Annotated in this window: 50 protein-coding genes, 1 tRNA gene and 1 riboswitch (2 of these 52 cut by a window edge); of the genes, 22 read left to right on the forward strand and 29 right to left on the reverse strand. The window is 60.2% G+C overall.

Features of this window, described 5'->3' with window-relative positions; all coding sequences use genetic code 11:
* A protein-coding gene (locus LA321_RS00765; protein ID WP_042073026.1) for an amidohydrolase crosses the window boundary here: on the forward strand, positions 1-756 show its 3' portion. Its footprint begins 1050 nt before the window's first position; the window shows 756 of its 1806 coding nt (coding positions 1051-1806); its start codon lies beyond the left edge, outside the window; it ends in the stop codon at positions 754-756.
* Between the two features lie 99 nt (positions 757-855).
* Here the strand turns inward: LA321_RS00765 and LA321_RS00770 are convergent.
* Positions 856-943 (reverse strand) — tRNA-Ser (locus tag LA321_RS00770).
* 184 nt (positions 944-1127) lie between these two features.
* On the opposite strand from LA321_RS00770, the gene LA321_RS00775 reads away from it, so the two are divergent.
* The 3 genes from LA321_RS00775 (at position 1128) to LA321_RS00785 (ending at position 4502) form a co-directional block, all read left to right on the forward strand.
* Positions 1128-1784, forward strand: coding sequence for a Bax inhibitor-1/YccA family protein (locus LA321_RS00775; protein WP_026457102.1), 657 nt, complete (start codon positions 1128-1130; stop codon positions 1782-1784).
* Positions 1785-1964: 180 nt separating this feature from the next.
* A complete protein-coding gene (gene yccS, locus LA321_RS00780; protein ID WP_042073027.1) occupies positions 1965-4133 on the forward strand; it encodes a YccS family putative transporter in 2169 nt (722 codons plus the stop codon).
* Positions 4134-4154: 21 nt separating this feature from the next.
* Positions 4155-4502 carry a TusE/DsrC/DsvC family sulfur relay protein gene (locus LA321_RS00785; RefSeq protein WP_042073028.1) on the forward strand — a complete coding sequence of 116 codons (348 nt, stop codon included), beginning with the start codon at positions 4155-4157 and terminating at the stop codon, positions 4500-4502.
* An 81-nt stretch (positions 4503-4583) separates the two neighbouring features.
* Here the strand turns inward: LA321_RS00785 and LA321_RS00790 are convergent, their stop codons facing one another.
* The 3 genes from LA321_RS00790 to LA321_RS00800 all read right to left on the reverse strand — a co-directional run bounded on the left by LA321_RS00790 (position 4584) and on the right by LA321_RS00800 (position 6720).
* Positions 4584-5318 (reverse strand): dienelactone hydrolase family protein, encoded by a 735-nt coding sequence (locus tag LA321_RS00790; RefSeq protein WP_042073030.1) that lies wholly within the window; start codon positions 5316-5318, stop codon positions 4584-4586.
* A 114-nt stretch (positions 5319-5432) separates the two neighbouring features.
* Positions 5433-6341 carry a Gfo/Idh/MocA family protein gene (locus LA321_RS00795; RefSeq protein ID WP_042073031.1) on the reverse strand — a complete coding sequence of 303 codons (909 nt, stop codon included), beginning with the start codon at positions 6339-6341 and terminating at the stop codon, positions 5433-5435.
* A 157-nt stretch (positions 6342-6498) separates the two neighbouring features.
* A complete protein-coding gene (locus LA321_RS00800; protein ID WP_042073033.1) occupies positions 6499-6720 on the reverse strand; it encodes a hypothetical protein in 222 nt (73 codons plus the stop codon).
* Between the two features lie 541 nt (positions 6721-7261).
* Here LA321_RS00800 and LA321_RS00805 point away from each other — a divergent pair.
* The 3 genes from LA321_RS00805 to LA321_RS00815 all read left to right on the forward strand — a co-directional run bounded on the left by LA321_RS00805 (position 7262) and on the right by LA321_RS00815 (position 10955).
* Positions 7262-7588 carry a hypothetical protein gene (locus LA321_RS00805; RefSeq protein ID WP_156141175.1) on the forward strand — a complete coding sequence of 109 codons (327 nt, stop codon included), beginning with the start codon at positions 7262-7264 and terminating at the stop codon, positions 7586-7588.
* 626 nt (positions 7589-8214) lie between these two features.
* Positions 8215-9303: a DUF4297 domain-containing protein gene (locus LA321_RS00810; protein WP_042073034.1), complete on the forward strand. Its 1089-nt coding sequence runs from the start codon at positions 8215-8217 to the stop codon at positions 9301-9303.
* Positions 9300-10955 carry an ATP-binding protein gene (locus LA321_RS00815; RefSeq protein ID WP_082043461.1) on the forward strand — a complete coding sequence of 552 codons (1656 nt, stop codon included), beginning with the start codon at positions 9300-9302 and terminating at the stop codon, positions 10953-10955. Before LA321_RS00810 ends, LA321_RS00815 begins: the two co-directional genes overlap by 4 nt.
* 79 nt (positions 10956-11034) lie before the next feature.
* On the opposite strand, the gene LA321_RS00820 is transcribed toward LA321_RS00815, so the two are convergent.
* The 3 genes from LA321_RS00820 to LA321_RS00830 all read right to left on the reverse strand — a co-directional run bounded on the left by LA321_RS00820 (position 11035) and on the right by LA321_RS00830 (position 17776).
* Positions 11035-13458, reverse strand: coding sequence for a YgiQ family radical SAM protein (locus LA321_RS00820; protein WP_042073036.1), 2424 nt, complete (start codon positions 13456-13458; stop codon positions 11035-11037).
* 152 nt (positions 13459-13610) lie between these two features.
* Positions 13611-16727: an efflux RND transporter permease subunit gene (locus LA321_RS00825; RefSeq protein ID WP_042073040.1), complete on the reverse strand. Its 3117-nt coding sequence runs from the start codon at positions 16725-16727 to the stop codon at positions 13611-13613.
* Positions 16727-17776, reverse strand: coding sequence for an efflux RND transporter periplasmic adaptor subunit (locus tag LA321_RS00830; RefSeq protein WP_042073041.1), 1050 nt, complete (start codon positions 17774-17776; stop codon positions 16727-16729). Before LA321_RS00830 ends, LA321_RS00825 begins: the two co-directional genes overlap by 1 nt.
* Before the next feature lie 198 nt (positions 17777-17974).
* Here LA321_RS00830 and LA321_RS00835 point away from each other — a divergent pair, with 198 nt between their 5' ends.
* Positions 17975-19537, forward strand: coding sequence for a sensor domain-containing diguanylate cyclase (locus LA321_RS00835; RefSeq protein WP_156141179.1), 1563 nt, complete (start codon positions 17975-17977; stop codon positions 19535-19537).
* Between the two features lie 33 nt (positions 19538-19570).
* A complete protein-coding gene (gene rssA, locus LA321_RS00840; RefSeq protein WP_042027780.1) occupies positions 19571-20440 on the forward strand; it encodes a patatin-like phospholipase RssA in 870 nt (289 codons plus the stop codon).
* A 72-nt stretch (positions 20441-20512) separates the two neighbouring features.
* On the opposite strand, the gene LA321_RS00845 is transcribed toward rssA, so the two are convergent.
* A complete protein-coding gene (locus LA321_RS00845) occupies positions 20513-21874 on the reverse strand; it encodes a sodium-dependent transporter (RefSeq protein ID WP_042073046.1) in 1362 nt (453 codons plus the stop codon).
* Between the two features lie 197 nt (positions 21875-22071).
* Entirely contained in the window at positions 22072-22338 is a 267-nt protein-coding gene (locus tag LA321_RS00850; RefSeq protein ID WP_026456659.1) for a helix-turn-helix domain-containing protein, read from the reverse strand.
* 258 nt (positions 22339-22596) lie between these two features.
* Between LA321_RS00850 and LA321_RS00855 the strand changes: the two genes are divergently transcribed.
* The 4 genes from LA321_RS00855 to LA321_RS00870 all read left to right on the forward strand — a co-directional run bounded on the left by LA321_RS00855 (position 22597) and on the right by LA321_RS00870 (position 27075).
* The gene (locus LA321_RS00855) at positions 22597-23193 is read left to right on the forward strand and encodes a hypothetical protein (protein ID WP_042073049.1); all 597 of its coding nucleotides are present in this window, start codon (positions 22597-22599) and stop codon (positions 23191-23193) included.
* Between the two features lie 307 nt (positions 23194-23500).
* Positions 23501-24514, forward strand: coding sequence for a porin OmpA (gene ompA, locus LA321_RS00860; protein WP_042027784.1), 1014 nt, complete (start codon positions 23501-23503; stop codon positions 24512-24514).
* Between the two features lie 318 nt (positions 24515-24832).
* Positions 24833-25831 (forward strand): porin OmpA, encoded by a 999-nt coding sequence (gene ompA / locus LA321_RS00865; RefSeq protein ID WP_042073050.1) that lies wholly within the window; start codon positions 24833-24835, stop codon positions 25829-25831.
* Between the two features lie 212 nt (positions 25832-26043).
* Positions 26044-27075 carry an OmpA family protein gene (locus tag LA321_RS00870; RefSeq protein ID WP_042073052.1) on the forward strand — a complete coding sequence of 344 codons (1032 nt, stop codon included), beginning with the start codon at positions 26044-26046 and terminating at the stop codon, positions 27073-27075.
* Between the two features lie 86 nt (positions 27076-27161).
* Here the strand turns inward: LA321_RS00870 and LA321_RS00875 are convergent, their stop codons facing one another.
* Both LA321_RS00875 and LA321_RS00880 read right to left on the reverse strand, forming a co-directional pair.
* The gene (locus tag LA321_RS00875) at positions 27162-28856 is read right to left on the reverse strand and encodes an NAD-dependent malic enzyme (RefSeq protein WP_042027788.1); all 1695 of its coding nucleotides are present in this window, start codon (positions 28854-28856) and stop codon (positions 27162-27164) included.
* Between the two features lie 56 nt (positions 28857-28912).
* Positions 28913-29770 (reverse strand): helix-turn-helix transcriptional regulator, encoded by an 858-nt coding sequence (locus LA321_RS00880; protein WP_042073053.1) that lies wholly within the window; start codon positions 29768-29770, stop codon positions 28913-28915.
* A gap of 120 nt (positions 29771-29890) precedes the next feature.
* Between LA321_RS00880 and LA321_RS00885 the strand changes: the two genes are divergently transcribed.
* Positions 29891-31270: an MATE family efflux transporter gene (locus LA321_RS00885; RefSeq protein ID WP_042073055.1), complete on the forward strand. Its 1380-nt coding sequence runs from the start codon at positions 29891-29893 to the stop codon at positions 31268-31270.
* A 123-nt stretch (positions 31271-31393) separates the two neighbouring features.
* Positions 31394-31642, forward strand: a complete 249-nt coding sequence (locus tag LA321_RS00890) for a YciN family protein (RefSeq protein WP_042073056.1) — start codon at positions 31394-31396, stop codon at positions 31640-31642.
* 34 nt (positions 31643-31676) lie between these two features.
* Here LA321_RS00890 and LA321_RS00895 read toward each other — a convergent pair whose 3' ends face one another.
* Positions 31677-32798 (reverse strand): GGDEF domain-containing protein, encoded by a 1122-nt coding sequence (locus LA321_RS00895; RefSeq protein WP_042073058.1) that lies wholly within the window; start codon positions 32796-32798, stop codon positions 31677-31679.
* 246 nt (positions 32799-33044) lie between these two features.
* Here LA321_RS00895 and LA321_RS00900 point away from each other — a divergent pair, with 246 nt between their 5' ends.
* A complete protein-coding gene (locus LA321_RS00900) occupies positions 33045-34454 on the forward strand; it encodes a nucleobase:cation symporter-2 family protein (RefSeq protein WP_042027797.1) in 1410 nt (469 codons plus the stop codon).
* A gap of 86 nt (positions 34455-34540) precedes the next feature.
* Entirely contained in the window at positions 34541-35242 is a 702-nt protein-coding gene (locus LA321_RS00905) for a lipoyl protein ligase domain-containing protein (protein ID WP_042073060.1), read from the forward strand.
* A gap of 116 nt (positions 35243-35358) precedes the next feature.
* Here LA321_RS00905 and LA321_RS00910 read toward each other — a convergent pair whose 3' ends face one another.
* On the reverse strand, positions 35359-36735 hold the full coding sequence (locus LA321_RS00910; protein WP_042073062.1) for an alanine/glycine:cation symporter family protein: 1377 nt from the start codon (positions 36733-36735) through the stop codon (positions 35359-35361).
* A 118-nt stretch (positions 36736-36853) separates the two neighbouring features.
* Positions 36854-36964, reverse strand: a riboswitch (glycine riboswitch).
* A 507-nt stretch (positions 36965-37471) separates the two neighbouring features.
* Between LA321_RS00910 and LA321_RS00915 the strand changes: the two genes are divergently transcribed.
* On the forward strand, positions 37472-38623 hold the full coding sequence (locus LA321_RS00915; protein ID WP_042073063.1) for a type III PLP-dependent enzyme: 1152 nt from the start codon (positions 37472-37474) through the stop codon (positions 38621-38623).
* Positions 38624-38691: 68 nt separating this feature from the next.
* On the opposite strand, the gene LA321_RS00920 is transcribed toward LA321_RS00915, so the two are convergent.
* Entirely contained in the window at positions 38692-39660 is a 969-nt protein-coding gene (locus tag LA321_RS00920) for a calcium/sodium antiporter (RefSeq protein ID WP_042073064.1), read from the reverse strand.
* 125 nt (positions 39661-39785) lie between these two features.
* On the reverse strand, positions 39786-40259 hold the full coding sequence (locus tag LA321_RS00925) for a peroxiredoxin (protein ID WP_026458579.1): 474 nt from the start codon (positions 40257-40259) through the stop codon (positions 39786-39788).
* 143 nt (positions 40260-40402) lie between these two features.
* Here LA321_RS00925 and LA321_RS00930 point away from each other — a divergent pair, with 143 nt between their 5' ends.
* Positions 40403-41329: a phenylacetate--CoA ligase family protein gene (locus tag LA321_RS00930; RefSeq protein WP_042073066.1), complete on the forward strand. Its 927-nt coding sequence runs from the start codon at positions 40403-40405 to the stop codon at positions 41327-41329.
* Positions 41330-41382: 53 nt separating this feature from the next.
* Here LA321_RS00930 and yfcD read toward each other — a convergent pair whose 3' ends face one another.
* Complete coding sequence (yfcD, locus tag LA321_RS00935) at positions 41383-41865, reverse strand: NUDIX hydrolase YfcD (protein WP_042027808.1); 483 nt, start codon at positions 41863-41865, stop codon at positions 41383-41385.
* 206 nt (positions 41866-42071) lie between these two features.
* On the opposite strand from yfcD, the gene LA321_RS00940 reads away from it, so the two are divergent.
* Positions 42072-42290, forward strand: coding sequence for a DUF1107 family protein (locus LA321_RS00940; RefSeq protein ID WP_042027810.1), 219 nt, complete (start codon positions 42072-42074; stop codon positions 42288-42290).
* 54 nt (positions 42291-42344) lie between these two features.
* Here the strand turns inward: LA321_RS00940 and LA321_RS00945 are convergent, their stop codons facing one another.
* The 12 genes from LA321_RS00945 to LA321_RS01000 all read right to left on the reverse strand — a co-directional run bounded on the left by LA321_RS00945 (position 42345) and on the right by LA321_RS01000 (position 53861).
* Positions 42345-42659: a DUF2845 domain-containing protein gene (locus LA321_RS00945; RefSeq protein WP_042027811.1), complete on the reverse strand. Its 315-nt coding sequence runs from the start codon at positions 42657-42659 to the stop codon at positions 42345-42347.
* Positions 42660-42816: 157 nt separating this feature from the next.
* Positions 42817-43428, reverse strand: coding sequence for an FKBP-type peptidyl-prolyl cis-trans isomerase (locus tag LA321_RS00950; protein WP_026458368.1), 612 nt, complete (start codon positions 43426-43428; stop codon positions 42817-42819).
* Between the two features lie 274 nt (positions 43429-43702).
* Complete coding sequence (locus LA321_RS00955) at positions 43703-44428, reverse strand: copper homeostasis protein CutC (protein WP_042073070.1); 726 nt, start codon at positions 44426-44428, stop codon at positions 43703-43705.
* A gap of 41 nt (positions 44429-44469) precedes the next feature.
* Positions 44470-45372, reverse strand: coding sequence for an ROK family protein (locus LA321_RS00960; protein ID WP_042073071.1), 903 nt, complete (start codon positions 45370-45372; stop codon positions 44470-44472).
* A 107-nt stretch (positions 45373-45479) separates the two neighbouring features.
* Positions 45480-45986, reverse strand: a complete 507-nt coding sequence (locus LA321_RS00965) for a GNAT family N-acetyltransferase (RefSeq protein ID WP_042073073.1) — start codon at positions 45984-45986, stop codon at positions 45480-45482.
* Entirely contained in the window at positions 45974-46780 is an 807-nt protein-coding gene (locus tag LA321_RS00970; RefSeq protein WP_042027817.1) for a M48 family metallopeptidase, read from the reverse strand. Before LA321_RS00970 ends, LA321_RS00965 begins: the two co-directional genes overlap by 13 nt.
* 184 nt (positions 46781-46964) lie before the next feature.
* Positions 46965-47939: a PstS family phosphate ABC transporter substrate-binding protein gene (locus LA321_RS00975; protein ID WP_026457722.1), complete on the reverse strand. Its 975-nt coding sequence runs from the start codon at positions 47937-47939 to the stop codon at positions 46965-46967.
* Between the two features lie 248 nt (positions 47940-48187).
* A complete protein-coding gene (gene phoR, locus LA321_RS00980) occupies positions 48188-49483 on the reverse strand; it encodes a phosphate regulon sensor histidine kinase PhoR (RefSeq protein ID WP_042073075.1) in 1296 nt (431 codons plus the stop codon).
* Between the two features lie 9 nt (positions 49484-49492).
* On the reverse strand, positions 49493-50182 hold the full coding sequence (gene phoB, locus LA321_RS00985; RefSeq protein WP_026457670.1) for a phosphate regulon transcriptional regulator PhoB: 690 nt from the start codon (positions 50180-50182) through the stop codon (positions 49493-49495).
* 101 nt (positions 50183-50283) lie between these two features.
* Positions 50284-50697: a VOC family protein gene (locus LA321_RS00990; RefSeq protein WP_042027819.1), complete on the reverse strand. Its 414-nt coding sequence runs from the start codon at positions 50695-50697 to the stop codon at positions 50284-50286.
* On the reverse strand, positions 50694-52016 hold the full coding sequence (locus LA321_RS00995; RefSeq protein WP_042073076.1) for a GGDEF domain-containing protein: 1323 nt from the start codon (positions 52014-52016) through the stop codon (positions 50694-50696). The genes LA321_RS00990 and LA321_RS00995 overlap by 4 nt, the downstream gene beginning before the upstream one ends.
* A gap of 147 nt (positions 52017-52163) precedes the next feature.
* The gene (locus LA321_RS01000) at positions 52164-53861 is read right to left on the reverse strand and encodes a sigma-54-dependent Fis family transcriptional regulator (protein WP_042073078.1); all 1698 of its coding nucleotides are present in this window, start codon (positions 53859-53861) and stop codon (positions 52164-52166) included.
* A gap of 235 nt (positions 53862-54096) precedes the next feature.
* Here LA321_RS01000 and exaC point away from each other — a divergent pair, with 235 nt between their 5' ends.
* Positions 54097-55614, forward strand: coding sequence for an acetaldehyde dehydrogenase ExaC (gene exaC, locus LA321_RS01005; protein ID WP_042073080.1), 1518 nt, complete (start codon positions 54097-54099; stop codon positions 55612-55614).
* Between the two features lie 80 nt (positions 55615-55694).
* Here exaC and LA321_RS01010 read toward each other — a convergent pair whose 3' ends face one another.
* Complete coding sequence (locus tag LA321_RS01010) at positions 55695-56486, reverse strand: AraC family transcriptional regulator (RefSeq protein ID WP_042073082.1); 792 nt, start codon at positions 56484-56486, stop codon at positions 55695-55697.
* A 96-nt stretch (positions 56487-56582) separates the two neighbouring features.
* On the opposite strand from LA321_RS01010, the gene LA321_RS01015 reads away from it, so the two are divergent.
* Positions 56583-57149: the 5' portion of a DMT family transporter gene (locus LA321_RS01015; RefSeq protein WP_042073083.1), read on the forward strand. Its footprint extends 321 nt past the window's final position; 567 of the gene's 888 nt are visible here — the first part of the coding sequence; it begins with the start codon at positions 56583-56585; the stop codon falls past the right edge of the window.

Raw genomic sequence — 57149 nt, forward strand, 5'->3', positions numbered from 1 at the left:
GAGCAGGCCGCCCATTACATCGAACTGGCCCAGCGCAACGGCTGGCAGCTGCTCACCCACGTCAACGGGGATGCCGCCATCGATCAGCTGATCAAGGGGGTGGAGGCCAGCGAGAAACTACATGGCAAGCCGGATCGCGGCTTCGTCGCCATCCATGCCCAGACCGCCCGCAAGGATCAGGTCGCATCGTTCCAGCGGCTCGGCATCTTCCCCTCCTTTTTCCCGATGCACACCTTCTACTGGGGGGACTGGCACAGTGACTCCGTGCTCGGCAAGGAGCGGGCGCAGCATATCTCCCCCACCGGATGGGCGCGGGAGCTGGGGATGATCTTCACCTCCCACCACGACTCGCCGGTGGCGCTGCCTGACTCCATGCGGGTCTATTATGCGACCGTCAACCGGGTCAGCCGCACCGGACGCCCCATCGGACCGGATCAGCGAGTCTCCGCGCTGGAAGGATTGAAAGCCCAGACCCTGTGGGCGGCGACCCAATACAAGGAGGAGCGCAGCAAGGGTTCTCTCGAGGTGGGCAAGCTGGCGGACATGGTGGTGCTCTCGGCCAACCCGCTCAAGGTGAAACCCGAGACCCTGGCCGATATCCGGGTCGAGGAGACGATCAAAGAGGGGGTCCCCGTCTATCAACGTGACGCGCAGAGCGCCGGCACCTCGCAAGGCTGCGCGGACTCGGCACGCTGCAGCGCCGTGGCCACCACGGCGATGGTGGCGGCCGGCATGCTGCATCATCAGCCGCACTGATCGCACTGGCCTGACGCCCTGGCGCGTCGGGCCACCTTGCCCCGAATCGCAGATACGAAAAAGCCCGGTCGAATCATCGACCGGGCTTTTTCATCAATATGGCGGAGGAGGTGGGATTTGAACCCACGGATGGTCGCCCATCGCCGGTTTTCAAGACCGGTGCATTCAGCCGCTCTGCCACCCCTCCGAACGGCGTGCATACTACGTCAAGCCCTTGTTCATATGCAATACATATTTGTTTTGGGATAGTAGGAGGCAATGAGCTGGGGTGTCGCTTGAAATCAGCACTCGTCATCCCAACCTTCAGTGCATACAATGCGATGAACGAAGCGGAATTTGCCGCTTCACCCGGAAATCAAGAGGACACCAAGATGGATACCCGTTCTATCTACACAGGCACCCAAAGTGCCGTACGCGATACCAACAAGGTACTGCGTAACACCTATATGCTGCTTTCCCTGACTCTGGGCTTCTCTGCCGTGGTGGCGGGGGTCGCAACCGTGATGAACATGCCGCCCCTGCACTGGGCCATCTTCCTCATCGGCGTTTACGGTCTGATGTTCCTGACCGAGAAGAACCGCAACAACGGCATGGGTCTGGTGTTCACCTTCGCCCTGACCGGTCTGCTGGGCTATAGCCTGGGCCCCATCATCAACATGTACATGAACAACGGCGGCGGCGAAATCGTGATGACCGCGCTGGGCGGTACCGCGCTGACCTTCTTTGGCCTCTCTGCCTATGCCCTGACCACCAAGCGTGATCTCTCCTTTATCGGCGGCATGCTGTTCGTCGGTTTCTGGGTACTGCTGGTGGCCATGGTCGCCAACATCTTCCTGCAGATGAGCGCCCTGAGCCTGGCGCTGTCCGCCATGTTCATGCTGTTCTCCTCCGGCGCCATCCTGCTGACCACCCAGCAGATCGTACGCGGCGGTGAGACCAACTACATCTCCGCCACCGTGACCCTGTATGTCTCCATCTACAACATCTTCCTGAGCCTGCTGAGCCTGCTCGGCGGCAACCGCAACTGATAGATGCCGATGATGAACAAGACCCCGCTGCGGCGGGGTTTTTATTGGTCCACGATTCTGTCAGGATAAGTTGCAGATCAAGGAGATGAAGCCAAGTGGCCCTGATCCAAATCAGGGCCATGCCGATCCTGGCGGGTTACCATCCCGCACTCGTTTCGTTAAAGGGTTGTTCTCACTTCCATGCCGATGGACTTTTCCGGCCTGCTGCGCCGCCTGTTGACCGACAGCCATATCTACTTCGCCCTCAAGGTGTTGCTGGCCATCCTCGGCCTGCTCGCCTTCACCCTGGCGACCGGCGACATCCAGCTCACCGTGCTGCTCTCCCTCGGGGTAGTGGCGGGAGCCATCGCCGAAACCGACGACAGCCTGTGGGGCCGGGTGAAGAATTTGGGGATGACCCTGCTCTGCTTCCTGTTTGCCTCTTTGTGTGTGCAGTATCTCTACCCCACGCCCTGGCTGTTTGCCATCGGGCTGGCGAGCTCCACCTTTATCTTCGTGATGGTGGGGGCGCTCGGCGCCCGCTACGCCACCATCAGCTTCGGCACCCTGCTGATTGCCATCTACACCATGCTGGGGGCCGCCCATGCGCCGAGCCTCTTCTACCAGCCACTGGCGCTCGGCGCCGGCGCCCTCTGGTACGGGCTGGTGTCGCTGCTCTGGCTCTGGCTGCTGCCCTACAAGACGCTGCACGAGCAGCTGGCCCAAAGTTACTTCGCCCTTGGCCGCTACTTGCTGGAAAAATCCCGCTTCTTCCCGGCGGACGAGCACGGCGCCCAAGCCATTCGCCACAATCTGGCCCAGCTCAACATCAACCTGGTGAGCGCGCTCAACCTCACCAAGTCGGCCCTCAATGCGCGTCTTTCCCCGCGCCATCCGGCAAGCCCCGAGCTCGCCAGCCTGCTGCGCCTCTACCTGCTGGCGCTGGAAATTCACGAGCGGGCTACCTCCAGCCACTACCCCTACAGCCGTCTGGAAGCCGAGCTCAAGCAGGGCATAGTGCTGGACGGTTTTCAGGAGGTCTTTTTGCAACTCTCGGAGGCGTGCCAGCGGCTCGGCTACGCCATCCTGGTGCACAAGCCCTATGCCCATAACAAGCGCATCCACTGGACCCTGGAGGCCCTTGGCGATCAGCTGGAGTTCACCCATCTCAAGCAGCACTACCCGAAAACCCTGCTGACGCCGATGAAGTTCCTGCGCCGCAACCTGGCCAGCATCAACCAGCTGCTGGGCAGCGCCGAGGGGCTGCAAAACCCGGATCAGGCCCCCCAGAGCCTGCCGCCGCTGGCAAGCCCGCCCCGCCTGCCATTTCTGGCCCAGCTCAAACAGCACCTCACCCTGCACTCCATGGTGTTTCGCCACGCCCTGCGCCTCTCGCTGGGGCTGGTGATCGGCTACGGCATACTGCAGGCCTTTGACATGGACAAGGGCTACTGGATTTTGCTCACCGTGCTGTTTGTCTGCCAGCCGAGCTACAGCGCCACCCGCCGCCGGCTGGTGCAGCGGATGCTCGGCACCTTCGCCGGCATTCTGGTGGGGATCCCGGTGCTCTGGCTCTTCCCCGAGCTGCACGTTCAGCTGGTGGTGATGGGGCTTGCGGCTTTTCTGTTCTTCACCCAGGTGCGCAACAACTACAGCGCCGCCGTCTGCTTTATCACCCTCTACGTCCTGATGGCGTTCAACCTGCTGGACGGCATCGGCTTTGCCATCCTGGGGCCGCGCCTGCTCGATACCCTGCTCGGCTGCCTTATCGCCTACGCCCTGGTGGCCTGGCTCTGGCCGGACTGGCAATACAAGCGCCTGCCGACGCTTATTGCCAACTCACTGTCGGCCAACGCCCGCTACCTCTCGGCGGTGCTGGCCAGCCTCAAGCCGCAACGAGATGAATCCATCGACTACCGGGTGGCGCGCAAGAGCGCCCATCTCGCGGACAGCGAGCTGGCCACCGCCTGGCAGAGCATGCTGGTGGAGCCGCAAAAGCGCCGCCGCTTCCTCGATCTCTGCTTTACCCTCACCTGGCGCAACCATGCCCTGCTCTCCTACATCTCGGCGCTCGGGGCCCATCGCGACAAGCTGGAGGCCATCAGCGGGCTCGACGAGATGCGCCACCACATCTGCCACACCCTGGAACAGGCGGCAGGTCATCTGGCGGGCACCCCCTCCAGCTCCCTTGGCGGCCAGCGCCTGCTGATCACCCCGGATGAAGCGCAGGAGTACAGCGAGGAGCAGCTGATGCTGACCCAGCAGCTCAACCTCATCAGCGAGCTGGCGGATCAGCTGCTTAACCTTGCCAACGAGAGCCGGTTGCTCACCGGGGATCAAGGCGCTACCATGCCCGCCCAATCCCGATAGCCCCATTAGCGAGGAGCCCCCATGTCTGCCGACAAACATCAGCTGAAATTCAACGGCCAACTCATCGAGACCGATGCCAAGGGCTACCTGCTCAACAGCAACGACTGGAGCGAGGAGCTGGCGCTGGTGTTGGCGCAGCAGGAGGGGATCGTGCTGGAGGAGCCGCACTGGGAAGTCGTGCGCTTCGTGCGCGCCTTCTATCTGGAGTTCAACACCTCCCCGGCCATCCGCGCGCTGGTCAAGGCGATGGAGAAACAATACGGCCCCGAGAAGGGCAACAGCCGCTACCTCTACAAACTGTTCCCGGAAGGGCCCGCCAAGCAGGCAACCAAGATTGGCGGCCTGCCCAAGCCGGTAAAATGCATCTGATCCCCTGATGTGCAGGCCCCACGACGGCGGCCCGGGGAATAGCGACAGGCGGCAGGGGCAACCCTGCCGCCTGTTTTCATCTCAGCCGGCGCGCCCCGTCACCTCTGCCAGCCAGCCGACCAGCCGCTGCCAGGATTTGGCATCCGCCTCCTGGTGATAGCGCTCTCCCCCAAACACGCTAAAAGCGTGGGGCGCCCCGCTGTAAGTGGTCATCTCGTGGCGCACGCCCGCCTTTTCCAGCTGCTCGGCCAGGGCCGCAAACTCCTGCAGCGAGACGGACGCGTCCGCCGAGCCATGCTGGATAAGCAACGCGGCCCGGGTCTTGCCGTAATCCTGATCCGGCGGCATGGCCAGACCGCCATGCACGCTTACCACCCCGGCCAGCGGGCTGCCGCTTCGCGCCATCTCAAGGGCCGCGGCACCGCCAAAGCAGTAACCCAGCACCACCACGGGCCCCTTCCCCAGCGCCTGCCTGGCCGCCGCGAGTCCGCCGTCCAGCAGCTGGCGCATGCGGGCGCGATCCTGATAGAGGGCCCCGGTTGCCTCACGGCGCCCCTCGATCGTTGCGGGCCTGACGCCCTTGCCAAACAGATCGACTGCGAAGACGTTGTAGCCGAGCTTGCCCAGCATCTCGCTGCGCTTTATCTCGTAATCGGTGAGCCCGTCCCAGTCGTGGATCAGCAAAATAATCGGCCCCCCGTCGCGCCCCCCGGTCAGGTAACCTTCATAGTCGCTGCCGGCAACCTGATAGGTCAGACTGGCGGCCCAGATCGGGGCGGCCAGCAGCGCCGCCATCAGTGCACAGATCCCTTTCATCCCTTTTCTCCCTTCCATTGCGTGGTGATAGGCCGCCGGGCGCCCAATAAAAAAGCTGCCCGCAGGCAGCCCAAGTATGAACGACACCGTCTTTTGCACCGGATTGAGGGATGGTTACTCCCCCGCCAGGGCGACCAGCTGCTCCGCCAGCCGGTGGCCCTGCAGGTAGGAGGCGATCAGCTCGTCATCGGCACGGCCTTTATCAATCTGCTGATACCAGTGTTCCAGCATGGCGGCAAAGCCCCGCTGGGCCAGCACCGGCTGCCAGTCGTTTGGCACCAGCGCCTGCGCCGTCTGGTCGCGGGCGACGATGCCGCGGGTGCAGTTTTCCAGATGAAGCGACAAGTTGTCGCCGTAAGCGTCGATACGCTCCTCGGTGATGCCGGCGCTGCGGTTCATGCTGCCGCTGATGGCGCGATCCCTGCTCTGCCAGGCCACGCTCACCCCGGCCAGCTGGCTGGCATCGGTTGGGCTGCGCCTTAGCACGGCATGTAGCTCCCCGTCCGGCACGCCGCCATAGAAGCAGAGGCCGTCGAGCACATGGATAAAGTCGTCGAACAGAAAATCCCGTGCTCGCCCGGGCAGAGCAAATCTGTGTTTCTGCCAGTTGAGTTCGGTGAGCGGCTGGGCTCGTGCTTCGGCCATGGCCGGCAGATAGCGGCGGTTAAAACCGGTAAACAACGCACAGTTTTGCGCGATGGCCAGATTGGCTAGCCCCTCGGCGTCAGCCAGGTTGTCGCACAAGGGTTTGTCGACAAAGGTGGGGATGCCGGCGCGCAGGCATTGCTGGGCAATCTCGCTATGCACGGCAGTGGCGGCATGAATCATCACCGCATCGGGGCGACTGGCCAGCAGGGCCGCCACCTCGGTAAAGCACTCGGCGACCCGGTACTGGCGGGCCAGCTTCTCCAATACCACCGGATTGCGGGTGCAGAGCAGCGGGGTGATCCGCTCATCGCTCGCGAGCAGCGGCAGATAGGCTTTCTGGGCGATATCGCCAAGACCAATCAGGGCAATGCGCATTGCAACTCCTTGTCATCAACACTGTGGTGGGCAAGGTAGCACGCCCTTGCCACTGAGGGTATAAGCCAGCGCCTGTACCCAAGGCGCGGGTAGCGCGATAACCATAAATAATCAGGGCGACTTCTGTCGCCCTGATTATTTGCTCTGTGGTGATGGCTTATGGCTTCGCCTGCTTGCCGGCATCGATCCGCTTGCCGATCATGGCCCCCAGTTCGGAGCCAACCACGGCACTGACCATGGCCAGGATCATCGGAACCAGCTCAAACCCGGCCTGCGGCCCGAACAGCACGGGCACCAGCATATTGAAGCCGATAATCCCGAACACCAGCCCAAGCCCGCTACCGATCTTCTCGCTTCTGGATTTGCTTTTTACTGCCATCTCACTACTCCTGTGCCGGTGCCGGTGCCGTATCGACTCTATGTCGGTTATATGTAGGTTATGTGCCGTCTTTTGCCGGCGCTATGCCGGAAAAATGGCTGCGATGCGCTCGGGGACGCCATCAGGCCTCCCCCCTGTTAATCGGCCGCCAAGATAGCAAAACCGCCCCCGCCTTGCTGCCTTTATCGCCTGCCCCCGAGCGCTTTGATGACAGAGCTCAAAAAACGAGGCCTTTCTGATAGTTATGTCAAATTTGTGCTCGCATCAGCAGCCTCGTTTGGCTTAACATTCCCATATGGTGCCTATTAATCGGTAATGGGTAGCTACCCTGCTGGTTAATTGAGCATATTGGAAGCTGTAATCCACGGGCGGTAGCGTGAGATTTAGTAGCGTTAATCCTCGCTCAAAAGGTTAATATCCCAGATTTTGTTGTTCTGATAGATAACGCGACAAGGCAAACCAGCAGTTCTAGAGAACAATCCAAAATGCTGTAGCCCAGCCTTTCCTGAAATTATTAATAAACCAAAGAGGAAAAGTTAATATGAATTCTGTAGCTAAATTAATTACGATCAAACACTTGTTTTTACTACCGGCAATATTTACCTTTGGCTGTGCCCAAATGTTTCCGGCTCGCTCTATAGAACTTAGCCCTGGCCATTATCAAGTAGAAACATCAGGTAATATCTTTGCCTCTGCAAAGTCGATGATAGATAAAGTCGATGAAAAAGCAGCATCATTATGCGGGAGCACTGGATTTAAATACATCGATGATAACAAGATTGATACATACACCTCTCCTGCATATTACAAAGGCGTAGACATAAGTATTCCCTACAATGTATTAAGCCGAGAAATCGTCTGTAAATAAACTACCTTCAACAGAAATAAACAAAGCTGGATTCATACTATCCATGTTTAAAATTAAAAATAGCCATAGCTCATACGGCTAAAACTCCTTGAAAGAAATGAGCTTTAGTCAGAAATTACTGTTAAAAAGGTAATCCCTGATTTGCTCCTGCTTGGAGGAACAACTCTCCCCTCCACACCTCTGTTAGCGTACCCACACCGCACCTTGATTATTCCACCTACGCAACAGCTGATCGCTTATGCATTACAATCTGAGGGTATCCAGCGCCAAGCCACAGCCGCCTGATGGCCAGCTGCCAGCGCCCGCTCACTGTCCGGTTAGCGGCAAGATCGCAGAGCAAGAAGAGTTTGATGGCGATCAAAAAATGAGTTGTTTCTGATATTTACATCACTTTAAGGCTCGCCTCGACAGTTTCGTTTGGCTTACCATGGCCATCCAGAACCTGTTGAGCTGTGATGGGTTGCTGCCAGCGCGGGTCAAGAGAGCATATTGGAAGCTGTAATCCACAGGCGGTAGCGTGGGATTTGGCTGCACTACGCCTTGTTAAGAAAGATGAGTGTCTTGATTCTTCTTTGTGCCTTTAATCCAAGATGAGAATGTCAAATTAATAATGAATAAGGAAATCTATGGGTTTAGCTGAAGCCTTAGTTCATATCCCACAATCTGAAAGAGGTGGCGAAATTGCTCAGCGTGGTTTTGATTATCAATCCTGCTGGGCTTTGTCTGAGATGCTGGAGTATGAACTAAACGGGAAAAGTTACGTTTTTATTTTCGAGTATCATGATGATATTCTTATTCTTGATAATACAATCTCTCCCAAAGACCTAACTTTTGCACAAGTAAAAACAAATGAAAGTCATTGGACTGCATCCTCACTGAGCAAGAGTACAAGTAAAAAACCAATATCAATAATTGGAAAATTATTTATTCATTATAAAGACTTCATTGAATATTCGCCTCAACTTTTGTTTGTCACTAATGCTGCTTTAAAATTATGTGACTGTAACGGAGGAAAATCTTTCTTCGGGGCTCACGAAGTCAAAAAGGAACACCAAGAGAAATTCAAACAAGCAATAAAAGACCAAGCTAAGTTAGATGACTCATGCATCGATCTTTCAGTAATGAGATTTATCCAATCATCATTAAGCCTAGAGGATCACATTACTCACCTTAAAGGAAAACTATGTAATTTCATAAGCAAAAAGTATGGTGATAGTTCTACATTAAATGTTAATGTACTAGCATCATTGCTTGATCAAGAATGCAGAAGTAAATCTAAAATCAAATCCGCGGATATAATAAACTTCTCAGATCTAATAGCAAAGAAAGGCTTCTCATCCCAAGACTTAAATAACGTTTTAGATTCGTTGAATACTAGCAATAAAGATTTACCTACTTGGGAAATGGCGGAACCAGTATTTCATGACCTAGGTAAGACTGCTCTACAGCTTATTACATTACAAGCAACTTTTCTACAAGTCTGTATAGAGATAAATCAAGAAATTAAAAACCCTTCGCGTATTTATCAAAAAGTTGCAATTGAACTTTACGATGAACAAAAAATTCATTTAAACCTAAACGAGTATGTTATTGCAACAATGGATAAGATTGATGCATGTTGCCCTGACTACACGCTGGCATTAACGGCATGCAAAAAAGAGTGCATCATTATTTATTCAATAATTCAAATGTTACTGAAAGGGGATGATAAATGAGACATATATACTTTAAAAGCGCTCATATATTGTCTCTCAGAGATAAAAGAGGATTCACTTTTGAGTTTTCGCCAGATATAAACATTATCACAGGAGCGAATGATACTGGAAAATCCAGTTTTATAAAAAGCTTATATTATACATTGGGAGCTGATATTCGCTTAGATAAAAAATGGAAGCAGGATAGCTTTGTTTCAAAAGTTGTCATTTGCGTCAATAAGCGAGACTATGCATTTGTTCGTCACGAAAAGCGTATTTCGATCTTTGATATTACTGATGGAAATGAACGTCTCTTGGTTACATCTAACTCTCGTACAGAGATCGCATTGACCGTACGAGATATTTTTGACTTTAATTTAGAGCTGATTTTAAAGAAGTCATTGGTTCAAGAACAAGCGCATCCTGCAGGCCTCTACCTTCCATTTTATATTGACCAAGATGACGGATGGGGTACTGTATTAAATTCGTTTGGCAGCTTAAAGATGTACAAAGATTGGCAGAGTAATATTCTTAACTTTCATGCAGGTGTCAAGCCAAAGGAATATTATAAACTTCAAGGTGAAATTAGCTTAATTGATATCAACCTTAATGAAATACGAGCCACATTGAAGGCGCTGGTTGCAGCTAAAAAACGCTTTGAAGAATCATTCGGCAGAGTACTATTTGATATAGACATTGATTATTACGAAGAATTATTGGAGCGATTTCTCAGTAAGTGCCAACATTTACACCGAGAAGAAACAGAATATAGAGTCAAGCTCATAAAATTATTATCTCAACGAGATGAATTAGTATCCGAGATAGACTTATCAAAAACACAACTTGATGAATGCGACATAGATAATTTATCTCCATCTGCAAGTTTAGAAGCTAAATATGCTGTACTCAAAAACAGAGAGAGTTTATTTCAAATCATACCTAAACTGTATGACCAGAAATCATCCTATGATGCACAGATTGATAAAGTTAAAGAAAATTTAAAAAACTCTCAACGATTAAGCTCTGATCTTAAAGAAATGCTCCAAGAAGTAAAGGAACAGTTGACACTCCAAGATTTTATAAAGTCGCAAGCAAGTAAACAGGTTGAATCAACTTTCGATGAACAGATCAATGAATTGCTAAATAAAATTGGAATATTAGATCTATCTAGAAATACTCTGTCAGAGAAGCTAGTCGAGTTTAATAATATAAAAAGAAGTCGTGAAATAAATGATAAATTCAAAGAGTCATTAATTTTCGCCCAAACAGAGTTAGGTATCAAAGATCCCACAGTTGGGCCAATTCTTAAATTTGGCCCGATATCAAAAAGCGAAACAGGTAGCCGAGCGCCAAGGGCAATACTAGCTTATCATTATGCTCTTCTTAAAACGATTGAAGATAAGTCCACTAACCCAATGCTTCCAGTTGTAATCGACTCCCCGAAACAACAGGATCCTGATCCACATACAACTGAAAAATTATTCAATTTATGTATTGGTGGCCTATCAACTAACAACCAATTAATTATAGGCTCAGTTTCTTTTGAGAGAAAAACTGATGAATTTAAAACACTGACAATGACTACAAAATATAGCTTACTAAAAGAAGAGCTATATAATGAAGCTTACAAAGAGATTATGCCTTTATATAAAAAAGCATCATTATCATCATAATGTTTCGTATAAAGCTCATAAAATAAAAAGGCGACCATCCGGTCGCCTTTTTATGTCTATCACTTTCCAATCAGGTATATCACCGAGCCGGTCGCTTGGCGCCATTGCCTTTAGCGGCGGGCTTGCCTCCCTGAGTAGCGGATTTGGCGCCCGGCTTGGCAGAGCCGGCGCGGGTCGGCGCCTTGCCTTTGTGAGCGGGTTTCCCCTGCCCTGCCGGTTTACCCTGACTTGCACCCTGCCCAGTACCCTGTGCGGTGGGCTTGCCGTTGCCAGCCCCTTTCTGGAGCTGAGAGCCCACCGGTTTGCCATTGCCGGCCTTGCCGCCATTTCTGCTAGCCGCTGGGGCATTGGCTGCACCAGCCTCGCTGCGGGCCCCCTTGTTGACCACCCCGTTGCTGCGCTGATGGGTGATGGCACTGTGGCGGGTCAGGGCAGGCTTGAGGCCCTTGCTGCGGCTGCGCTCGGCCTTGGCTTCGCCACGGCCTTCCGGCGGCACCAGACAGCCGGGGCCGTTGCCAATCAGGTGGCCCTTGCCCATGGCGAGCAGGGCTTCGCGGATCATCGGCCAGCCAGCGGGGTCGTGGTAGCGCAGCAGCGCCTTGTGCAGGCGACGACGACGCTCGCCCTTGGCGACGAACACATCGCCCCCCTCGCGGCTCACCTTGTTTAACGGGTTTTTCTCCGTGTAATACATGGTGGTGGCGTTGGCCAGCGGCGACGGGTAGAAGTTTTGCACCTGATCGAGCTTGAAGCGGTTCTCTTTTACCCAGAGCGCCAGATTGATCATGTCTTCATCCGTGGTGCCCGGGTGGGCCGAGATAAAGTAGGGGATCAGGTACTGCTGCTTGCCCGCCTCTTTGGAATACTTGTCGAACAGCTCCTTGAACTGGTAGTAGCTGCCCATGCCCGGCTTCATCATCTTGGAGAGGGGCCCCTCCTCGGTGTGTTCCGGCGCGATCTTGAGGTAGCCGCCGACGTGGTACTTGGCCAGCTCCTTGATATAGCGGGGGTCTTCTACCGCTATGTCGTAGCGCACCCCGGAGGCGATCAGGATCTTCTTGATGCCCTTGAGGTCACGCGCCTTGCGATAGAGGTTGATGGTCGGGCTGTGGTCGGTGTCCATGTGCGGGCAGATGGTGGGCCAGACACAGGAGGCGCGACGGCAGGTCTGCTCGGCCTTGGGGCTCTTGCAACGCAGTTTGTACATGTTGGCGGTGGGGCCGCCGAGATCCGAGATGACGCCGGTAAAGCCCGGCACCTTGTCGCGGATATCTTCGATTTCTTTCAGGATCGACTCTTCCGAGCGGCTCTGGATGATGCGCCCCTCGTGCTCGGTGATGGAGCAGAAGGAGCAACCGCCGAAGCAGCCGCGCATGATATTGACCGAGGTCTTGATCATGTCGAAGGCCGGGATCTTCGCGTTGCCATAGGCCGGGTGCGGCACCCGCTGGTAGGGCAGGCCGAACACGCCGTCCATCTCGTCGGTTTCGAGCGGGAAAGCGGGCGGGTTGACCCAGACGATGCGATCGCCATGGGCCTGGGAGAGCGCACGGGCGCAGCCGGGGTTGGTCTCGTGGTGCAGAATGCGCGAGGCGTGGGCGTAGAGCACCTTGTCCTCTTTCACCCGCTCGAACGCCGGCAGCTTGACGTAGGTCTTCTCCCACGGCTTTTGCTTGGGGGGCTGCACCAGGATGGGCTTGGCCTCCTGTTCACTTGGCGCTGTGCCCTCGTCGTCGCTGCAGGGAGCCCCTTCCATATAGGGATTGGGGATGGGGTCGATGCGGCCAATCTGGTCGAGCTTGCTGGAATCCACCCCGCGCCAGCCCGGCAGAGGTTCGCGGCGAATGACGGCGGTGCCGCGAATATCCTGCATGGTGTCGATGGTCTCGCCGCCTGCGATGCGGTGGGCCACTTCCACCAGGGGGCGCTCGGCGTTGCCGTAAATCAGGATGTCTGCCTTGGCATCGAGCAGGATGGAGCGGCGGATGGTCTCGGACCAGTAGTCGTAGTGGGCGATGCGACGCAGGGACGCTTCGATGCCGCCGATGACCACCGGGACCTCCTTGAAGGCCTCCTTGCAGCGCTGGGTATAGACCAGAGTGGCGCGATCGGGGCGCTTGCCGCCCACATCCCCCGGGGTGTAGGCGTCGTCGTGGCGCAGCTTTTTATCGGAGGTGTAGCGGTTGATCATGGAGTCCATGTTGCCCGCCGTTACCCCGAAGAAGAGGTTCGGCTTGCCCAGGCGCATAAAGTCATCCTTGGATGACCAGTCCGGCTGGGCGATGATGCCGACCCGAAAGCCCTGGGATTCAAGCATGCGACCAATGACCGCCATGCCGAAACTCGGGTGATCCACGTAGGCATCGCCGGTTACCAGGATGACGTCGCAGCTGTCCCAACCGAGCTTGTCCATCTCTTTGCGGGACATGGGCAGGAAGGGCGCCGTGCCGTAGCACTCTGCCCAGTAGCGGGGATAGGAGAAAAGGTTGGGTACCGGCTGCATTTTGACCACCTGGAACAATTCGGGTCGCGCATTATACCGATTGCTGCCAAGGGGAGCGATGGCTTTTTGCCCCCATAAGTCGCGCGGGATAAGGGGCTTCACGATGAAAAAGGGCGCCCGCAGGCGCCCTTGTGATGATGGAGGCTGGCAACTTATGCAGCCGGAGTTTGCTGATCCCCTGCCCCCTTGGCAGTCAGCGCCTCGTCCACCTGGCGATCCCGCGCCCCCGTCATGCCGGCGTGGCGGGCGATCAGATGATAAATGGCGGGCACCACCAGCAGGGTGACCAGGGTCGCCAGGGAGAGGCCGAAGAAGACCACGGTCCCCACCGCCATCCGGCTCTCGTAGCCCGCCCCCATGGAGAGCATCAGGGGCACGGCGCCGATAATGGCGGTGAGCGAGGTCATCAGGATGGGGCGCAGGCGGCGCACCGAGCCTGCGATGATCGCCTGCTCGAACGACTCGCCGCGCTGGCGCAGCTGGTTGATGAACTCGACGATGAGGATGCCGTTCTTGGTCACCATGCCGATCAGCATGATCATGCCGATCTGGCTGTAGATGCTCATCTCCTGCCCCGTCAGCCAGAGCCCCAGCAACCCGCCGAAGATGCCGAGCGGCACCGTCATCATCACCACCGCCGGGGTCAGGGTGCTCTCGAACTGGGCCACCAGCACCAGATAGACCACCAGCAGGGCGAGGCCGAACACCAGCGCCATCTCCCCCTGATTGTCGCGATAATCCTTGGAGTCGCCGGCGTAATCCACCGTCATGCCGGTGGGCAGGTGGGTGTTGGCCCAGCCATCGAGAAAGTCGAGAGCCTCCCCCAGGGTGTGATCCGGGTGCACGTCCGCAGTCAGGGTGATCGCCTTTTGTCGCTGGTAGTGGTTGAGGCGGTTGGCGGTGGCCACCTGCTTGACGGTGGCCAGGGTCGAGAGGCTCACCATCTCGCCGTTCGCGGCCTTGAGATAGATGCGGCCAAGATCCGAGACGCCGTTGAACTCCTGCTGGTTGCCGCGCAGGTAGACGTCATACTCCTCGCCCCGGTCCACATAGGTGGTCTTGCTCACCCCGCCCAGCAAGGCCTGCAAGGTGCTCGCCACGGTGGAGACCGGAATGCCAAGCTGGCTGGCGCTGTCGCGATCTATGGTCACCCGAAGCTCCGGGGTTTTCTCGGCGTAGTCGAGATCCGGCGTCAGCATCAGGCCGCTGCCCTGGGCGGTCTGTTGCAGCGCCAGCCCCTGCTGGTAGAGCTCGTCATAGTCATTGCCCTGCAGCACAAATTGCACCGGCGCGGTGGAGCCGCCGCGAAAACCCGGCTGGAAGGTGCGGATCATCACGTCGGGAATGCCCGCCAGCTTGCCCCCCAGGGAGCGGGAGAACTCGGTGGCGGTGACGTCGCGCTCGGCCCAGTCGGCGAGCTGGATGATCACCATGCCGGTCTGATCGCCGCCGCGACCAAAGGCCGGGGTGCTGAAGCTCATGGCCTGCACCAGCCCCTTGCCCAGCATGGGCATGATGGCCGCCTCCACCTGCTGCATGTTGCGCTTCATCCGCTCGATACTGGTGCCCTCCGCCCCCTTGACGAACACATAGACCACGCCCCTGTCCTCGGTCGGGGTCAGACTGGTGGGCAGTTGCTGGAACAGGGCGCCGATGCCGCCCAGGCAGAGCAGCAACACCAGCGGCGTCCAGCGGGAGCGGTGCAGCACGGCGCCAAGCAGGGTGCGATAGTGCCCCTCCACCCAGCCAAGGCCGCGATCGAGGGCCGCGGTCAGGGCGTTGGGTCTGTCCAGCGGGCGCATCAACCAGGAGCCCATGGCCGGAGTCAGGGTAAGCGCCACCAGGGAGGAGCAGAGCACGGCCAAGGAGAGCAGGATGGCAAACTCGGTAAAGAGCCTGCCCACCATGCCATCCATAAAGGCGATGGGCACGAACACCATCACCAGCACGGCGGTGGTGGCGATGACCGCAAAGCCTACCTCCCGGGTGCCGTGCCAGGCGGCCAGCAAGGGAGATTCCCCGCGCTGCAGATGGTGGTGGATGTTCTCCACCACCACGATGGCGTCATCCACCACCAGACCGATGGCGAGAATGAGCGCCAGCAGAGTGATGAGGTTGATGGAAAAACCGAAATACCAGGCGCCGATAAAGGCCGAGATGAGCGACACGGGTACCGTCACCGCCGGAATGAGGGTGGTGCGCCCCTGGCCAAGGAAGAGATAGAGCACAGCCACCACCAGCACGGCGCAGATGGCCAGGGTCTCGTACACCTCGTCAATGGCCTGCTTGATGAAGATGGTGGAGTCATAGTCCACCTCAAGCACGGCTCCCTCAGGCAAAAAGCGCTGCATTTCGCCGAGCTTTTTTTCTATGCCTTGCGCCACCGCCAGCGGGTTGGCGGTGGATTGGGCGACGATGCCGATCCCCAGACTCTCGCGGCCATTGCGCTGGTAGGCGCTGTCTTCGTTCTTGGCCCCCACCTCGACATCGGCGATATCCGCCAGATAGATGCTCTGGCCGTTGCTGGCGGTGGTGATCTGCAGGTTCTGGAAATCCTCGGCGCTGTGGTAGAGACGGGCGATCTGCACCGACATGGTCATGCTGTTGTTGCGAATTTCCCCGCCCGGCAGCTCGATATTCTCCCGCTTGAGGGCATCCTCCACGTCCGCCACCGTGATGCCGCGGGCCGCCATGTCGGCGGGGCGCAGCCGCACATACATCACCTGGGTGAGATCGCCGGAGAGCATCACCTCGCTCACCCCGTCCACCAGGCTCAAGGGGTCGACCAGGATCCGGTTGGCGTAGTCGGTCATGGCGGTGCGGTCCATCTGGCTGCTGCTGAAGTTGAGCCAGACCGCCACGTCGCCGTTGCCGCTATCCTTGGTCACCAGGGGCTCGTCTACCTCATCGGGCAGCCGGGGACGGGCGCGGGAGAGGGCGTCGCGCACGTCCGAGATCCCCTCCACCATGTTCCAGCCGAGTTTGAACTCGACGGTGATCATAGAGCGCCCCTTGCGGGTCACCGAGTTGATGTTCTTGATGCCGCTGATGCCGGATAGCTGATCCTCGATGGGCTTGGTGACCTGACTCTCCATCACCGAGGGGGCCGCCCCCTCATAGGTGGTGGTGATGGAGACGGACGGTGTCTGCACGTCCGGCATCTCCCGTACCGTCAATTTGGAAAATGCCACCAGGCCGAACACGGTGAGCAAAGCGCTGAGCACGACCGCCACCAGCGGGCGGCGGACCGAAATATCCGAGAGCCACATCAGCCATTGACCTCCGCCAGATCGTGCACCAGCACCCCATCGCGCAGGTTGACCAACCCTTCGACCACGATGCGATCGCCGATCTTGAGCCCCTCGGTGACCCAGACGGTCTCCCCTTCGGTTTCACCCAGCACCACGGGTATCCGCTTGACCCGACCATCGGCCTCGAGACGATAGACGAAGCGCTGCTCCCCCACGTACTCCACCGACTGGGCGGGGATCAGGGTCAGCTGGCGGGCCGGCAGGGCCAGCACCACATTGAGCAGCATGCCGGGACGCAGCTGGCCATTGGCGTTGGGGATCATCACCCGCGCCTTGATGTTCTGGCTGTCGTTGGAAACCCGGCTGTCCAGGGTGGTGAGGGTGCCGGCAAAGTGCTGATCCGGCCAGGCGCTGCTGGTGGCGGTCACCGCCATGCCGGGGTGCAGCAGGGAGAGGTAGCGCTCCGGCACCGCCAGATCGAGGCGCAGCTTATCCACTTCATCCAGATGAAGCAGGTTGTCGCCGCTGTTGACCAGGGCCCCTTCGCTGAGATCGATAAGACTCACCCGGCCCGCAAACGGGGCCTGCAGGGTACGAAGGGATAGCTCGTAACGGGCGGCATCGAGCCGCGCCTTCGCCTGATCGACCGCGGCCTGCTGCCCCTCCAGCTCGGACTGGGTCACGGCGCCGCGGGCCACCAGCTTGCGCATCTCATTCAGTTTGCGGGTCTCGTCGCGCAGGCTCGCGCTCTGCTCAGCCAGTTCCGCCTGCTGCTTGCCCGAGTCCAGCGCGATCAGAGTCTCGCCCCTGGCCACCGTCTGGCCTGATTGCACCGCTATGTTGACGATGCGACCCGTGACCTCCGGGCTGATGATGACGGAGCGGTTGGCGGTGAGCTTGCCCACCAGCTTGAGGGTCGGCTCCGCCAGACTCTGGGTCACGGTCTGGGTACGGATATTGATTTGTCTGGCGGGTGCCTTGGCGGCAGGCTCACTGTGGCGATACGCCCAGACGGCGGCCACCACGACACAAAGAAGTCCCAGGCTGAGCCAGATACGCATTTTCATCGAACGATCCATGGAGAATTGAAGGAAAGAGATTCCGGATAGGGGCCATTTTAGCCCCTGACTATGCCGTGACTATGAGCAAATGTGACAAAACGTAACAAAAAGGGAGGAAGCTCATCGTGTTGGTGATTAAATGATTAATTCCTCAACAGATTGGCATAAAATGGAGGCTCTCCATTACCAACAGGTGTGGACACCTTGTTCCTATCGACGTTGTTTGATCGCCGCTTCTTCTCCCCTTTCACCTGGCCGTTGCTGGCGCTGGCCGCATTGCTCATCATCCTGGCTCTACGCCAGTCGCTCAGGCAGATAGAGGATGTCTACCAGAGCGACACCCTCAACAGTGCCATCCATCTGCGGGATCAATTCAGGCAGAGCCAGGTGTTTCTGGAGGCGATGCACGGCCAGGCCGAGGAGCGGCTGCGCAGCACACCCCAGTCAGCCCTGACCCGCCAGCTCTATCACTATATCGAAGCACTACCGGACCAGGGGTTGGCGCTTGACCATCGACCACTCGAGTTGCCCCGGAAGCTGGTAGGCAACCTGACCGGCGCAGGTCCCTTGCCACCACCGGGGAGCAAACGGGAAGCCAGACTGCATCTGGCCCTGAGTCTCTCGCCCCTGCTTTCCACCGCGAGCCGGGAGTTTGACAATGAGATAGCCTGGGTCTACTTCACCGGAGTGGACCACTTTATCTACCTCTATCCCTGGGTCCCCTCCAGCCGGTTTCGCTTCTCTCCCTCGCTCTACCAGAGCACCTATTGGCAGGACGCCCTGGCAGCCCATAACCCGGAGCGGGGCACCATTATCTCGCGCCCGTTCAACGACCTCGCAGGGAAAGGCCAGCTCATCACATTGTCACGCCCTCTCTATCAGGATGGGCATCTGGTGGGGATGCTCAGCATGGATATCCAGCTCTCGCGCTTGCATCAGCAGCTTGACGAGCTGATCCCGGAACTCGGGGACTACATGCTGGTCAACCAGTATCGCCAGGTGCTGGCCAGCAGCGCGGCAAACGCGGTCGCGCCCGCCGATCTGACACCCTCCTCGACCTATCTTTGGCAGCAGGGCACCTTGCGCCTGATCCTGGCCATTCCGGACACCCCCTTGCGGCTGATCCACACCATTTCCCTCTGGCCCCTGCTGCAGGCCATGATCTGTCAGTCGGGCCCCACCCTGCTGGCCATCCTCTTCATGCTGCTGGCGGCGCTCTCCAATCTCAGGGCCAGGCGGCTCAACCAGCGACTCAACTACCTCTCCTGCCACGACAATCTGACCGGGGCCTTCAACCGTCATTACCTGGCGCAGCTGGAGCAGCAAAACACCCTGACGCCGGCGCAGCAGACCGGTTTTCTGATGTTCGATGCGGATCACTTCAAACGGGTCAACGACACCTTCGGCCATGGTGTCGGTGATGCCGTGCTGATCCGCCTGGTGCGACTGTGCCAGAGGCAGCTCAGGCGCGAGGATTGCCTGATCCGTTGGGGCGGCGAGGAGTTTCTGGTGCTGATCGCCCAAAGCGACGGTGCCCTGCTCGCCGAGGTGGCCGAGCGCCTGCGCGCCGTCGTCGCCGGGCATGACTGGGGCGCCATCGCTCCTGGTCTTGCCGTCACCATCAGTCTGGGCCACCACGCCTGTTGCGAGGACATCCCCCACCACGAGGCCGTGCGCCGCGCCGATGTGGCGCTCTATCAGGCCAAGGCCAATGGTCGCAACCGCAGTGAAAGATGGCAGAGTGACGCCTGCGAACACACGGGGTAAGCTGGTGTTCCAACCCCTTTCAGGAGGAAAGTCGTGCCAAGAAAACCCCGCATAGGGCTCGCGCTGGGGAGCGGAGCCGCCAGAGGATGGGCCCATATCGGCGTCATCCGTGCCCTTGAACGCCTCGGTATCAAGCCGGATCTCATCGCAGGTTGCTCCATCGGCAGCTTTGTGGGGGGAGCCTACGCCGCCGGCGAGCTGGATCGGCTGGAGGCCTGGGTGCGCGACTTTACCCGGCTGCAGGTGGTGAGTCTGCTCGACCCCGCCCTCTCAGGCGGCCTGTTTCGCGGCGAGAAGGTGTTTGGCATCGCCGCCAACTACCTGGGCAACCCGGATCTGGAAGACCTTCCCCTCCCCTTCGCCTGCGTCGCCACCGAACTCGATACCGGCCGCGAGGTCTGGCTGCAGCAGGGGTCGCTGCGCCAGGCGGTGCGCGCCTCCTGCGGCATGCCGGGGATCCTGACGCCGACCCGGGTCAATGATCACTGGCTGGTGGATGGTGCCGTGGTCAACCCCGTGCCCATCTCCCTGGCGCGCGCCATGGGGGCCGAGGTGGTGATCGCGGTCAACCTCAACACCGATATGCACCAACCCTGGACCGACCAACCGGATCAGGTCAGCAACGGCGGCCTGCTCAGCCAGTGGCTCAACCGGGGCGAGAGCACACCCGCCACCCCGGGCATGTGGAGCGTGATGACGGGCTCCATCAACATCATGCAGGAGCGCATCACCCGGGCCCGGATGGCGGGGGATCCGCCGGAGATCCAGCTCTGCCCGCGCCTTGGCAGCTTCTCCATCATGGATTTTCATCGCGCCGTCGATGCCATCAACGAAGGGGAGGCCTGCGTCGAGCGCAGCCTGGATCAGCTCAAAGACGAACTGGGGCGACTCGGGGTGCTCTGATCATCCTCCAACACACAAGCAAAACAGAAAGAGCGCCTTGCGGCGCTCTTTTGCTATTCGGCTCAGCGAAACCTAGAAGAGTCCCAGCCCCTTGAGCATCACGATCAGGATCAGCAACGGCGATACGTAACGGATGATAAAGAAAAGCGGTTTGAGGATGGGCAACGCCAGCTCGCCACCATTGGTCAGTGCCTCTCTCATCCGCTCCTCGCCCCACACCCAGCCGACGAACAGGCAGAGGAAGATGCCACCCAGCGGCATCAGGACGTTGGAGGAGAGGTAGTCGAACAGATCGAAGAAGGTCTTGCCGGCGATCTGCACGTCCGCCATGGTGCTGTTGGAGAGCGCACAGGTGGAACCCACCGCCCCCAGCACCAGCAGGTTGATCAGGGTAGCCCGGCGGCGGCTCATGCCAAAGCGCTCGGAGAGCACCGAGACCGGCACCTCCAGGATGGAGAGCATGGCACCGGTGGCCGCAATGGCGGAGAGCACGAAGAAGAGCACCATGAAGACGTGGCCAAACGGGATGCTGGCAAAGACTGCCGGTATGGTGATGAACAGCAGGGAGGGACCGGCGGTCGGCTCGAAACCGAATGCAAACACCGCCGGGAAGATGGCGATGCCGGCCAGCATGGAGACGAACAGATCGGCGCACATCACCCGAAACGCGGTCGCGGGGATGTTCTGATCCGCCCGAAAGTAGCTGCCATAGGTCATCATGGTGCCCATGCCGATGGAGAGCTTGAAGAAGGCCAGCCCCATGGCGGTCAGCACCACGGCACCGGTGATCTTGGAAAAGTCCGGAGAGAACAGGAAGGAGAGCCCTTCGCTCGCCCCCGGCAGAGTCAGGCTGCGAATGCCGATCACCAGCAACAGGATGAAAAGCACCGGCATCAGCTTCTTGGTCACCGCCTCAATCCCCTTGGAGACCCCCATCAGCAGTATGCCCCCCATCAGGATCAGCACCAGCCACTGCCACAGCAGACTCTGCAGCGGATTGGTGATGAGCGCCGTGAACGCAGCGCCGGTGACTTCCGGGTTGGTCGAGAGGATGGAGCCGTCGATCGCCTTGAAGATGTAGGCAAAGACCCAGGCCGCCACTTCGGAGTAGAACGACATGATAAGGAAGGCGGCCAGCACGCCCATGGCCGCGATCAGCCACCAGGGTTGCCCCTTGGGGGCCAGTTTGGTCAGGGTGCTGACCGCATCTGACTTGCCTTTGCGACCCAGCATGATCTCGGAGATCATCACCGGCAGCCCCACCAGCAGGGTGGCGATCACATACACCAGCAGAAAACCGGCGCCACCGTTTTCACCGGTCAGGTAGGGGAATTTCCAGATATTGCCGAGACCAACGGCAGAGCCTAGGGTCGCGGCCAGCACGCCGAATTTGCTGGTAAAGCCGTCTCTGGCCTTGGGGGTGGTTTGACTCATTATTGTCTCACTCTCTGTCGCATCATGCGAGGTAGCGGATTAAAGGGTAGGAAGTTTCTGAGGTTTGTAATTGCTTGCCAATATTTTTCAGGGGAAAGCGCTATCTGGAGCACGATTTGCGCTACATCCGGTTATCAGTCCTGTTTTCCAGGCAAAAAAATGCCGCCCGATGGCGGCATTTTCTGTCACAGTGACACTCACGCCTTGGCGAGGTCGTCCGGTCCGATCTGGCCGATTTCGGCGACTTTTTTGTCAGCCAGCAGCCAGAGGGTGAACTTGTGCAGCTCGGGGTGGTGAGCCAGGGCAACCAGGAAGGCGCCACCAACTTCACGATAACCCAGCTCGTAGTTCTTCAGGGTTGTGGGGGGAACACCCAGCAAATCAGCAAATTTAGGACGGCTCAAACCGACTGCTTCACGGATCTGACGGATCTTCTTGCCAACAGTGACGATATTTGAATTCATATTGTTCCATACTCCGTTTGGCGGATGTACTCCGCCTTTTATTTTTCGCGACGACTCGTAGTCAAGTGTATCAGTTTTGTACGGACTCGTTATGGTCGAGTCTCTATCTTTATGAGCGCCTTTCGGCGACAACCCTTGCTATCAACGGGGATGGTAATCGCTCAGCCGCCTCAGGTAAACAGTCTCGAAAAGAAACCCTTATTGTTGGCAACAGAATTGCTCGTATAATTCGCCAGCTACCCATAAAGAGGAATTAGTATGGCGTTTCCCGGCATTATTTCCCGCCTGCACACCGTCCCGAACGTATCCCAACTGCAACAACAACTGACCCAGGGTGAACAGTATCGCGCCGAAGCCTTCTGGCTCCCTTCGGCATTGCAGCATCATGCCAACGAGGTACTGGCCCAGCTGTCAGACAAATGCAGCCTCTATCTGGAACAGGATGAACCGACTCTTTCCCTGCGTAGCCACGATGGTGGCCAGGACAGTCATGGTCGTCTGCTCACCCGCAACGGTCAGGTTCTCGGGCTGGCCGTGACCCCTGGCGATGGCGGCCTGGTCCCCGTCTCCGGCATGCCGGACATGGCCACCTGGCTGGAGGCAGGTCACCTTCATTTCATCTGTCCGGCGGCGGTCCAACCGGTGGCTCGGGCCATTCTCAACATCTGGCCACTGGACCCTTATCTGGCGCGTCATTTTCTGACGAGCTTCATTCCGCTGTTACAAAGCGCAACAGAGGTCGATTATCTCGCCGTTTTTGCCGCCAGGGAAAATCAGGCCAACCCGCATCCCGACTGGGTTCAGGCCTATATGAGACTGGAAAAAAAGCTGCACCGTGCCTACCTAGATCACTAATTAATCAGCATAAACAGCCAGTTATCCCTTCCTGATAATTTTGTATCCGGTGCATTTGTGAGCTTGATCATGTTTTAAAAACGGCATAGAGTGCGCCTCGTCATCGGAATGACACCTGCTGCTTGGTCGCGGTTTTCACCTTTGCGTGCCCGACCAAGTTGCTCGACACACCAGGAGAGTGTGCGACCCGGAATCTGCCGGGTCATCTGCCAGACTCGACGCCAGCCGTTCGGCGGAGCCTGCAGCTTACATAAATGACAAAGTGCGAAGCATGTGAATAACGTGCGCTCTCAACGAGGATTTTTTTATGATGAAAATGGCTCCTTCCCTGATCGCCATCGCCATGGCTGCCATGGGTGCTACTGCTGCTCACGCTGCTGACGACATCTACTTCGGTGCCGGTGTCGGTGCTGCTCACTTCAACGGTCTGAACAAGATCGAAGGCGTGAACAACGGTGAAGAAGACGCGGCTGCTGCCAACGCATTCGTGGGTTACAACTTCAACGAATACTTCGGTACCGAGCTGGGCTACCAGTACGCTGGCCGTGGCAACACCGAAGGTCTGCGCTACGAGAACCAGGGTGCCACCCTGTCCGGTATCGCTCGTCTGCCGCTGGGCAACGACTTCTCCCTGTTCGCTGAAGGCGGCGCCTACTGGGCTCACACCGATGGTCTGGGCATCAGCGATACCAAAGTATCCCCGCTGGCCGGTGCCGGTGTGACTTACAAAGTCAACGACGCCCTGGATCTGCAAGCTCGCTACCGCTACATGTGGGACGTGGCTGACCTGAACGTAGAAGGCACCCACTACAAGTCCAACCAGAGCGTGGCTACCCTGGAAGCCGTATACCACCCGTTCCGTACTTCCTACGTAGCGCCGGCTCCGGCTCCGGTTGTTGAAGAAGCTCCGGCTCCGCAAGTTGTCGAGAAGAGCTTCGCCCTGAACTCCGACGTGCTGTTTGCCTTCGGCAAAGACACTCTGAAACCGGAAGGTGCTCAGGCTCTGGACGCTCTGTACCAGCAAATCGTTGAATTCCAGCCGAAAGATGGCAGCGCTGTTGTCGTTGGTTACACCGACCGTATCGGTTCCGACGCTTACAACCAGAAACTGTCCGAAGCCCGTGCCCGCACCGTTGCCAACTTCTTGGTAAGCAAGGGTATGGCTGCCAGCAAGGTTGCCATCGAAGGTCGTGGCGAAGCTGACCCGGTTACCGGCACCAAGTGTGACGGCGTGAAAGCCAAGGCTCAGCTGATCTCCTGCCTGGCCCCGGACCGTCGTGTAGAAGTTCGCGTATCTGGCGTACAAGAAGTTCAGCAATAATCTGAACTGCGCAAGATAAAGTGCGAAATGGGGATGCAATAGCATCCCCATTTGTTTATCCCCTCTTCCTTCCTGACATCCCCCTGTCACATTTGACTCTTAGCTTGCCTGTACTACCTCAAAAGCATAAAGTAGCTAAGCCTCTAAGGCATTGGATAAGCACTAAAAAGCGCTTCTGTCCGGCCTGTTGTCCATGATGTAGACGCATCATGAGTGTCCCGAAGCCATCTGCTATCCATCTTGTTGGCAATTTTTTCGCCACCATAAAAACAAGTGCACAGAATGCCCTCAAGGGGCTCACGCAACGAGGATAAAACGATGAAAATCAAAATGGCTCCCACTCTGATTGCGCTGGCAATCGCGGCCACCGGTACCACTGCACAGGCCGCTGGCGACTGGTATACCGGTATCGGTGCAGGCTGGGCCTATGCCCACGATCTGGACAATGTTCAGGGTCTGGATGTAGACAAGGACGCCACTGCCCTGAGCCTGTTCGGCGGCTACAACTTCACCGAAAACTTTGGTGCCGAGCTTGGCTATCTCTATGCCGGCAAGGGCGGTATCGATGGAGCCGACTTCAAGACCCAGGGTGCCACCCTGTCCGGTATTGCTCGCCTGCCCATGGGTGATGTCTTCTCCCTGTTTGCGGAAGGTGGTGCCTATTTCAACCACGTCAACGGCAATGGCGACAGCGACAACGGCACAGCACCGCTGGCCGGTATCGGTCTGACCGCCAAGCTCTCCGACCTGATCGACGTACAGGCCCGTTACCGCTATCTGTGGAACCTGGGCGACGAGCCGAAGACTTGGGAAACCGACATGAGCGTTGCGACCCTGGAACTGGTACTGCACCCGAACCGTACCTCCTATGTTGCACCGGTTCCCGCTCCCGAGCCCGAGCCTGTCGCGCCGGTCGTCGTCGACAAGAACTTCGCCCTGAGCTCTGACGTGCTGTTTGCCTTTGGCAAATCTACCCTCAAGCCGGAAGGTGCCGCAGCGCTGAACACCCTGTATCAGGACATCGTCGACGTGCAGCCGAAAGATGGCAGCGCCGTGGTCGTCGGTTACACCGACCGCATCGGCTCTGACGCCTACAACCTGAAGCTGTCCGAAGCCCGTGCCCGTACCGTGGCCGACTTCCTGGTCGGCAAGGGCCTGCCGGCCGGCAAGGTCTCCATCGAAGGTCGTGGCGAAGCCAACCCGGTCACCGGCAACCAGTGTGACGGCGTCAAGGGCAAGGCCGAGCTGATCTCCTGCCTGTCCCCGGATCGTCGCGTAGAAGTGCGAGTCACCGGCGTACAGCAAGTGACCGAATAATCTCGCAACCCGATGCATACAAGCCGAGGGGGCCCGCAAGGGCTCCCTCTTTTTTTGCGCGCCATTCGGCCACTCCCGGCCACCCATTGCCCCATGAGTGCTCCCCCTCGCAGTGCCTGACTGGTTAAACAGTCGGTATCACCTATAACTAAGAGCGGCAGCTACCTGAAAACTGGAAGGCAGCCCCAGATAACAACAAATGAGGATACAAGATGAACAAGACACTCAAACCCGTCTGGCTCGCGGTGGCGCTGGCCGTGACACTGCCCTCGGCGGCCCATGCCAACGACTGGTACGGCGGGATCGGTGGCGGCGTCGCCATCGCCCACGATCTGGATGATTTCAGCCAGGATGCCGACAAGAACGCGACCGCACTCTCCCTGTTCGGGGGCTACAACTTCAACGAGAACCTGGGCGCCGAACTCGGTTACCTCTCTACCGGTGACTGGGATATCAATGGCACGGACTTCAACAGCAAGGGGGCGACCCTCTCCGTCATCGGCCGCTTGCCTCTCAACGACATCTTCTCGGTGTTTGCCGAAGGGGGTGGCTATATCTACCACGTCAACTCCATCAACGGGGGGGATGACAGCCTGGCCCCGCTGGCCGGACTCGGGCTGACCGCCAGAGTGCACGACTGGATCGATATTCAGGCGCGCTACCGCTACATGGTGCGGGTCGGGGATGATTCGGACAACGACAAGGTTGGCAGCGGCACCCAGCGCTGGGTCAGTGACATCAGCGCAGCTACCCTGGAGCTGGTGATCCATCCCAACCGCAGCAAAACGGTCGAACCTGAACCCGCTCCCATGGTGGTGCCAGTACCACCGCCCGCACCCGAACCGGTGGATCAGACCTTCAACCTGAGTTCGGACGTGCTGTTTGCCTTTGGCAAGGCGGATCTCAAACCGGAAGGCATGCAGGCGCTCGATTCACTCTACCAGCAAATCGTCGACGTTAAACCCAAGGATGGCAGTGCCATGGTGATGGGCTATACCGACCGGATAGGCTCGGATGCCAGCAACCAGACCCTATCGGAGGCTCGCGCAACGACGGTCGCCAACTTTTTGATTAACAAGGGGTTGCCAGCAGATCAGGTCAGTATTCAGGGCAACGGCGAGAGCAACCCGGTCACCGGCAGCCAGTGTGATGGCATCAAGGCCAGAGCCGCGCTGATCGATTGCCTGGCCCCGGATCGCCGGGTCGAGATCCGGGTGACCGGTACCCAGCAGGTCGGTGAGTAGTCCCGCTTCATGAGGCCATTACGATGACAGAGGTGCACAAAAAAGGGATGCTGCTGCATCCCTTTTGTTTTACTCGCGCGACCGTATCAGAAGGAGGTCCGGCGATAGCGGCGGTACTCGGGGTGCCAGAAGTTGGCCTCGATGGCCTGATCGATCACCTCGTCCGGGGTCTGCACCGCCTTGCCCTGCAGCATGGCTGTCTTGGCTACCATTTTGGCGATGTAACGGGAGACCTCGTGAATGTCCGCCAGATCCGGCAACAGTGACCCCTCTTCCCCTTTCACCAGCGGCGAGCACTCGGCCAACGCACGGCTGGCCGACATCAGCATGGCATCGGTCACCCGGGTCGCGCCGGAGGCGATGACGCCAAGGCCGATCCCCGGGAAGATAAAGGAGTTGTTGCACTGGGCGATGACGTAGCGCTTGCCCTTGTACTCCACGGGTGCAAACGGGCTGCCGGTCGCCACCAGAGCCTGACCATCGGTCCAGCGGATCAGATCTGCCGGGGTCGCCTCGACCCGGGAGGTGGGGTTGGAGAGCGGGAAGATGATGGGACGGGCACAGTGCTTGTGCATGGTCTTCACCACCTCTTCGGTGAACAGCCCCGGCTGGCCGGAGACCCCGATGAGGATGTCCGGGCGACCGTGTTCCATCACCTCCAGCAGGGAGATGTTGTCCCCCACCGGCCAGTCGGCAATGCGCTCCACCGGTTGGGATAGACGACGCTGGAAGTCGAGCTGGTTCGGGATCTTGTCGGTGATGAGGCCGAAGCGATCCACCATGAAGACCCGGCCACGCGCCTGCGCATCCGTCAACCCCTCGGCCTTCATCTGGGCCACGATCTGCTCGGCGATGCCGCAACCGGCGCTGCCGGCACCGAGGAAGGCAACCCGTTTCTCGGAGAGCTTGGCACCGGAGGCCTTGCAGGCGGCGATGAGGCTGCCCAGGGTCACGGCGGCGGTGCCCTGGATGTCATCGTTGAAACAGCACAGCTCGTTCTTGTAGCGGTTGAGCAGCGGCATGGCGTTGTTCTGGGCAAAGTCCTCGAACTGCAGCAGGATCTCCGGCCAGCGGCGCTTGACCGCCTGGATGAAGGCATCGACGAACTCGGCGTACTCTTCACCCGAGATACGCGGATTGCGCCAGCCCATGTAGAAGGGATCGTTGAGCAGTTGCTGGTTGTTGGTGCCCACGTCCAGCACTACCGGCAAGCAGTAAGCCGGCGAGATACCGCCACAGGCGGTGTAGAGGGAGAGCTTGCCGATGGGAATGCCCATGCCGCCGATCCCCTGATCCCCCAGACCCAGGATCCGCTCGCCATCGGTGACCACGATCACCTTGACGTTCTGCTTGGTGGCGTTTTGCAGCATGTCATCGATCCTGTCCTTGTCCGGATAGGAGATGAACAGACCGCGCGCGCGGCGATAGATGTTGGAGAACTCCTCGCACGCCTTGCCCACGGTCGGGGTATAGATAACCGGCAGCATCTCGGTCAGGTGGTTGTGCAGCAGACGGTAGAACAGGGTCTCGTTGGTATCCTGGATGTTGCGCAGGTAGATGTGCTTGTCCATGTCGTTGCCAAACGCCATGAACTGACGGTAGGCCCGCTCCGCCTGCTCCTCGATGGTCTCGATGTTGTGGGGCAGCAGTCCTTCGAGGTTGAAGTTGCTGCGCTCTTCGCTGGTGAAGGCACTGCCCTTGTTGAGCAGCGGGGTCTCCAGCAGGGCCGGACCGGCGTAGGGAATGTAGAGAGGACGTTTCTGATTATTATCTTCAAACATGGGTCTGGTACCTAAACGTTGGGGCCAGCCGATCCTATGGGCTTGCGCCGTTAATTTCAAAGAGTTTGCACATCCGTTGCAAAAGGTTTGCGACCCAGGCGACGAAAGGCGCCCGGTGTCTGGCCGGTCAGCCGGCGAAAGCGGTTGGCAAAGTTGGCGCCATCGCTGTAACCGACCCGGCCGGCCAGCTCGGCCAGCGGCCAGTTGGTATAGAGCAGCAGCTGGCGCGCCTTGTTCATCCGTAGCTGGGTGAGCCAGGCCATGGGCCCCATGCCGAACACCTGGCGACAGAGGCGATGCAGATGGGGTACTGAGCAGGCCATCTGATCGGCGAGTAGAACCACGCTCCAGGGCTCGTCGAGATGCGCCTCCACCCGGCGAAACAGCGCCTGCAACCGGATCTCGGGAGTGCCACGCACCTCACCCTGCAGGGTACGCTCCAGGAGCGCCAGCAACAGGCTCAGCAGTTGGGGTTGCAAGGGCGAGCGGACCCCCTCTCCCTGGATCAGGCTGAGCAGATGATGGAGCTGCTCTCCGCCATCCCCCTGCCAGATGCGATGACCGAGCCGGTGCAGATGCTGCCAGCGCGGCACGTCGTCGAGCAGGATCCAGCTGGTGTGCCACTGCTCGCCCACCAGCTTGAGGCCACCCGGCACGGCTGCGGGCAAAAAGATAAGCGACCCGGCAGGAATGGGTTGTTCTCCCCCGTCGGTGAGCAGTGCGCCCCCCTCGTCGTGGCTCACCATCAGGATGTGAAACTCGGGCCGGTTGCGACGAATAAGGTAGTGTTCACGGATCACCGACAAGCCGGTCAGGAAGATGCCCGCCTCGCCGAGCAGGGGCAGACCTTCACGCCCCAGCATCCGCTCCTCGCAAGACGGTGCAATTTCCAGACACTCGCTGACAAATTCCATAACACCCCAACAGGATAGTTTTGCACAAGAAAACCGAGACTCACTCACAGTGAGGCCACCCGCTTAGCCTCTTATCATACCTCTGACAAGCCTTGCTTTTCTTATACCCGGTTAACACAAATGAATTATTGGCAAGCAATTTTAAAACAAACCACCGACCGCGAGTTCATGTCCAGACTGTTGCGACTGGCCCTGCCCGTCTCACTGCAGTCCATGATGTTCTCCCTGCTCGGTCTCATCGACATCATGATGGTGAGCCAGCTTGGCACCACGGCTGTGGCGGCTGTCGGCTTGGGTAACCGGGTCTTCTTCTTCAATCTGCTGGTGATAGCGGGCCTCGCAGGCGGGGTTTCGGTATTGGCGGCACAATATTATGGTCGCGGCGAGATGGCCGGGGTGCGCCGCTCCCTGGCGCTGGCGTTGGTGGGGGCCACCCTGGTGAGCCTGCCGTTTGCCCTCGTCTACCTGCTCTCACCGGGTAGCGTGCTGGGCTTTGCCAGCCAGGATCCCGAGTTGCGCCCGCTCGCCGACCACTATCTGATGATCACCGGCGCCACCATCCTCTGCACCGCCATTGTGGTGCCGCTGGAGTCAGCCCTGCGTTCCATCGGCAACGCAACGGCGCCGACCCGCATCGGCATCATCGCCATCATTGCCAACGTCATCCTCAACTATGTCCTCATCTTCGGCCACTTCGGCTTCGAGGCCATGGGGGTGGCCGGCTCGGCCTGGGGCACCACGATTTCCCGGCTGCTGCAGACCGCCTTGCTCTTGCTCTACGTGAGACGTCACGAGTCGCGCCTTGTTCCGCGCGCTGTCGACTGGCTGGCCGCCTTCAAACGCAAGGAGGTGGTGCGCTTTACCCTGATCGCCCTGCCGCTTTTGTTTCATGACGGTCTCTGGGCCTTCGGCATGCTGCTCTACGGCTTTCTCTATGCCCACCTTGGCACGGATTCGCTCGCCATCATGACCACCCTCGGGACGCTGGAGAGCATCCTCATCTCCCTCTTCTTCGGGCTGGCGGTGGCTTGCTCCACCCTGCTCGGCCACCGGCTCGGGGCCGAGGAGTACGAGGCGGCCTGGCAGCACTCCCAGCTGTTTCTGGTGATCGCCCCCGTGGGCGCCTTGCTGGTTGGCGTTGCGGTCTGGCTGCTGCAAACCAGCCTGCTGCAGTGGGTCGGCAACCTCCCCCCCGAGCTGATGGGCGAGGCGGGGCAGGTGCTCGCCATCATGTGTCTTGGCATGCTGCTCAAGGTGTTCAACATGGTGGGCATCATAGGGGTGCTGCGCTCGGGGGGCGATGTGAATTACAGCATCTTCATCGACATTGTCGGCATGTGGTGCATCGGCCTGCCGCTCGCCTGGGTGGCGGTGAGCCTGCTCGGCTGGCCTCTCTCATGGGTGGTCGCCGTGGTACTGCTGGAGGAGCTCAGCAAGGTACTGCTGGTGCAGCACAGGATCCGCCAGCGCCGCTGGCTCAGAAACCTGGTGATGGGATAGGAGAGAACAAACCCGGGGTCATATCAATGACAGAAAAACCCCGTTTGCAGTATGCTAGCCCCCTCTTCAATCAGAGGCAGGGCCTGCTATGCCCCTGTCCAGTAGTCGTTTAAGGAGACGAGCATGCAACCACAGAAAGAGCTGATCACCGAGACTGCCCTGCTGGAGATGGCCAACAAGATGATCCGGGAACACGAAGACTTCATCCACGGCATGCGTGCCGACTCGGTGGAGCAGAAGGGGGAGATCCTGGTGTTCAAGGGGGAGTACTTCCTGGCCGAAGATGGCACCCCGACCGGCAAGACCATGGCGGTGTTCAACATGTTCAAGCAGCTGGCCCAGCAGCTCTCCGGCAAATACCGCCTGGGCTGACCCTCACGCCCAAGCAAACCACAGGATGCCGCCCTCAGGCGGCATCTGCTTTTTCGGCCTGCGGGCGTTCCACCACCACGCAGTTGCGCCCCGCCATCTTGGCCTGATAGAGGCTCTCATCGGCCCGATTGATAAGGGCATCTATACTCTCGCCTCTTCGCGCCAGAGCGATGCCAATACTGACCGTCACCTCCAGCAATTCATCGGAAGTGGGGCTCTTTACCAGACGCGCCTCGACCGATACCCGCAGCCGTTCGGCGATGCGGGCTGCCTCCGATGGATCGCCGCAATTGCGCAGCAGGATGGCAAACTCCTCACCGCCATAACGCCCCAGCACCATGCCGGACTCCAGCTGTTCATCCAGGGTAGTAGCCACCTCCTTGAGCACCGCATCCCCCGCCAGATGACCATAGATATCGTTAATTCGTTTGAAGCGGTCGAGATCCAGCAGCAGCACGGCAAACGGCTTTTGTCTGGTCAGCAACCGGGCCCGGGCCTGCTCCAGCTGCTTGAGCAGCAGGCGGCGATTCATCATGCCGGTCAGCTCGTCGGTAGTGGACTCCCGATAGAGGCGCAGCAGCATGTTGAGCTGGCCGCACTGCACCCAGCAGCTGGCCATGGCAAACAGGCTGAGCACCCACACCTGGTTCAGGGTGGCCTGGCTCCACAGGGTCTGCCCCACCAACAACCAGCGCCCCAGCACCATGGTCAGCAGCACCACGCCGGCCAGTTGCAAACCGCGCAGGAGGGGAATGGGAAAGATGGCAAACAGGGTGATCAAGAGATAAGGGAACACCACATAGCCTACCTGCAGCTGCTGCTCGGTTCCGAAGCTGTGCAAACTGACGAGTGAGAAGAGCATCATCACCACCATCAGGTAGCCGAGCGCCAGCTTCATGCGCTGCAGTCTGAAGTTGATGAGGTAGGAGAGCGGGATCAGTGGCGAGAGCGCCAGGGCACAGAAGATCCTGGCCTGAAGCAGCTGCTCGAAATGAGCGTGGGAGAGGGTCAGCCAATCCACCAATGCCCAGGCGGGCAAACCGACGATCAACAGGCAGGTGAGCAAACGCAAACGCACCGTCATAAAGCCCATGCGCGTGCGGGTAAAGTCTTCGGAGTGTGCCTTGGCACTCCAGAACTCTGACAACTTGAGCATCCAGCGGCTCCACATCAAGGTCGGGGGCCCATTTTACACCTACTAAGTGGTAAGAATGTCATTTGCGCAACGAATAAAAAGGAGATCTGGCTCACACAAAGCGACATATCATAATCGCCACGCGCAAACGTTTCAACCCACCGAAAAATAAACCTTTTTCTGATTAATAAACGCTGGTCAGCGGCGCGCCAATCTCTACAATAGCGCCCAATTTTTCTCCCCATCCCCACACACGTTGAGGTTTTTATGGAACAGGTTGCCACCACGCAGACCGCCCCCGAGGCCCATCCCCCCAGGCGGGCACACAGCGAACTGGTCTACGGCATAGACGATGTCCCGCCCCTGCCCCAGACGCTGTTCGCCGCCCTGCAGCATATGCTCGCCATGTTTGTCGCCATCATCACCCCGCCCCTCATCATCGCCAACGCCCTGGGCCTGCCCGCCGAAGATACCCGTTATATAGTCTCCATGTCGCTGGTCATGTCCGGCATCGCCTCCTACATCCAGACCCGCCGCTTCGGTCCCGTCGGCTCCGGCCTGCTCTCGGTGCAGGGCACCAGCTTCAATTTCCTCGGTCCTATCATCGCCTCCGGCCTCGCCCTCAAACAGGCAGCCATGCCCACCGACGATATGCTGGGTACCCTGTTCGGCACCATGCTGGTGGCGGCCCTCACCATGGTGATCCTGAGCCGCTGCCTGCACCTGGTGCAGAAGGTGATCACCCCGCTGGTGACCGGTATCGTCGTGCTGCTTATCGGTCTGACCCTGATCAAGGTGGGCCTCATCAGCATGGGGGGCGGCTACGGTGCCCTCGCCGATGGCAGCTTCGCCAGCCACAGCAACTTGTTTCTCTCCCTGCTGGTGCTTGGTCTCATCGTCCTGCTGCAACGCAGCCGCAACCCCTGGCTGCGCCTCTCCGCCATCATGATCGCCATGCTGGTGGGCTATGCCGTGGCGCTGCTGCTTGGCAAGATCAATGCCCCTACCTTCGAGGGGCCGATGTTGATGGTACCCGTCCCCCTCAAGTACGGTCTCGGCTTCGACTGGCAGCTGTTCGTGCCGCTTGCCATCATCTTCGTGGTGACGGCGCTCGAGGCCATCGGTGACATGACCGCCACCTCGGATGTCTCCGGCGAGCCGGTCAGCGGCAAGGTCTACATGAAGCGGATCAAGGGCGGCGTGCTGGCCGACGGCTGCAACTCCATGCTGGCGGCGCTCTTCTCCACCTTCCCCATGTCCACCTTCAGCCAGAACAACGGGGTCATTCAGCTCACCGGCATGGCCAGCCGCCACGTCGGCCTCTTCATCGCCGCCATGCTGGCCCTTCTCGGTCTGTTCCCGGCGGTGGCGACCCTGGTGCAGCAGATCCCCGAGCCCGTACTGGGCGGCGCCACCATCGTCATGTTCGGCACCATCGCCGCCGCCGGGGTGCGCATCATTGCCCGCGAAGAGCTCGACCGCCGTGCCCTGATGATCCTGGCGGTGTCGCTGGCCATGGGACTGGGGGTCGCCCAGGTGCCGGAGGTGCTGCAGCATCTTCCGGAGCTGGCCAAGAGCGTGCTCTCCTACGGCGTCGCCACCGGTGGCCTCACCGCCATCGTCCTGAACCTGCTGCTGCCCAAACGCAGCAAGCCCTGCGCCCAAGCTCCCCGTTAACGGCCATCAAGCCCCGCCATGCGGGGCTTTACCTGGCTACCCGCCACGGGTAGTGTGCAAAGCCTGTCATGCTTCAGGATGCCACCATGCCCTACTCCCTGCTTCCTCCTCTGCCTGAAAGCCATACCCTGGATCAAATCCTCGCCCGGGAGCAGCACTGGCTGCGCGATTGCGCCCACACAGGTACGGCCATGGCTCACCTCTGGCAGGCGCCCCAATGCCTCATCGTCACCCGCAAGGATACGCGGCTGCCTCACTATCAAAGCGCCTGCGAGCAGCTCGCCGCCGAAGGCTGGCCCGTGTTTGTACGCGACAGCGGTGGCACCGCCGTGCCTCACGGCGCCGGCATCCTCAACCTCTCCCTGCTGCTGCCCCGCACCACCACGGATCTCGCCCACTACTACCGGCAGCTGGGCGCGCCGCTGCTGAGTTTGCTGGCGCAATACGGCCTTGAGGGGAGCTATGACTTCGTGCCCGGCTCGTTTTGTGACGGCCAGTACAACTTGGTGATCGGGGGGCGCAAGATAACCGGCACCGCCCAGCGCTGGTTGGCTCCGAGTCAGGATCACGGCGGCGCCGTGCTGGCCCAGGCCATGCTGCTGGTGACGGGGGATGTGGATGAGGGTACCCGGATGGCGAGCCGCTTCTACGAGCTGGCGGGCGGGGAGCTGCGCTTTTTGCCGGGCACCTCCACCACGCTCGCGCAAGCCATCCATTGGCAAGGGAGCGATGGCGAACTGGTGGCCGAGGTCAACCACAGACTGCAACGGTTGCTGACGACTGACTGACCCCTCCTCTGTGCTGCTCCCCTGAGCCCCCGCCCCTTGGAGGCACCCACAAAAAAGCCACGACCCTGGGTCGTGGCTTGCTCTTTTCAAGGGGAACGTGAGACGCGGTGGCGAGATCAGGCGGTCTGCGGCTCAGGCTCGGACTCCGTATCCCGGTCACGGCTGAAGTAGGCCCGGGTCTCGGCAATCACCACGTGGCGCAGGCCGATAAGACCGATGAGATTGGGCACTGCCATCAGGCCGTTGACGATATCGGCCAGCAGCCAAATCATGTCGAGATGCAGGAAGGCGCCGCACGCCACCAGCACCAGATAGACCAGGCGGTAGGGCTTGATCGCCTTGACCCCGAACAGGTACTCGGTACAGCGCTCGCCGTAGTAGTTCCAGCCAAGGATGGTGGTGAAGGCAAAAAACAGCAGGCCGATACTCACCAGATACTGACCGATATGGGCATCCAGCCCCTGGGCGAAGGCCTGGCTGGTCATGGCGGCGCCGCTGAGATCCCCGCTCCACACTCCGGTCACCACCAGGGTCAGGCCGGTCATGGTGCAGATGATGATGGTGTCGAAGAAGGTGCCGGTCATGGAGACCAGCCCCTGCTCCACGCAGGAATTGGTCTTGGCCGCCGCCGCGGCGATGGGGGCCGAGCCCAACCCGGACTCGTTGGAGAAGACGCCGCGCGCCACCCCAGACTGGATCGCCAGCATGATGCCGGCGCCGACGAAGCCACCGGTGGCCGCATGGCCGGTGAAGGCGCTCTGCAACACCAGCGCCACCGCATCCGGCAAGGCAGCGGCATTGGCAAACAGCACCCCGAGACAGGCGGCGATATAGAAGAGGGCCATGAAGGGGACCACCTTGCTTGACACGCTGGAGATGGACTTGATCCCCCCCAGAATCACCAGGCCCACCAGCAGGGTCAGTACAACGGCGGTCGCCTCACGGGGCACCGAGAACGACAGTGTCATGGCATCCGAGATGGCGTTGACCTGAGGGAAGGTCCCGATCCCGAAGAAGGCCACGCCGATGCCAAACAGGGCGAACAGCTTGGCGAGCACCCTGGAGCCAAGCCCCTTTTCCAGATAGTACATAGGGCCACCGGCCATCTGGCCGTTGGCATCCTGCTGGCGATATTTGACCGCCAGCAGGCACTCGGCGTACTTGGTGGCCATACCAAACAGGGCTGCCATCCACATCCAGAACAGGGCGCCCGGACCACCGAGCTTGATGGCAGTGGCAACGCCGACGATGTTGCCGGTGCCTATGGTGGCAGAGAGGGCGGTGCACAGAGCGCCAAAGCTGGAGACATCCCCCTGCTTGCCCTGGCCCTGATCACGGCCGAATACCAGACGCAGGGCGAGTGGCAAACGCACCAGCTGAAGCAGTCCCAGACGCAGGGTAAGGTAAATGCCGGTCCCGACCAGCAGGATCAGCAGGGGTGGCCCCCAGACAAAACTATCGATGGCGGTGAGCGCCGCTTGAATTGATGACATGCATCCTCCTTAAGAAACAGAAATTAAGGAGGAGAAGGATGATCTTCCCATAGGTGTCGCGATCCCCAGAGGCGATCGGATGCGGGCTAAGCCAAAGTACAACCCAAAGTACAACCATCCCATCCCCTCTGTCCTTTTGCCTGAGAGTTTCCGGCGCCAGATTGCGATGCAATCATGGTGCCTTGCTCCTTCGGCGCCCGATTCAACGGGTCTCTCCAGAGTATCGTCCAGTAGCAGTCCACACCGGTTGCCCGGTACCTGAAAGATTCACTTCTTCGGTGGATGGTTGCCCATCACTCTCCTGCTACCTTCATCCGAACTAATTTGGATTAGGAAGCGGGCATGGTAATCCAAAAATTGTGAGCTGTCTCGCACTTGCCGGCCCGCTCCCGCACTTTTTTCATGATCGGCCATCTCATCGGCAAGATGTTAAATAGTAGTTAACAATCATAGAGTTAACCTGGCCTGCATCAAACGTGTCCCGACGCGCAAGATGACGGGATAAAAAGCAATTCTCTATCTCGTTTCATGCAGAAAAACTCAACAACATATCCAATCAAAATGCTTGCACAGAAACTCAATAAGTCGATAATCCAGCGCATAACCAAGCACTTTGCTCTCAATTTATGCACTGTGCCAGGTTGGTCCCGCCGGACCGCTCGCCTGACCCGGCCGTCGCCGGTTCAATCGCATATGGCTTGGGCATATCACGCCCCCTAAGGACTTTCAAAAGAGAATGAACGAGACCCTGGTCGCACAAGATTACCGTCAGCTGGTTGAACAATTCGGCTCCCCCCTGCTGCTGCTCGACAAGGCAGCCGTCCGCAAACAGTATCGGGCCCTGGCGGCCGCCCTGCCCGATGTGCGCTTGCATTATGCACTCAAGCCCCTGCCCCACGAGGCGGTGGTCTCTGTCTTGAAGGAAGAGGGGGCCTGTTTCGATCTGGCCACCAATGGCGAAGTGGATCTGGTGCGCAGTCAGGGTGTCCGCCCGGGGCGCTGCATTCATACCCACCCCATCAAGCGCGACAGCGACATCCGTTACGCGCTGGAGTATGGCTGCACCGTGTTCGTCTATGACAACCCGCTGGAGCTGGAGAAGTTCCTGCCCTACAAGGACGAGGTCAAGCTGCTGCTGCGGGTGAGCTTCCCCAATCCCGAGACCAAGGTCGATCTTTCCAAGAAGTTCGGCTGTACACCGGAGCAGGCGCTGCCGCTGTTGCAACTGGCCCAGGCCAAGGGGATCAAGGTGATGGGGCTGTCGTTCCACGTCGGCTCCCAGGTGCCCCACGCCCGCCGTCACGTGCAGGCCATCGATGCCTGCCGCGAGATCATGGAGCAGGCCTGGGATCTTGGGCTCAAGCCCTGGGTGCTGGACATCGGCGGCGGTTTCCCGGTGGATTATGACGGCGGCGAGTTCGATATCGACGGCTTCTGCGCCCCGATCCGCGAGGCGCTGGCCAAGCTGCCCGCCACCGTGCAGAAGATTGCCGAGCCGGGCCGCTTCATCAGCGCGCCAGCCATGACCTCGGTGGCCAGCGTCATGGGCAAGGCTCACCGCGGCGACAAGATCTGGTACTACCTGGATGACGGTCTCTACGGCAGCTACAACGGCCAGCTCTATGACCACGTCACCTATCCAGTCAGCACCCCCTATGCCCACGGCGAGCTGCATAACGCCGTGCTCTCCGGCCCCACCTGCGACAGCGTGGACGTGATCCGCGATGGCATCATGCTGCCGGATCTGGCGATTGGCGAGCTGGTGGTCGGCCGGGTGATGGGGGCCTACACCTGGGCATCGGCTTCCACCTTCAACTTCTTCCCCAAGGCGAGCATCCTGATCCTGGATAGCAGCCAGCAGGGGCAAAAGCTGGTGGCCGTGGCCTGATAGGCCTTCGCCAAAAACAGAAGGGGGAAGCCGATGCTTCCCCCTTCTTTTTATTGTCTGGCGAATCGTCAGATAAACTGGCTGGTCAGCAACCAGCCGGTGTAACCCACGAAGCAGGAGAGCAACACGCCCCCCTCCAGCCGGTTGATCCGCCCCTGCCCCTTGCGACCCAGGCACATCACCAGCAGCAGCAGGGTCAGGCCCATCATCAGGCTCCAGTCGCGGGAAAGCACTTCCGGCGCCACATCCAGCGGATGGATCCCTGCCGCGATCCCGACCACCGCCAGGGTGTTGAACAGGTTGGAGCCCAGCACGTTGCCGAGGGCCAGATCGTGCTCATTCTTGCGAATGGCGATAAGGGAGGAGGCCAGCTCCGGCAGCGAGGTGCCGATGGCGACTATGGTGAGACCAATCACCAGATCGCTGATGCCAAAGCCCTGGGCGATGGTCACCGCGCCCCATACCAGCAGACGGGAGGCACCGATGAGCAGCACCAGCCCCACCACCAGCCAGAACAGAGCCAGCTTGAGGGACATGCCTTCGCTCTCGATGTCCTCTTCGGTCTCCGCATCTAGCACATCCCCTTTGCCGTTCATGCCGGCCCAGATGGACCAGCCCATCAGCGCCACGAACACGACGCCCAGGATGGCCGCATCGGTGCGGCCCAGATGACCGTCGATGAGCAGGGCACCGGAGAGCAGGGTGATACCGAGCAGGATGGGGATCTCTTTGCGCACCACCTGGGAAGCAACGGCAATCGGGCTGATGAGAGCCGTCAAACCCAGGATCAGGGCAATATTGGTGATATTGGAGCCATAGGCATTGCCGAGCGCCAGCCCGGGGTTGCCCTGGGAGGCGGCCAGGGCCGACACCACCATCTCGGGGGCCGAGGTACCAAAACCGATGATCACCATGCCGATGAGCAGCGGTGGCATGCCGGCATAACGGGCGGTCGCGGCGGCGCCATCGACAAATTTATCCGCACTCCAGACCAGCAGCGCCAGTCCGGCAATCAGGGCAACAAAAGCCAGGGTCATATCGTCTCTATTCCATGGTCTGCAAACACAAAAGCCAGGCACGGGCCTGGCTTCTTCCAGAAGCGGGCCCAGTGTAGCGGGCCGCCTTTCTATTTCAAGGGGAAATCAAACGACGATTGATGATTTCACAGCGCCGCCAGCAGGCTCTGGGCATCCGACACCTCGAACTTGCCCGGCTCCTCCACAAAGAGCTGCTCGACCACACCATCGTTGGCGATGAGGGCAAAGCGCTGGGCACGCAGGCCGCCAAAGGCCCCCGTCTCCTTGGCAAGGCCAAGGGCTCGGGTCCAGCTGCCGTCGCCGTCCGCCAGCATGGTGATGGCGTCGGCGTTCTGCCCCTCCTGCCACGCCTTCATCACGAAGGCATCGTTGACCGACAGACAACAGATGGCGTCCACCCCTTTGGCCTGAAACTGGTCGGCCAGCACCACATAGCCCGGCAGATGGGCGTTGGAGCAGGTGGGGGTGAAGGCACCGGGCACCGCGAACAGCACCACTTTCTTGCCGGCAAACAGGGTCTGGGCATCCTGTACCTGCTTGCCCGCGGCTGTGATGAAGGTAAATTCGCCCGAAGGCAAGGGTTGGCCAACTGCAATCATGATCTCTCGTCCCGAGTCGATTGGTGAAGCTCCAGTCTAGCGCAGCCATCCGTCATATCCCATCGCAACGACCCGCTCCCCGGCAGGCATTTTTCCAGCAGGCAGACTAATCTTGAGCAGGTTTCACGGCGCCAGGAGGCCCCATGCAACACTACTACGATGGTCTGGAAATTCGTCCCCCCGCCTTGCGTTCACAACAGCAACTGGACCAGCTTAATCATCAACTTACCCACGTCAGCCAGTATTGCGCCGGTTACTCCAGTGCCTATCGTCAATGCCGTCTCGAGGATCTGGCCGAACTGGCCACCCTGCCCCTGCTCGACAGCGCCGAACTGTTTGCCGCCCAGCAGGCCCACCCACCGTTTGCCGGACTCACCGGCCGCCCCGCCAGCCAGGCACTGCGCGCCTTCGCAAGCCCGGGCCAGCTGGCCATTCCCGAATATGCGGGGGCGGACTGGTGGGGGGCCGCGCGCGCCCTGTTTGCCGCCGGCTTCAAGTCCGGCGAGGTGATGCTCAACGGCCACGACTACCACGCCGGCCCCACCGCCTTCATCTTCGACAACGGGGCCCGCCAGCTCGGCGCTCCCGTGGTGCCTTGCGGTCCCCATGACACCCAGCGCCAGCTGGAGGCGCTGCAACGCTACCAGCCTACCGGCTTTGTCGGCCCGCTGGTCACCCTGCTGGATCTGCTGGAAGCCGCCGAGGCGGCCGAGGTGGCCACCGACTCCCTGCAAACCGCCCTGTTGTGCGAGGTTACCCACCCCGAGACGGCCCCGCTACAGGCCATCTATGGTATTCAGGCGTTCAACTGCCTGGTCTGGCAGGACATAGGCGTGGTGGCCTACGAGAGCCAGCCTGGCGAGGGCTTTATCGTCAACGAGAGCTGCCTGGTGGAGATCATCGACCCGGCCAGCGGCCAGCCGGTCAACGCAGGAGAGAGCGGACAGCTGGTGGTGACCCGGCTCGATCTGGAGTATCCACTGCTGCGCCTTGTCACCGACTGGCAGGGGCACTGGCTCGCGACCCCCAGCCCCTGCGGACGCACCAACCGGCGGTTAAAGCTGGACTAGGATCGCAAACGGGCAGCCACTGGCTGCCCGTATTGTTCCGGATGAGATTGCTGTTAGCGCCGAGCCTGCCAGGTGGCGATGGCGAGCAGGGAGTCCGGGGTAAACTCGTCGGCCCGCGCGGCAATCTCGGCCTGACTCATCCAGTGCACCTCGCTCACCTCTTCGGCCTGCAGCTGAAGCGGTCCCTGATAGCGGCAGCTGTAGAGGCCACCCCAGACCCGATACCCCTCCCCCTCGGCATAAAAAGTACCGAAGCCTTGCAGCGGTACATCGTGGATCCCAAGCTCTTCGGCTAGCTCGCGCCGGGCAGAGGGTTCCATCTGTTCGCCCGCGGTCACCACGCCACCGGCGCAGGCATCCAGCATGCCGGGGCAGAAATCCTTGCAGAGGGTACGGCGCTGCACCAGGATGCGATCCGCCTCGTCGAGCACCAGGATGTAGCTGGCACGATGGCAGAGATTCTCCCGTCGCACCTTGGCCCGCTCGGCCACCCCGATCACCCGGTTCTCTTCATCCACCACATCAACCCATTCCACGTGCAGGCCCTTTTGCTCATTCCATTCGACTGCCCGCAGTATATCGGTGCAAGGGATTGTAATGGCACTACTTTTTCAAATGGTGCCCTTGCTTTGCCCGAAGGGATCACCAAAAAAGGATTCATGCAAAACTCGATGAAACGTCACATGGCTGTCATCAACCGCCCCCATAGTGTGCCCTGTTCAAGCAAGCAGGTGACGTTGTGATGAAGGTTTTCAAGCAGTTATCCCCGCGGCAGATCGCAAGATACATCAAGAGCTTCCACCGGGGCTCCTTTGCCATCGAGTCATGGGGAACATTTGAATTCAGCGCAGGCAGGCTCAGTCTGCACGGGTTGAGCTGCCACCGGCGCCTGAGACTGGCAGGCCAGATCAACCAGGCCCTGCGCCAGCTCAGTCACGCCGAGCCCTTGCCGGAACAGTGAGTCAAGGGGATTTGCCCTCCTGTCCTTAATGCTTCCATGCTGTTTGCCCGCCGGCTACTCGCCGCGCGGGCCGTTTTCGATATCGGTGATGACGCCGTTGCGCACGGTGACGAAGCGCATGAACTCGCTCTTGCCGAAGTTGTAGGTCCAGCGCTCGCCATACTTCACCGGCACCAGATAACCGAACTGGTTCTCCTCATTGCGACTGAGCTCTTCGCGTAGCATGGGCTCTCCACACTTGAGCAGCATCAGGGCCGTGCTGTCGCCCTCAGTGATCAACGCATTCTTGCAACGCATCGCATCGGCGCTGGCAGGCAGTGTGGCAAGCAGCGCAGCCATGGCCGACGCCACCTTCATCATCTTGTTCATGGGACACACCTCAACTGGGGTTCAGTTGCAGTATGACGGTTCCCGGCGGCGAAAAAAGCCCCCCATGAGTGCTCGTCGCTGCCTTTTCGTTCACTGGCAAACATGCCCAAAAACAAACGGCGACCCGAGGGTCGCCGTTTGCATCACGCCAGCCGGATCATAGGATGTCCAGCAGCTCCACTTCGAATACCAGAGCGGAGTAGGGCGGGATGGAACCGGCGCCACGGGCACCGTAAGCCAGATCCTGCGGAATGTAGAGCTTCCACTTGGAGCCAACCGGCATCAGCTGCAGAGCTTCAACCCAGCCCTTGATCACGCCGGTCACCGGGAACTCGGCCGGCTGGCCACGAGCGACCGAGCTGTCGAATACGCCACCGTGGGTGAAGGTACCGTGGTAGTGAACACGCACGGACTGACCGGCTACCGGTACGGCGCCGTTGCCTTCGACCAGCACTTCGTACTGCAGACCGGAATCGGTCACAGTCACTTCGGCGCGCTTGGCGTTGTCGGCCAGGAAGGCTTCGCCTTCGGCGGCAGCTGCCTTGGCGACCGCTTCCTGCTCTTCCTGCATGCGGGCGGTGATGACCTGGAAGGCATCATTGATATCGTCACGGCTTACCGCGAATTCCAGACCGTTCAGGGCATCCGCCAGGCCTTGTTGCAGGGCCGGGATATCCAGACCGGCGAAGGCTTGCTGCGCCAGCTGATCACCCATGTTGCGGCCGATGCCATAGCTGGCCTTCTGTTCGATAGAGTCGTATTGGGACATTGAGATGTTGCTCCGGGTCCTGATGTAAAAGAGTCGGGATGATATCAGACTTTTGTGCCAGGTGCTGCCGGCGCCGCCCCTGATTTCCCCGTCCGTGGGAGTGAGTTCACATGCCGCGACAAAAACGCCGCCCACAGGCGGCGTTGATCAGAGGATCAGGGTCGATCCAGCAGGGCCTGCACCGTCGCCACCTTGGCACCATCGGTAATATTGACCCGGCCATTATCCGAGGCGCCCAACGATAGAGAGACACCATGCCGCCGCGCGGCCTGCATCAGATCTTGTCCAGCAAAGCCCGCACCGCCGCTACCTTGGCGCCGTCTGTGATATTGACCCGGCCATCGTCCGAGGTGCCCATGTTGACTCCGTGAGGCACCATGCCGCCACGCCAGCCCATGCCGGACATATGTACCTCGCTCACCCCGGTAAATTCGATGATGGTGCGCACGTTGTCAGCATTGACTCCGGCCCCCGGCATCAGGCTGGCACGGCCCGCCAGCGCCTGCTGCATGGCCTGCAGAGTCTCAAGCCCCGCCAGCGCGGTCGGCGCATGGCCTGAGCTCAGGATGCGCTCACAACCGGCATTGACGATGATTTCCAGATCCGCCCGCCAGTCGGAGGAGAGATCGATGGCGCGGTGGAAGGTGACACCAAGGGGGCCTGCAGCTTCCACCAGTTGCTTGAGCCTGGCGGCGGGCACCCGCCCCTCTGCATCCAGCAGACCGACAACGACCCCCTGCAAACCGGCCGAGCGCGCCGCGGCAATGTCCTGCAGCATCATCTCGAACTCGCCCTCGCTGAAACAGAAGTCGCCGGCACGGGGACGGATCATGGCATAGACGGGTACGGTGGCATGGCGCGCCGCCAACTGCATGAAGCCATGGGAGGGGGTCAAGCCACCCAGCCCCAGGGCGGAGCAGAGTTCGATACGATCCGCCCCCGCCTGCTGGGCGGTAAACAGGGATTCCAGGTTGTCTATGCAGATTTCAAGACGGGTCATGACGATTCCTTTATCGGGGAGATCAGACCCCACATCCGATCTCACAGGTTGAGCAAGGCTGCGCCACGCACGCCACCGGCACCGCCGAAGCGGGCCTGGCGGATCTCGGGCAGTGCAACCCCGGGCAATAGATGGCCGGGCAGGCGCAGCGGCAATTGTTCGTAGAGAGCGGGCAAGCCGCTCAGGCCCCCGCCCAGCACCACCACCTCGGGATCGATCACCGAGATGGCAGTAGCCAGGCCGGCGGCCATGATCTCCAGCCAGCAATCGATCGTGGCCACCGCATGGGGCTCATGGGCCTCGAAACGTGCCACAATCTGGCGCCCCGTGGCGCGCTGACCGTGAAAATGATGATAGAGCCGCTCCAGCCCGGTACCGGAGGCGTAGGTCTCGAAACAGACCAGACGACCACAGCCACAGCGGGGACGGGGCAGCTCGGGGTATTTCATCAGGATGGTGGCAGGCAGCGGGTAGTGGCCTATCTCGCCGGCCAGCCAGTTGCGCCCCTGAATGAGGGTGCCTGCGAGGTAGACGGCGCCGCCGATACCGGTGCCGATGGTGACCCCAAGGGCACTGCCGGCGCCATCCGCCGCTCCCTTGTGCACCTCCGACCATAGGAAACAGTTGGCATCGTTGTCCACCTTGACCGGGCGATCCAGCAATTCCACCAGATCGGCCCCCAGATGGCGACCATTGATGGCGGGCAGGTTGGCCGCCACTATGCTGTGGTCGTGACGATTGAGGATGCCGGGAAAGCCGATGCCGACCGCCCCCCTGGCACCGAAGCGGGCGTCTGCCTGCTCGACCCGCTCGCGGATCAGCTGCTGCAACGCCTCGTAATCATTGCCCGGTGTGGCCACCTGCTCTTCATGACAGAGATTCAAGGCCCCGTCATACACCGCAAAGGCAATCTTGGTACCACCGATATCAAAGCCGTAATACATGCCCGCACTCCCTTGTCTGTTAGCTGTCATCCGGATCAGTTCTGGGGGAACATTGTATTAATTCGCAAAAAAAATAAAGTGACACGGGGCGTAAAACCAAAGCGGGATCAAAGCAGACGGAACATTTGCCGCTGTAGACAAGGTTGGCCAAGGCTGGTCAGGGTCCGCTGTTTGCCGTCGAACACGAAGCCGCGGCGCAGGTAAAACCCCTCGCCTATCCGGTTGCCATCGAGCAGCCACAATCTGACGCACTCGCAGCCACTGCGCCGCATCTGCATCGCCACCGCCTGCCACAGTCGCTTGCCATACCCATGGCGCCAGTGATCCGGGTGCAGATAAAGCGCCCGGATCCTGGCGGTGGCGAGGCCCTCCTCCTGCTCCTGCTGCCAGTAAAGAAGGCCTATCACCACCTCATCCAGGCAGAGCAGCATGGGGCGCGGACCTGATTCGGCGAGCCGGCCCTGCCAGATCTGCAGATGCTCTGTCACGTCCAGCTGGGCCAGCATGTCCTGGCCCAGCACCTGGCTATAGGCGGCGAGCCAACTGGCCCGCTGCATCACCGTCATGGCGGCGGCATCATCGGGCCGCGCCATGCGCAGGCTTATGCCTTGCATTGGGGCACCAGGCCGTTGGCACGAGCCTGCTGATAGAGAGGCTGCACCTCGGCCTGCTGCGCTTGCAGCTCGGCGATGCGGCTCTCGTTGCTGGGGTGAGTGGAGAGCAGCTGGGGTGGATTCTTGCCGCCGGAGGCCGCGCTCATGTTTTGCCACAGGGGAATGGCGGCGGCGGGATCAAAACCGGCGCGGGCCATCAGATCCAGCCCCAGACGGTCTGCCTCGCTCTCCTGCTCGCGACCATAGGGCAGCAGTACCCCGACTTCCATGCCAAGACCGAGGGCCGCCATGGTGGCGCCGCGATATTCGCTGGTGCCCATGGCGATGTCCGCCACCGACAGACCGATATCCGCCAGCTGGCTGCGGGAGAGACGCTCGTTGGAGTGCTGGGCCAGCACGTGGGTCAGCTCGTGGCCGATGACGGTGGCCAGCTGATCCTGATTCTTGGCCACCTTGAGCAGGCCGCTGTAAACCCCGATCTTGCCACCGGGCAGGGCGAAGGCGTTGACCTGCTTGGAGTCAAACACCACCACTTCCCAGTTGCTGATGCCGTAGCTGGCGGGCACCTGGGCGGTCACCGCCTTGGCGACGCAGGAAACATAGGCGTTGAGCCTCGCATCCGTGCTCACCTTCTCCTGCTTCTTCATCTGCTCGAAGGAGTCTGCTCCCAGCTGGCTCATCTGCTGGGGGGAGTAGAGCAACATCTGGCTGCGACCGGTCGGTGACTGGGCACAACCAAGCAGCAGAGACGTGCACAGGGCTGCCAGGCCAAACTTGTAAAACGGGGCGGTCATGAAAGACTCCTTAACCATAACGTTGCCCTATTTTCGGAAATGCCGACTCGGGACGCAAGGGAGTGCATTTTTCAATAGCCGAAAAATGGCCGAGAAGATCCTGCCCGACTTGCCAAAACGGCGTCCCATAAAACAAAACGAGCCCGCAGGGGGCTCGTTTTTGCGTCACGGGCTGGCAGCAGTGTTACATGATGTCCAGCTTCTTCAGGTCGGCCATGGCGACCTTGGCCGGTACCGGCACATAACCGTCTTTGGCGACAATGCTCTGGCCCGCCTTGGACAACATCATCTTCACGAACTCCTGCTCCATCGGGGAGAGGGGCTTGTTCGGATGCTTGTTCACGTAAACGTAGAGAAAACGGGAGAGCGGATACTTGCCGGTGATGGCGTTATCAGAGGTCGCCTCGACGAAGGTCTTGCCATCCTTGGAGAGCGGTACGGCGCGCACCCCGGAGGTGACATAACCGATGCCCGAGTAGCCGATGCCGTTCAGGGAGGCGGAGACGGACTGCACCACGGAGGCAGAACCGGGCTGCTCGTTCACGCCGCTCTTGAAGTCGCCGTTGCACAGGGCGTGCTCTTTGAAGTAGCCGTAAGTACCGGAGACGGAGTTGCGGCCGAACAGCTGCAGATCCTTGCTGGACCAGTTGCCCTCCAGACCCAGATCAGACCACTTGGTGGCAGCCTTGGCTTCGCCGCACTTGAGGGTGCTGGAGAAGACGGAGTCAACCTGCTGCATGGTCAGCCCCTTGATAGGGTTGTCCTTGTTGACGAACACCGCCAGGGCATCGACCGCGACGCGGATGGCGGTCGGCTTGTAACCGTAACGCTTCTCGAACGCCTCGATCTCGCCCGCCTTCATGGCGCGGCTCATCGGGCCAAACTGGGCAACTCCTTCGGTCAGGGCGGTCGGCGCGGTGGAAGAACCGGCGGCCTGGATCTGCACGTTGACGTTGGGATAGACACGCTTAAATTCTTCGGCCCACAGGGTCATCATGTTGGCCAGGGTGTCCGAGCCGACGGAAGACAGGTTGCCGGAGATGCCGCTGGTCGGGGCGTACTCTGGCAGATCCTTATCGACACCATAGGCCAGGGTGCTGGCAGAAAACAGGGTTGCAGCGGTGAATCCGATAACACCAGCCAGTTTGTTGAGTTTCATCCAATCTCTCCAAGTCCAAGGTTGCAGAAGGCAATCGTCAGTATGACGTTGATACATGGTTCAAACCCGATCACCCTCTCCAAAGTTACAGAAGGTCCGTTCTTGAAACGGCGCCAGTATCTGACCTGGCAGTGACAAATTTATGGATTTAATGTGACACTTTAATGACATGGGCAAGGATTTGCACAAATGCAGGAAGGGCTGCGGATGCAGCCCTTCTTTCGTATCTAACTCATTGTCTAAAAAGATTATTTAATCACCACCATGCGCGCCGGGATGAGGAAGCTGAAGCGGCTGCCAAGGCCGATCCGGCTCTCGATGTCGAGGTGACAGTCGTGATGACTGAGGGCATGCTTGACGATGGCAAGGCCCAGCCCCGAGCCACCGGTATGGCGCGAGCGGGCCTTGTCGACCCGATAGAAACGCTCGGTGAGGCGCGCCAGGTGCTCGGGGGCAATCCCCTCCCCCTCATCCTTGACCGCAAACAGTGCCATGGTGCCCTGGGCACGCCACTCTACCGTGATTTTGCGCCCCGCCGGGGTGTAGTGGATGGCGTTGTAGACCAGGTTGGACACCGCGCTGCGCAACTGCTCCTGATCACCGCGCACGAACAGGTTTGACTGCACGTTGAACTCGATCTGGTGTCCCCGTTCGCCGGAGAGCGCCCTGGCCTCCAGCTCCAGCAGCCCCAGCATGGCGGGCATGTCCACCAGATGGGAGAGATCCACCGACGGCGCCGCCTCGATGCGCGACAGGGTGAGCAGCTGGTTGACCAGATTGTCCATGCGGATGGTCTGCTCCATCATCACCCTGTGCGCCTTGGCCCACACCGCGGGGGGCGGCGGCTCCTCGGTCATCTCCAGATAGCCCTTGAGCACGGTGAGCGGGGTGCGCAGCTCGTGGGAGACGTTGGAGACGAAGTGCTTGCGGGTCTTCTCCAGATGGCGCAGCCGGGTCACGTCCCGCACCACCAGCATGGCCTGATCCTCGGCGTAGGGCATGATGCGAAACTCGAGAAACTTCTCCTCGTTGACCGGGGAGTTCATCTCAAGGGGCTCGTCATACTCCCCCTTTCCGAGGTAGGCGCCGAAAGCCGGATTGCGGATGAGGTTGCCCACATGCTGACCCGCGTCCTCCGGCCAGCGAAACCCCAGCAGCTGTTCGGCCAGCCGGTTGCACCAGAGGATGCTGCCGTCGGTGCGGATCACCACGGCCGCATCGGGCAGCGCCTCGGCCCCTTCGCGAAAACGGCGGATGAGGCCCGCCAGCTCGCGCCGTCTGGCCCGGTGGCGTTGCTGCAACTTGTAGATACCGTTGAAGATATGCTCCCAGCTGCCGCTGCCATGGGGGGGAACCAGGCTGCGATCGTGCCACAGCCAGTCCGACAGGCGTTTCTGGAAACGGTAGTGCCAGCCGAGATGGAGCAGGGCAGCCACTAGTAGGCAGAGGGCAAGATGATCAATCAACCAGCCGACCAACACGAACGGCGAATAGAAGAATATCATTCGCCACAACTGTCGCCGCCAGGCGTAAGGTTGCAACATAATTGCCTCTTAGAGACGGGTTGAGAAACGGTATCCGGCTCCACGTACCGTCTGGATCAGTCTGTCGTGTCCAGTCTCTTCGATCGCTTTGCGCAGGCGACGAATGTGCACGTCCACGGTTCTGTCCTCGACATACACATTGGTCCCCCAGACATTGTTCAGCAGTTGCTCGCGGCTGTAGACCCGCTCGGGATGGGTCATGAAGAAGTGCAGCAGTTTGAACTCGGTCGGCCCCATGTCCAGCGCCTTCTCCTCGGCACTGACCCGATGAGAGACAGGATCCAGTTTGAGCCCCTGCACCTCGATCACCTCGTCCACCGAGGTGGGAGAGACCCGGCGCATCACCGCATGCAGGCGAGCAGTCAGCTCCTTGGGAGAGAACGGCTTGGTGATGTAGTCATCGGCCCCCGCCTCGAGACCGCGGACCTTGTCCTCTTCCTCGCCACGGGCGGTGAGCATCACCACCGGGATCTGGCGGGTCACCTCATCCTGCTTGAGCTGCTTGATGAACTGGATACCGCTGCCACCGGGCATCATCCAGTCCAGCACGATGAGTTCGGGGTAGGGTTCACGCACCTTCGCCAGTCCATCGGCAAAATCTTCCGCCTCAATCGTCTCGTATCCCTTCTGCTCCAGCACGAAACAGAGCATTTCGCGGATCGGTGCCTCGTCCTCAACCACCAGAATTCGCTTAGCCATTCCCTTCTCTCTCCTCTGTGAAGATGGGTGCGCCAATTATTAGAATTTTCTGTGACACTTTTATGACTCGATGACAGGGCGGATGATAAACGTTTTCAGATTCAGTTGGCAGCCGTGCGTTGCAGCAGATCCCAGCGGTTGCCACTGATGTCCTCAAATACCACTACAGTGCCGTAAGGTTCGCTGCGCGGCTGCTCGCAAAAATGCACGCCATGGGCCTGCATCCGCTCGTAATCCCGCCAAAAGTCATCGGTCTCGAGAAACAGGAAGACCCGCCCGCCGCCCTGCCGGCCGATGGCGGCCTGCTGCTCCGGGGTAGCCGCGCGGGCCAGCAACAGGGCCGAGCCCTGCCCGCCCGCCGGGGCGACCCGCACCCAGCGCTTGCCCGGTTTGCCCGGCTCGTCAAGCTGTGTGTCTTCCAGCAGCGTAAAGCCAAGCCCCCGGGTGAAAAAGGCGATGGCCTCGTCGTAGTCGGCCACCAGCAGGGTCAGTGCACCGATTGTTTGTCCCGTCATGTTGTGTCCCTTGTCGTCAGTATGGAGGGAGAGGCTGGCGAGCTTGTCTCCACCCGGTTGCGGCCCCGTTGCTTGGCCTGATAGAGGGCGGCATCTGCCCGCCGGATCACCTGCTCCAGCGGATCGCCGGCGCGCTCGGCCACCCCGAACGAGACGGTCACCCTGAGCGCTTCTGGCCAGTGGGGATCCGCCGCCAGCATCAGGCGCAGCCGCTCGGCCAGTGCGCAAGCCTGCTCCTGATCGTAGTGAAGGCAGATCAGCACGAACTCCTCCCCACCCCAGCGCACCAGGTGGCAGAAAGTATCACAGTGACGCAGGATCTGGCTGACCAGATGCTTGAGCACCTCGTCCCCCACCGGGTGACCATGGCCATCGTTGATCTGCTTGAAGTGATCAACATCCAGATAGATGAGGGAAAAAGCGCGCTCACCCAACCCCTCCAGCAGCTCTTCTCCACCCAGACGATTGAAGGCGCCGGTCAGGGGATCATGAGTTGCCTCCTCGCGGGAGCGGCGACTCTCCTCACAGAGGGTGCGATTGTGTTCCTCCGCAACCAGTCTGGCCTGATGGGCATGCTGCAGGCGCTGTTTCATATGCCGATGGTTGGCCACCAGTATGATGCAACCATAGATAAACCAGACCGCTAGGATCAGGCGATAGAAGAGGCTGGCATCGAGCCAGGGGCCATGAAAATGCAGCTCCTCGATAATGGCCCCGTGTGTGCCAGGCTGCATGTCGTAACCGGCGGCGAGCTCGATGGCATAGACCCGGTGCAAGTCAGGCCCCTGCTGTTGCAGCGGCACATTGTATTGCTTGATCCACCAGGTTGCCGGTGCGAACACGTCAAGGGGCACCTTGTGGAGCCTGCCGTAATCCGCCGGACGAAAGATGATCTCGTTGAACTTGGGGGCAAGGGGATCCCCGGGCAGATCGCTGGCCGGATCATGATTGCGCAGATAGAGACGCCAGTCCTGACCTCCTTCGCCAGTCACGCTCAGGCGCACATGCAGGGTATCGAAGCGGGCGATATCGATCCCCTCATCGGGGAGCGTCAGGGTCAAGGTCAGTCTGCAGCCAGGCACTATGTGCTGGCGGGCGGGCAGGATGCATTGCACGCCAGGTTTGCCTTCCGGCGACGAGAGATAGCGCGCCTGCTCCGGCGTCACATCCGCCGCCCGCTGCACGGTGACGATAACGGGCCACTCCTGCAAATCCAGTACCCGCTCCGGGCCGAATTCGAACAGCAGGATGATGGCAAGGGTCAGCCCCAGCAGGGCGCGAAAAGAGCGGTCGACAAGACGAATGTAGGAAGAGGTCATGCTTAGCCTGGCATCACGATTGACGCAGCTGCCCAACGGGGCAGGGTCGCACTGAATCCACTCATGGTTCAGCGCCGTTCTGGTCCGACATGATACAAAGGATGGCGGGAACAAGCATGCAATTAATGGAAAATACTTAAAATTCCATCAGTTACATGCCTTCAGCGCCCGATATAGAGTGGTGCGGCTGATGCCGAGCCGGCGCGCCGCCTCGCTCACGTTGCCACCACAATCCGCCAGAGTTTGCTGTACCTGGTACCGGCTCTGCTCGCGCAGACTGGTGATGCCCGCAGTCACTGAGATGGATGGTGGAACAGGTATCAGCGCGGGCGCGGCAACAACCGCAGGCAGATGCAGGTGAGAGGCTTCAACCCACTCTTGCCCCTCCGCCAGCACGCAAGCTACTTCGAGTGCCTGTTTGAGCTGGCGCACGTTGCCGGGCAAGGGATGAGCCAGCAGTTGCTGCTCCGCCTCCCGGGTCAGCTGCAGCGCCGGATCCATCTCGGTCAGCAACCGCAGGATCAGTGCCCGCCGCTCGTGGGCCGGCCAGTCGCGCAGCGGCGCCAATTGCTGACGCCAGCCGCAGATGCGGTAGTAGAGATCCTCACGAAAGCTGCCGGCCGCCACCATGGCCGCCAGATCCCGGTGGCTGGCGCTGACCAGCCAGAAATCTACCGGCTCGGGGCGAGTGCTGCCGACCGGGGTGACGGCTCGCTCTTGCAATACCCGCAGCAACCGGGTCTGGGCCGAGAGCGGCAGCTCGCCGATCTCGTCCAGCATCAGGATGCCGCCGTGGGCGGCGCGCAGATAGCCCTGGCTGCCCTGGCTGCGGGCACCGCTAAAGGCCCCGCCCACATAGCCGAACAGCTCGGCTTCCACCAGATCCGCCGGCAGGGCGCCGCAGTTGACGCACACCAGGGGTTTATCCTGGCGGCTCGACTGGCTATGCAGCGCTCGCACCAGATGCTCCTTGCCACTGCCGGTCTCCCCTTCGATAAGCAGGGAGATGCCGCGCTCCAGCATCTTGAGCGGTACCTGTGAAGGTTCTGGCAAGGATTCCCGCCCGCTCCCCAATGGCGGAAGTGGCGAGGGCCCTTCGACCGGCTCGGGCACCAGCCGCAGGCCGCGTCCCTCGCGCAGCAGTTGCTTGCCATCGAAGGAGTGTTGGCCAAGCCAGAGCCGGCCGGCCCGGTTGGCACCGAGCAGCTCGCCCCCCTCCCCCAGCAGCAGGCGGGCGGACCAAAGACTCTGGGGCTCGAGATCCACCAGCCAGCCCGGCTGGCGCGCCAGCAGCGCGTTTTCCAGCGTCATGGCCAACAGCCTAACCGTGCCCAGCATATCGCCGCCGTGGTGGGCCGCCTCGGTGGAGATATCGAGCACCCCGAGCAGTCTGCCGTCGGGCCCGAGCAGCGGGCAGGCGCTACAGCTGAGAAAACTGTGCTGGGCGAAAAAGTGCTGGGCACCGAGCACCTGTACCTCGCTCTGCTCGGCGAGCGCCGTGCCGATGGCGTTGGTGCCCTTGCTCCCCTCTCCCCAGCGGGCACCGCTGCGCAGAAAAATACGCTCGGCATGGCGGGCGAAGCCGTCGTCACCGCTGGCGGCCAGAATCGCCCCTTCTGCGTCGCACAGCAACAGGCGGCAGGGTCGCCCCGCCAGCAGCTGGCCAAACAGCGGCAGCACGAAGCGCTCAAAGCAGGTGAGCAGCTCCCTGTGCCCTTCCAATCTCGCCGTGAGCTCTCCTCTTGGCAACAGATCCAGCTCGGCGCTCTGCTGGCGGCTCAGTCCCTGATGCAGGCAGCGCTGCCAGGAGCGCTGGATAGGGCCGGATTGGGGAAATTCGCTCATCACGCCTCCTGTTCACAAACAGCACGACTGTCACGACCACTGTCCAGAAATGGCACAATTTCATGGTCACAGCCGGGGTCACTGGTTAACCAAGATACGCTGCCGCACCCCGCTTGATAACGTTTTTGTAACTTTTAAAACGCTGGTCAGACCCTCTGGCACGTCCCTTGCGATACACAGCAGCAACCGGGTTGCCCGCCAGCCCGGTCAGGACCACACACATAAGGATGATGAGATGATTTATACCGCTCCCGGTCAGGCAGGTGCCCTGGTCAGCTTCAAGTCCCGTTACGACAACTTCATCGGTGGTGACTGGGTGGCGCCGCGCGCCGGCCGCTACTTTGAAAATATCTCGCCGGTGGATGGCCGCGTGTTCTGCGAGGTGGCCCGCTCTGACGCCGCCGATATCGAGCTGGCGCTGGACGCCGCCCACAAGGCGTTCGCCAGCTGGAGCAAGACCAGCGTCACCGAGCGCAGCAACCTGCTGCTGCGCATCGCCGATCGCATCGAGCAAAATATCGAGGTGCTCGCTATCGCCGAGACCTGGGAGAACGGCAAGGCGGTGCGCGAGACCTTGGCCGCCGACCTGCCGCTGGTGGTGGATCACTTCCGCTACTTCGCCGGCTGCATCCGCGCCCAGGAGGGCTCCGCCGCCGAGCTGGATCAGAACACCGTCAGCTACCACTTCAAGGAGCCCATCGGGGTGGTCGGACAGATCATCCCGTGGAACTTCCCGCTGCTGATGGCGGCCTGGAAGCTTGCCCCCGTGCTGGCCGCCGGCTGCTGCAGCGTGCTCAAGCCCGCCGAGCAGACCCCGGTCACCATCATGCTGATGATGGATCTCATCAAGGACATCCTGCCCCCCGGCGTGGTCAACGTGGTCAACGGCTTCGGCGCCGAGGCGGGTCAGGCGCTCGCCACCAGCGACCGGATCCAGAAGCTCGCCTTCACCGGCTCCACCGAGGTGGGGGCCCATATCCTGCGCTGCGCCGCCGACAAGCTAATCCCCTCCACCGTCGAGCTCGGCGGCAAGTCCCCCAACATCTACTTCGCCGACGTGATGCAGCACGAGAACAGCTACATCGACAAGGCGGTGGAGGGCATGCTGATGACTTTCTTCAATCAGGGCGAGGTGTGCACCTGCCCCTCCCGCGCCCTGGTTCAGGAGAGCATCTATGACGACTTCATGGACAAAGTGCTGGCCCGCGCCCGCACCATAGTGCAGGGCAACCCCCTCGACACTGCCACCCAGGTCGGCGCCCAGGCGTCCCGCGAGCAGTTCGACAAGATCCTGAGCTACATGGAGATCGGCCGCGGCGAAGGGGCAAAAATGCTGATCGGCGGCGGCGCGGCCAAGGTGAACGGGCTGGAGGGGGGCTTCTACATCCAGCCCACCATCTTCCACGGCCAGAACAAGATGCGGGTGTTCCAGGAGGAAATCTTCGGGCCGGCCCTCGGGGTGACCACCTTCAAGGACGAGGCGGATGCGCTGGCGATTGCCAACGACACCCAGTACGGCCTGGGGGCGGGCCTGTGGACCCGCGACAGCAACCTGGCCTGGCGCATGGGGCGCGGCATCCAGGCCGGCCGGGTCTGGATCAACTGCTACCACGCCTACCCCGCCCACGCAGCTTTCGGCGGCTACAAGAAGTCAGGCATAGGCCGCGAGACCCACAAGATGATGCTGGACCACTATCAGAACACCAAGAACCTGCTGGTGAGCCACGACATCAACCCCCTCGGCTTCTTCTAAGCCGGCCATCGCTGATAAAAAGGGCGCCTGTAAGGCGCCCTCTCTTTTTTCCGTCGAACGCTTCCCGACTGCCACAGGGATCACCCGGGCTGACCCAGCTGCTGGCGATAGCGCTGGGGGGCACAGCCCTGCTCGCGCTGGAACATGGCGATAAAGGCCGAGGTGGAGGTGTAACCGAGGCGCCAGGCGATCTCCTGCACCGGCATCTCACCGCGCAGCCAGGACAGGGCACGCACCATGCGCAGCCGGGTACGCCATTGGCCGAGGCTCATGCCGAGCTCCTTCTGGCAGCGTCGCGCCAGGGTGCGCTCCGTGGTGTGCAAGACACTGGCCCACTCGGCCAGGGTTCGGTTGTCCTCCGGCGCGGCCTGTAGCGCCGCCAACAAGGGAGCGAGCAGGCGATCGCAACTCTGGGGCAAATAGCTCGGCTGACAGCGGGTGCGGGCCAGCTTCTCGATAAAGAGTTCGCCCTGGCGCCGGTCCCACTCATCCTCCATATGACCGAGCCGGCGCTGGGTGAAGTCCTCCAGCAGGGCTCGCAACAAGGGGGTGAGCGCCAGTAGTACGGGTTCCCTTGGCAGGCGTTCTGCCAGGGTGTGTCCCACATAGATGGAGGTGTAGTCCAGGGTCTGTTCGTTGAAGGCACTGTGGGGCAAGTTGGCCGGCACCCAGATAAGGTAGTCGGGCGGCGCCACCAGCCGCAGCCCCGCCACCTCCACCACCATGACCCCCAGGCTGATGAGGCTGAGCTGGCCCCAGGGGTGGGCGTGCTCGGCGCAGGCATTGCCTCCCTGGATCTGGCTATAGCGAAAGTAGAGAGGATTGGGGGCGGCCAGCAGGCGATCCTGCTCGGCCATCGTGAGGTCACCCATGGAGAATGTCCCAAACCGGTTATGAGATGTCTTATTTACGCTACTTGCATCGTTCAAGACAAGGCTAGACTCTCGCCATCGACTCAAGGAGTGCCTATGCCTATTCTCTTCCCCCTGCTCGCCATCCTGATCTGGGCCGCCAATACCGTGGTCTCCAAGGCCGCCGCCGGCGTGGTGGATCCCGCCGCCATCTCGTTTTACCGCTGGGTGATCGCCGCTCTGGCCCTGAGCCCCTTCTGCCTGCCCGCATTGTGGCGCCGGCGCAGCGAGATCCGCCCCTGGTTCGGCAAGCTGCTGATGCTCTCCCTGCTCGGCATGGTGCTCTACCAGTGCCTCGCCTACTACGCCGCCCACTCGACCTCGGCCACCAACATGGGGGTCATCGGCTCCCTGCTGCCCCTGCTCACCCTGCTGCAGGGCGCGCTCTTCTTCGGCCAGTGCCCCGGCAGGCAAGCATTGCTGGGAATGAGCCTCTCCCTGTTCGGGGTGTTCTGGCTGCTCGGTCAAGGCCGGCCGCTGGCGCTGCTGCACACCGGCATCAACCCGGGGGATGGCATGATGCTGCTGGGGGCCGCCAGCTATGCGCTCTATGGCCTCTTGATCCGCCGCTGGCAACTGCCATTTGGCCCCTGGCTCAACCTCTACCTGCAGATCCTGCTGGCG

The organism is Aeromonas enteropelogenes (assembly GCF_020097295.1).
GTDB classification, from domain to species: domain Bacteria; phylum Pseudomonadota; class Gammaproteobacteria; order Enterobacterales; family Aeromonadaceae; genus Aeromonas; species Aeromonas enteropelogenes.

Excerpts from the sequence above, each read along its gene's own strand:
- LA321_RS00775 (WP_026457102.1), top strand. The coding sequence starts at position 1,128 with ATGGATACCCGTTCTATCTACACAGGCACCCAAAGTGCCGTACGCGAT.
- yccS (WP_042073027.1), top strand. The coding sequence starts at position 1,965 with ATGCCGATGGACTTTTCCGGCCTGCTGCGCCGCCTGTTGACCGACAGC.
- LA321_RS00785 (WP_042073028.1), top strand. The coding sequence starts at position 4,155 with ATGTCTGCCGACAAACATCAGCTGAAATTCAACGGCCAACTCATCGAG.
- LA321_RS00790 (WP_042073030.1), bottom strand. The coding sequence starts at position 5,318 with ATGAAAGGGATCTGTGCACTGATGGCGGCGCTGCTGGCCGCCCCGATC.
- LA321_RS00795 (WP_042073031.1), bottom strand. The coding sequence starts at position 6,341 with ATGCGCATTGCCCTGATTGGTCTTGGCGATATCGCCCAGAAAGCCTAT.
- LA321_RS00800 (WP_042073033.1), bottom strand. The coding sequence starts at position 6,720 with ATGGCAGTAAAAAGCAAATCCAGAAGCGAGAAGATCGGTAGCGGGCTT.
- LA321_RS00805 (WP_156141175.1), top strand. The coding sequence starts at position 7,262 with ATGAATTCTGTAGCTAAATTAATTACGATCAAACACTTGTTTTTACTA.
- LA321_RS00810 (WP_042073034.1), top strand. The coding sequence starts at position 8,215 with ATGGGTTTAGCTGAAGCCTTAGTTCATATCCCACAATCTGAAAGAGGT.
- LA321_RS00815 (WP_082043461.1), top strand. The coding sequence starts at position 9,300 with ATGAGACATATATACTTTAAAAGCGCTCATATATTGTCTCTCAGAGAT.
- LA321_RS00820 (WP_042073036.1), bottom strand. The coding sequence starts at position 13,458 with ATGCAGCCGGTACCCAACCTTTTCTCCTATCCCCGCTACTGGGCAGAG.
- LA321_RS00825 (WP_042073040.1), bottom strand. The coding sequence starts at position 16,727 with ATGTGGCTCTCGGATATTTCGGTCCGCCGCCCGCTGGTGGCGGTCGTG.
- LA321_RS00830 (WP_042073041.1), bottom strand. The coding sequence starts at position 17,776 with ATGAAAATGCGTATCTGGCTCAGCCTGGGACTTCTTTGTGTCGTGGTG.
- LA321_RS00845 (WP_042073046.1), bottom strand. The coding sequence starts at position 21,874 with ATGAGTCAAACCACCCCCAAGGCCAGAGACGGCTTTACCAGCAAATTC.
- LA321_RS00850 (WP_026456659.1), bottom strand. The coding sequence starts at position 22,338 with ATGAATTCAAATATCGTCACTGTTGGCAAGAAGATCCGTCAGATCCGT.
- LA321_RS00855 (WP_042073049.1), top strand. The coding sequence starts at position 22,597 with ATGGCGTTTCCCGGCATTATTTCCCGCCTGCACACCGTCCCGAACGTA.
- ompA (WP_042027784.1), top strand. The coding sequence starts at position 23,501 with ATGATGAAAATGGCTCCTTCCCTGATCGCCATCGCCATGGCTGCCATG.
- ompA (WP_042073050.1), top strand. The coding sequence starts at position 24,833 with ATGAAAATCAAAATGGCTCCCACTCTGATTGCGCTGGCAATCGCGGCC.
- LA321_RS00870 (WP_042073052.1), top strand. The coding sequence starts at position 26,044 with ATGAACAAGACACTCAAACCCGTCTGGCTCGCGGTGGCGCTGGCCGTG.
- LA321_RS00875 (WP_042027788.1), bottom strand. The coding sequence starts at position 28,856 with ATGTTTGAAGATAATAATCAGAAACGTCCTCTCTACATTCCCTACGCC.
- LA321_RS00880 (WP_042073053.1), bottom strand. The coding sequence starts at position 29,770 with ATGGAATTTGTCAGCGAGTGTCTGGAAATTGCACCGTCTTGCGAGGAG.
- LA321_RS00885 (WP_042073055.1), top strand. The coding sequence starts at position 29,891 with ATGAATTATTGGCAAGCAATTTTAAAACAAACCACCGACCGCGAGTTC.
- LA321_RS00890 (WP_042073056.1), top strand. The coding sequence starts at position 31,394 with ATGCAACCACAGAAAGAGCTGATCACCGAGACTGCCCTGCTGGAGATG.
- LA321_RS00895 (WP_042073058.1), bottom strand. The coding sequence starts at position 32,798 with ATGCTCAAGTTGTCAGAGTTCTGGAGTGCCAAGGCACACTCCGAAGAC.
- LA321_RS00900 (WP_042027797.1), top strand. The coding sequence starts at position 33,045 with ATGGAACAGGTTGCCACCACGCAGACCGCCCCCGAGGCCCATCCCCCC.
- LA321_RS00905 (WP_042073060.1), top strand. The coding sequence starts at position 34,541 with ATGCCCTACTCCCTGCTTCCTCCTCTGCCTGAAAGCCATACCCTGGAT.
- LA321_RS00910 (WP_042073062.1), bottom strand. The coding sequence starts at position 36,735 with ATGTCATCAATTCAAGCGGCGCTCACCGCCATCGATAGTTTTGTCTGG.
- LA321_RS00915 (WP_042073063.1), top strand. The coding sequence starts at position 37,472 with ATGAACGAGACCCTGGTCGCACAAGATTACCGTCAGCTGGTTGAACAA.
- LA321_RS00920 (WP_042073064.1), bottom strand. The coding sequence starts at position 39,660 with ATGACCCTGGCTTTTGTTGCCCTGATTGCCGGACTGGCGCTGCTGGTC.
- LA321_RS00925 (WP_026458579.1), bottom strand. The coding sequence starts at position 40,259 with ATGATTGCAGTTGGCCAACCCTTGCCTTCGGGCGAATTTACCTTCATC.
- LA321_RS00930 (WP_042073066.1), top strand. The coding sequence starts at position 40,403 with ATGCAACACTACTACGATGGTCTGGAAATTCGTCCCCCCGCCTTGCGT.
- LA321_RS00940 (WP_042027810.1), top strand. The coding sequence starts at position 42,072 with ATGAAGGTTTTCAAGCAGTTATCCCCGCGGCAGATCGCAAGATACATC.
- LA321_RS00945 (WP_042027811.1), bottom strand. The coding sequence starts at position 42,659 with ATGAACAAGATGATGAAGGTGGCGTCGGCCATGGCTGCGCTGCTTGCC.
- LA321_RS00950 (WP_026458368.1), bottom strand. The coding sequence starts at position 43,428 with ATGTCCCAATACGACTCTATCGAACAGAAGGCCAGCTATGGCATCGGC.
- LA321_RS00955 (WP_042073070.1), bottom strand. The coding sequence starts at position 44,428 with ATGACCCGTCTTGAAATCTGCATAGACAACCTGGAATCCCTGTTTACC.
- LA321_RS00960 (WP_042073071.1), bottom strand. The coding sequence starts at position 45,372 with ATGTATTACGGCTTTGATATCGGTGGTACCAAGATTGCCTTTGCGGTG.
- LA321_RS00965 (WP_042073073.1), bottom strand. The coding sequence starts at position 45,986 with ATGCAAGGCATAAGCCTGCGCATGGCGCGGCCCGATGATGCCGCCGCC.
- LA321_RS00970 (WP_042027817.1), bottom strand. The coding sequence starts at position 46,780 with ATGACCGCCCCGTTTTACAAGTTTGGCCTGGCAGCCCTGTGCACGTCT.
- LA321_RS00975 (WP_026457722.1), bottom strand. The coding sequence starts at position 47,939 with ATGAAACTCAACAAACTGGCTGGTGTTATCGGATTCACCGCTGCAACC.
- phoR (WP_042073075.1), bottom strand. The coding sequence starts at position 49,483 with ATGTTGCAACCTTACGCCTGGCGGCGACAGTTGTGGCGAATGATATTC.
- phoB (WP_026457670.1), bottom strand. The coding sequence starts at position 50,182 with ATGGCTAAGCGAATTCTGGTGGTTGAGGACGAGGCACCGATCCGCGAA.
- LA321_RS00990 (WP_042027819.1), bottom strand. The coding sequence starts at position 50,697 with ATGACGGGACAAACAATCGGTGCACTGACCCTGCTGGTGGCCGACTAC.
- LA321_RS00995 (WP_042073076.1), bottom strand. The coding sequence starts at position 52,016 with ATGACCTCTTCCTACATTCGTCTTGTCGACCGCTCTTTTCGCGCCCTG.
- LA321_RS01000 (WP_042073078.1), bottom strand. The coding sequence starts at position 53,861 with ATGAGCGAATTTCCCCAATCCGGCCCTATCCAGCGCTCCTGGCAGCGC.
- exaC (WP_042073080.1), top strand. The coding sequence starts at position 54,097 with ATGATTTATACCGCTCCCGGTCAGGCAGGTGCCCTGGTCAGCTTCAAG.
- LA321_RS01010 (WP_042073082.1), bottom strand. The coding sequence starts at position 56,486 with ATGGGTGACCTCACGATGGCCGAGCAGGATCGCCTGCTGGCCGCCCCC.